50 protein-coding genes are annotated in these 56,650 nt (G+C 71.4%); 13 read left to right on the top strand and 37 right to left on the bottom strand.

Features of this window, described 5'->3' with window-relative positions:
* Positions 1 to 59: 59 nt before the first annotated feature.
* The 3 genes from ACZ58N_RS26345 to ACZ58N_RS26335 are packed head-to-tail and all read right to left on the bottom strand — an operon-like array spanning position 60 to position 3,072.
* Positions 60 to 806, bottom strand: a complete 747-nt coding sequence (locus tag ACZ58N_RS26345) for an SseB family protein (protein WP_471164506.1) — start codon at positions 804 to 806, stop codon at positions 60 to 62.
* Between the two features lie 2 nt (positions 807 to 808).
* Positions 809 to 2,260 carry a type VII secretion-associated serine protease mycosin gene (gene mycP, locus ACZ58N_RS26340; RefSeq protein ID WP_471164503.1) on the bottom strand — a complete coding sequence of 484 codons (1,452 nt, stop codon included), beginning with the start codon at positions 2,258 to 2,260 and terminating at the stop codon, positions 809 to 811.
* Positions 2,257 to 3,072, bottom strand: a complete 816-nt coding sequence (locus tag ACZ58N_RS26335) for a hypothetical protein (RefSeq protein ID WP_471164501.1) — start codon at positions 3,070 to 3,072, stop codon at positions 2,257 to 2,259. Before ACZ58N_RS26335 ends, mycP begins: the two co-directional genes overlap by 4 nt.
* A 256-nt stretch (positions 3,073 to 3,328) precedes the next feature.
* Between ACZ58N_RS26335 and ACZ58N_RS26330 the strand changes: the two genes are divergently transcribed.
* On the top strand, positions 3,329 to 4,522 hold the full coding sequence (locus ACZ58N_RS26330) for an amino acid deaminase/aldolase (RefSeq protein ID WP_471164499.1): 1,194 nt from the start codon (positions 3,329 to 3,331) through the stop codon (positions 4,520 to 4,522).
* A 46-nt stretch (positions 4,523 to 4,568) separates the two neighbouring features.
* On the opposite strand, the gene ACZ58N_RS26325 is transcribed toward ACZ58N_RS26330, so the two are convergent.
* The 4 genes from ACZ58N_RS26325 to ACZ58N_RS26310 all read right to left on the bottom strand — a co-directional run bounded on the left by ACZ58N_RS26325 (position 4,569) and on the right by ACZ58N_RS26310 (position 9,676).
* The gene (locus tag ACZ58N_RS26325; RefSeq protein WP_471164497.1) at positions 4,569 to 5,867 is read right to left on the bottom strand and encodes an HAD family hydrolase; all 1,299 of its coding nucleotides are present in this window, start codon (positions 5,865 to 5,867) and stop codon (positions 4,569 to 4,571) included.
* Positions 5,868 to 6,013: 146 nt separating this feature from the next.
* Complete coding sequence (locus ACZ58N_RS26320; RefSeq protein ID WP_471164495.1) at positions 6,014 to 6,808, bottom strand: 3-oxoacyl-ACP reductase; 795 nt, start codon at positions 6,806 to 6,808, stop codon at positions 6,014 to 6,016.
* A 5-nt stretch (positions 6,809 to 6,813) separates the two neighbouring features.
* Entirely contained in the window at positions 6,814 to 8,193 is a 1,380-nt protein-coding gene (locus ACZ58N_RS26315; RefSeq protein WP_471164494.1) for an aldehyde dehydrogenase family protein, read from the bottom strand.
* Between the two features lie 103 nt (positions 8,194 to 8,296).
* Positions 8,297 to 9,676: a glutamine synthetase family protein gene (locus ACZ58N_RS26310; protein ID WP_471164492.1), complete on the bottom strand. Its 1,380-nt coding sequence runs from the start codon at positions 9,674 to 9,676 to the stop codon at positions 8,297 to 8,299.
* Between the two features lie 77 nt (positions 9,677 to 9,753).
* Between ACZ58N_RS26310 and ACZ58N_RS26305 the strand changes: the two genes are divergently transcribed.
* The 3 genes from ACZ58N_RS26305 to ACZ58N_RS26295 all read left to right on the top strand — a co-directional run bounded on the left by ACZ58N_RS26305 (position 9,754) and on the right by ACZ58N_RS26295 (position 12,935).
* On the top strand, positions 9,754 to 10,500 hold the full coding sequence (locus tag ACZ58N_RS26305; RefSeq protein ID WP_471164491.1) for a FadR/GntR family transcriptional regulator: 747 nt from the start codon (positions 9,754 to 9,756) through the stop codon (positions 10,498 to 10,500).
* 141 nt (positions 10,501 to 10,641) lie between these two features.
* On the top strand, positions 10,642 to 12,129 hold the full coding sequence (eat, locus tag ACZ58N_RS26300; RefSeq protein WP_471164489.1) for an ethanolamine permease: 1,488 nt from the start codon (positions 10,642 to 10,644) through the stop codon (positions 12,127 to 12,129).
* Between the two features lie 83 nt (positions 12,130 to 12,212).
* Positions 12,213 to 12,935: a gamma-glutamyl-gamma-aminobutyrate hydrolase family protein gene (locus ACZ58N_RS26295; protein WP_471164487.1), complete on the top strand. Its 723-nt coding sequence runs from the start codon at positions 12,213 to 12,215 to the stop codon at positions 12,933 to 12,935.
* A gap of 273 nt (positions 12,936 to 13,208) precedes the next feature.
* Here the strand turns inward: ACZ58N_RS26295 and ACZ58N_RS26290 are convergent, their stop codons facing one another.
* Complete coding sequence (locus tag ACZ58N_RS26290) at positions 13,209 to 14,132, bottom strand: LysR family transcriptional regulator (protein ID WP_389711284.1); 924 nt, start codon at positions 14,130 to 14,132, stop codon at positions 13,209 to 13,211.
* Between the two features lie 70 nt (positions 14,133 to 14,202).
* On the opposite strand from ACZ58N_RS26290, the gene ACZ58N_RS26285 reads away from it, so the two are divergent.
* Positions 14,203 to 15,375 carry a TDT family transporter gene (locus ACZ58N_RS26285; protein ID WP_471164485.1) on the top strand — a complete coding sequence of 391 codons (1,173 nt, stop codon included), beginning with the start codon at positions 14,203 to 14,205 and terminating at the stop codon, positions 15,373 to 15,375.
* A gap of 40 nt (positions 15,376 to 15,415) precedes the next feature.
* On the opposite strand, the gene ACZ58N_RS26280 is transcribed toward ACZ58N_RS26285, so the two are convergent.
* The 4 genes from ACZ58N_RS26280 to ACZ58N_RS26265 form a co-directional block, all read right to left on the bottom strand.
* Positions 15,416 to 16,135 (bottom strand): helical backbone metal receptor, encoded by a 720-nt coding sequence (locus tag ACZ58N_RS26280; protein ID WP_471164482.1) that lies wholly within the window; start codon positions 16,133 to 16,135, stop codon positions 15,416 to 15,418.
* Positions 16,136 to 16,139: 4 nt separating this feature from the next.
* On the bottom strand, positions 16,140 to 16,799 hold the full coding sequence (locus ACZ58N_RS26275) for a helix-turn-helix domain-containing protein (protein ID WP_389711281.1): 660 nt from the start codon (positions 16,797 to 16,799) through the stop codon (positions 16,140 to 16,142).
* Positions 16,800 to 16,929: 130 nt separating this feature from the next.
* Complete coding sequence (locus ACZ58N_RS26270) at positions 16,930 to 18,924, bottom strand: Dyp-type peroxidase (RefSeq protein ID WP_471164479.1); 1,995 nt, start codon at positions 18,922 to 18,924, stop codon at positions 16,930 to 16,932.
* Positions 18,925 to 19,228: 304 nt separating this feature from the next.
* Positions 19,229 to 19,357: a hypothetical protein gene (locus ACZ58N_RS26265; protein WP_471164477.1), complete on the bottom strand. Its 129-nt coding sequence runs from the start codon at positions 19,355 to 19,357 to the stop codon at positions 19,229 to 19,231.
* Between the two features lie 189 nt (positions 19,358 to 19,546).
* On the opposite strand from ACZ58N_RS26265, the gene ACZ58N_RS26260 reads away from it, so the two are divergent.
* The 4 genes from ACZ58N_RS26260 (at position 19,547) to ACZ58N_RS26245 (ending at position 24,021) form a co-directional block, all read left to right on the top strand.
* Positions 19,547 to 20,452: a 5'-3' exonuclease gene (locus ACZ58N_RS26260; protein WP_471164751.1), complete on the top strand. Its 906-nt coding sequence runs from the start codon at positions 19,547 to 19,549 to the stop codon at positions 20,450 to 20,452.
* A gap of 49 nt (positions 20,453 to 20,501) precedes the next feature.
* On the top strand, positions 20,502 to 21,347 hold the full coding sequence (locus ACZ58N_RS26255; protein WP_471164475.1) for a siderophore-interacting protein: 846 nt from the start codon (positions 20,502 to 20,504) through the stop codon (positions 21,345 to 21,347).
* A 117-nt stretch (positions 21,348 to 21,464) separates the two neighbouring features.
* Entirely contained in the window at positions 21,465 to 23,030 is a 1,566-nt protein-coding gene (locus ACZ58N_RS26250) for a serine hydrolase (protein ID WP_471164472.1), read from the top strand.
* Between the two features lie 19 nt (positions 23,031 to 23,049).
* Positions 23,050 to 24,021, top strand: coding sequence for a pseudouridine synthase (locus tag ACZ58N_RS26245; protein ID WP_471164469.1), 972 nt, complete (start codon positions 23,050 to 23,052; stop codon positions 24,019 to 24,021).
* 53 nt (positions 24,022 to 24,074) lie between these two features.
* On the opposite strand, the gene ACZ58N_RS26240 is transcribed toward ACZ58N_RS26245, so the two are convergent.
* The 12 genes from ACZ58N_RS26240 to ACZ58N_RS26185 form a co-directional block, all read right to left on the bottom strand.
* Positions 24,075 to 24,731, bottom strand: coding sequence for a helix-turn-helix domain-containing protein (locus tag ACZ58N_RS26240; RefSeq protein ID WP_471164466.1), 657 nt, complete (start codon positions 24,729 to 24,731; stop codon positions 24,075 to 24,077).
* A 90-nt stretch (positions 24,732 to 24,821) separates the two neighbouring features.
* Positions 24,822 to 27,674, bottom strand: coding sequence for a DEAD/DEAH box helicase (locus tag ACZ58N_RS26235; RefSeq protein WP_471164464.1), 2,853 nt, complete (start codon positions 27,672 to 27,674; stop codon positions 24,822 to 24,824).
* 222 nt (positions 27,675 to 27,896) lie between these two features.
* Positions 27,897 to 28,853: a twin-arginine translocase subunit TatC gene (gene tatC / locus ACZ58N_RS26230; protein WP_389711458.1), complete on the bottom strand. Its 957-nt coding sequence runs from the start codon at positions 28,851 to 28,853 to the stop codon at positions 27,897 to 27,899.
* Between the two features lie 57 nt (positions 28,854 to 28,910).
* On the bottom strand, positions 28,911 to 29,207 hold the full coding sequence (tatA, locus tag ACZ58N_RS26225; RefSeq protein WP_471164461.1) for a Sec-independent protein translocase subunit TatA: 297 nt from the start codon (positions 29,205 to 29,207) through the stop codon (positions 28,911 to 28,913).
* 240 nt (positions 29,208 to 29,447) lie between these two features.
* A complete protein-coding gene (locus ACZ58N_RS26220; RefSeq protein ID WP_281206886.1) occupies positions 29,448 to 29,648 on the bottom strand; it encodes a hypothetical protein in 201 nt (66 codons plus the stop codon).
* A 9-nt stretch (positions 29,649 to 29,657) separates the two neighbouring features.
* Positions 29,658 to 29,951 (bottom strand): hypothetical protein, encoded by a 294-nt coding sequence (locus ACZ58N_RS26215; protein ID WP_471164458.1) that lies wholly within the window; start codon positions 29,949 to 29,951, stop codon positions 29,658 to 29,660.
* A 14-nt stretch (positions 29,952 to 29,965) separates the two neighbouring features.
* Positions 29,966 to 30,934, bottom strand: a complete 969-nt coding sequence (locus ACZ58N_RS26210; RefSeq protein ID WP_471164455.1) for a helix-turn-helix transcriptional regulator — start codon at positions 30,932 to 30,934, stop codon at positions 29,966 to 29,968.
* A 78-nt stretch (positions 30,935 to 31,012) separates the two neighbouring features.
* Positions 31,013 to 31,969, bottom strand: coding sequence for a helix-turn-helix transcriptional regulator (locus ACZ58N_RS26205; protein ID WP_471164452.1), 957 nt, complete (start codon positions 31,967 to 31,969; stop codon positions 31,013 to 31,015).
* Positions 31,970 to 32,095: 126 nt separating this feature from the next.
* Positions 32,096 to 32,491 carry an FKBP-type peptidyl-prolyl cis-trans isomerase gene (locus tag ACZ58N_RS26200; protein ID WP_471164449.1) on the bottom strand — a complete coding sequence of 132 codons (396 nt, stop codon included), beginning with the start codon at positions 32,489 to 32,491 and terminating at the stop codon, positions 32,096 to 32,098.
* A gap of 28 nt (positions 32,492 to 32,519) precedes the next feature.
* Positions 32,520 to 33,461: an FKBP-type peptidyl-prolyl cis-trans isomerase gene (locus ACZ58N_RS26195; protein WP_471164446.1), complete on the bottom strand. Its 942-nt coding sequence runs from the start codon at positions 33,459 to 33,461 to the stop codon at positions 32,520 to 32,522.
* A gap of 120 nt (positions 33,462 to 33,581) precedes the next feature.
* Entirely contained in the window at positions 33,582 to 34,943 is a 1,362-nt protein-coding gene (gene pafA, locus ACZ58N_RS26190) for a Pup--protein ligase (protein WP_389711451.1), read from the bottom strand.
* 58 nt (positions 34,944 to 35,001) lie between these two features.
* Positions 35,002 to 36,288 carry an MFS transporter gene (locus ACZ58N_RS26185; protein WP_471164443.1) on the bottom strand — a complete coding sequence of 429 codons (1,287 nt, stop codon included), beginning with the start codon at positions 36,286 to 36,288 and terminating at the stop codon, positions 35,002 to 35,004.
* A gap of 136 nt (positions 36,289 to 36,424) precedes the next feature.
* On the opposite strand from ACZ58N_RS26185, the gene ACZ58N_RS26180 reads away from it, so the two are divergent.
* A complete protein-coding gene (locus tag ACZ58N_RS26180; RefSeq protein ID WP_471164442.1) occupies positions 36,425 to 37,423 on the top strand; it encodes a LacI family DNA-binding transcriptional regulator in 999 nt (332 codons plus the stop codon).
* 89 nt (positions 37,424 to 37,512) lie between these two features.
* Here the strand turns inward: ACZ58N_RS26180 and prcA are convergent, their stop codons facing one another.
* The 6 genes from prcA to arc form a co-directional block, all read right to left on the bottom strand.
* A complete protein-coding gene (gene prcA / locus ACZ58N_RS26175; RefSeq protein WP_281206877.1) occupies positions 37,513 to 38,277 on the bottom strand; it encodes a proteasome subunit alpha in 765 nt (254 codons plus the stop codon).
* 46 nt (positions 38,278 to 38,323) lie between these two features.
* Entirely contained in the window at positions 38,324 to 39,163 is an 840-nt protein-coding gene (gene prcB / locus ACZ58N_RS26170) for a proteasome subunit beta (protein ID WP_471164438.1), read from the bottom strand.
* Positions 39,115 to 39,348 carry an endonuclease VII domain-containing protein gene (locus ACZ58N_RS26165; RefSeq protein ID WP_471164749.1) on the bottom strand — a complete coding sequence of 78 codons (234 nt, stop codon included), beginning with the start codon at positions 39,346 to 39,348 and terminating at the stop codon, positions 39,115 to 39,117. Before ACZ58N_RS26165 ends, prcB begins: the two co-directional genes overlap by 49 nt.
* Positions 39,349 to 39,743: 395 nt before the next feature.
* Positions 39,744 to 39,956: a ubiquitin-like protein Pup gene (locus tag ACZ58N_RS26160; RefSeq protein ID WP_030233608.1), complete on the bottom strand. Its 213-nt coding sequence runs from the start codon at positions 39,954 to 39,956 to the stop codon at positions 39,744 to 39,746.
* Between the two features lie 176 nt (positions 39,957 to 40,132).
* Positions 40,133 to 41,644: a depupylase/deamidase Dop gene (gene dop / locus ACZ58N_RS26155; protein ID WP_471164435.1), complete on the bottom strand. Its 1,512-nt coding sequence runs from the start codon at positions 41,642 to 41,644 to the stop codon at positions 40,133 to 40,135.
* 251 nt (positions 41,645 to 41,895) lie between these two features.
* The gene (gene arc, locus ACZ58N_RS26150; RefSeq protein ID WP_471164432.1) at positions 41,896 to 43,662 is read right to left on the bottom strand and encodes a proteasome ATPase; all 1,767 of its coding nucleotides are present in this window, start codon (positions 43,660 to 43,662) and stop codon (positions 41,896 to 41,898) included.
* Between the two features lie 264 nt (positions 43,663 to 43,926).
* Between arc and ACZ58N_RS26145 the strand changes: the two genes are divergently transcribed.
* The gene (locus tag ACZ58N_RS26145) at positions 43,927 to 44,247 is read left to right on the top strand and encodes a ferredoxin (protein ID WP_471164430.1); all 321 of its coding nucleotides are present in this window, start codon (positions 43,927 to 43,929) and stop codon (positions 44,245 to 44,247) included.
* Positions 44,248 to 44,251: 4 nt separating this feature from the next.
* Here ACZ58N_RS26145 and ACZ58N_RS26140 read toward each other — a convergent pair whose 3' ends face one another.
* The 3 genes from ACZ58N_RS26140 to ACZ58N_RS26130 form a co-directional block, all read right to left on the bottom strand.
* Entirely contained in the window at positions 44,252 to 44,869 is a 618-nt protein-coding gene (locus tag ACZ58N_RS26140) for a hypothetical protein (protein WP_471164427.1), read from the bottom strand.
* Between the two features lie 223 nt (positions 44,870 to 45,092).
* On the bottom strand, positions 45,093 to 45,989 hold the full coding sequence (locus ACZ58N_RS26135; RefSeq protein ID WP_471164425.1) for a tRNA (adenine-N1)-methyltransferase: 897 nt from the start codon (positions 45,987 to 45,989) through the stop codon (positions 45,093 to 45,095).
* Positions 45,990 to 46,007: 18 nt separating this feature from the next.
* A complete protein-coding gene (locus tag ACZ58N_RS26130; protein WP_471164422.1) occupies positions 46,008 to 47,207 on the bottom strand; it encodes a site-2 protease family protein in 1,200 nt (399 codons plus the stop codon).
* 144 nt (positions 47,208 to 47,351) lie between these two features.
* Here ACZ58N_RS26130 and ACZ58N_RS26125 point away from each other — a divergent pair, with 144 nt between their 5' ends.
* Entirely contained in the window at positions 47,352 to 48,269 is a 918-nt protein-coding gene (locus ACZ58N_RS26125; RefSeq protein ID WP_471164420.1) for a RecB family exonuclease, read from the top strand.
* 64 nt (positions 48,270 to 48,333) lie between these two features.
* Positions 48,334 to 49,008 (top strand): response regulator, encoded by a 675-nt coding sequence (locus ACZ58N_RS26120; protein WP_389711444.1) that lies wholly within the window; start codon positions 48,334 to 48,336, stop codon positions 49,006 to 49,008.
* 123 nt (positions 49,009 to 49,131) lie between these two features.
* Here ACZ58N_RS26120 and ACZ58N_RS26115 read toward each other — a convergent pair whose 3' ends face one another.
* From ACZ58N_RS26115 to metH, 4 genes are all read right to left on the bottom strand, one after another.
* The gene (locus tag ACZ58N_RS26115) at positions 49,132 to 50,715 is read right to left on the bottom strand and encodes an ABC transporter substrate-binding protein (RefSeq protein WP_471164417.1); all 1,584 of its coding nucleotides are present in this window, start codon (positions 50,713 to 50,715) and stop codon (positions 49,132 to 49,134) included.
* A 71-nt stretch (positions 50,716 to 50,786) separates the two neighbouring features.
* Positions 50,787 to 52,388, bottom strand: coding sequence for an ABC transporter substrate-binding protein (locus ACZ58N_RS26110; RefSeq protein ID WP_471164414.1), 1,602 nt, complete (start codon positions 52,386 to 52,388; stop codon positions 50,787 to 50,789).
* Between the two features lie 480 nt (positions 52,389 to 52,868).
* Positions 52,869 to 53,570: an HAD family hydrolase gene (locus tag ACZ58N_RS26105; RefSeq protein ID WP_471164412.1), complete on the bottom strand. Its 702-nt coding sequence runs from the start codon at positions 53,568 to 53,570 to the stop codon at positions 52,869 to 52,871.
* 113 nt (positions 53,571 to 53,683) lie between these two features.
* Positions 53,684 to 56,650 (bottom strand): methionine synthase (metH, locus tag ACZ58N_RS26100; protein ID WP_471164410.1); only part of this gene is annotated, 2,967 nt, incomplete at its 5' end.

Here is a 56,650-nt window from a genome sequence, read left to right as displayed (position 1 = left end):
TCCGGGGGCCGGGCCCTCGTTCGTGTGCGTGCCGGCCGCCGGTCGGCGCGAGCCGCCCGTCAGCGGGCGAAGAGCGGCTCCCCCGGCGGGACGGGTCCCTGCGGCGGGAGCAGCGCGAGGTCCAGGCCCCGTACGAGCCTGCCCCGCAGGGTCTCGTCGGCGGCGAGCGCGCCGGCCACCCGGCGGGCGGCGGCCTCGGGCCGGTGGCCGGCCTCCTCGGAGAGCATCACGGCGAGCGTGCCGCCGGAGCCGGCGCCGGAGCGGAGCAGGTGGGCGCGGACCACGGCGGGATCCGCCGCCACGACGGTCCGTACGGCCTCGCGCACGGCGGGGTCGGCCAGCGGGTCGGCGTCGGTGCGGCCCTCGGCCAGGGCGAGCAGGGCGGAACCGGTGAGTTGGTAGGGGACGGGGCCGGCGAGGTCCACGACGATCGTGTCCGCCTTCTCGTGCGCGGCGGCGGCGAGGGCCTGGTGCAGCGGAACGGCCACGGGCCGGGCCGCCGGGTCCCACAGGGCCAGCGAGGCGATCGAGGTGAAGGCCGGCAGGGCCCGACGGTCCCCGGCGGTCAGGGTGGGGACGGCCATGTCGCTGGTCTTCTCGCGCTTGAGACCGGTTTCGGGGTCGGTCTCGACCTCGCCGAGCATCGCCACGACGGGCACCAGCAGGCGGGCCTCCTTCAGGGCCGCGAGCACCTGCGGTTCGGCCGTGCGGTCCGCCGCCCAGGCGGCCAGGGCCGCGCTCAGCCGGGGATCGGCGGTGCCGTCGTCGTCGGAGAAACCGGGATCGGGAATGTTCTTGGTCGCCACAATCAACCGAGCTTATCCCGCCGTGCGGTGCGTGGTCGCCGGGCCAGTACGCCCGCCACCGCGAGCAGCGCGAGCCCGGCGACTGCCGCGGCCGGGGCGCCCGGGCGGGCGGGCCGCTCGACGGGGCGGACCGGGTCGGGCCCGGGGCCGAAGTGGCTGCCGGCGGCCGGGACGGGGGACGGTACGGGCGCCTCGGGGCGCAGCGCGCCCGCCGCCTGCAGGGCGGCGACGGGGTCGACGGTGCCGTGGCCGAGGGCGTCGTCGCGGCCGCCGGCCGGGCCGTCGGCGGCGGTGTCCTCCAGCAGCTTCTTGACCTGGGCCGGGGACAGGTCGGGGTGGGCGGCCCGGACGAGCGCCACCGCCCCGGAGACGAAGGCGGCGGCGGCGCTGGTGCCCCAGCCCTCGTAGTAGGAGCGGTCGGGGTCGGCGATGACCACGTCGACGCCGGGGGCGCTGACGGTGGCGTACCAGTGACGGGTGGAGAAGGGGGCCTTGCGGCCCTGTCGGTCGACGGCCGCGACGGTGATCACCCCGGGGTAGGCGGCGGGGTAGGAGGTGTGGTCGCCGCGTTCGCCGCCGTTGCCCGCGGAGGCGACGACGACCACGCCCTTGCCGAGGGCGTACTGGACGGCTTCGTCCTCGGCGGCCTCGTGGTGCGCGGAGTCGCTGTCGTCGCCGAGCGACAGGTTGATCACGTCGGCGCCGTGGTCGGCGGCCCAGCGGATGCCTTCGGCGAGGGCGCCGGCCTTGGCGTCGCGGGCCTCCTCGCGGCCGGGGTCGCCCTCCTCCAGGATCACCCGGACCGGGAGGATCTTCGCCTGGGGGGCGACGCCGAGGACGCCCTGTCCGCGGTGGGGGCCGTGGCCGCGGCCCGCGATGATGCTCGCCATCGCCGTGCCGTGCCGGGCCCAGGAACGGTCGCCTCGGCCGGCGCCCATGCCGACGAGGTCGGTGCCGTCGAGGACCTGTCCGGCGAGGTCGGGGTGACCGGCGTCGACGCCGGTGTCGAGGACGGCGACGGTGACCCCGTCGCCCTGGGTGGTGCCCCAGGCCTCCTCGGCGCGCAGGGCCAGCAGGCCCCACTGGCGGTCGCGGATGGTGTCGGCGCCGGCCGGGTGCGCGGCCGTGAGGGAGAGCAGGGCGGCCAGGGCGAGGGCGCCGACGGTGCGCGCGGGCCCCCTGCGGGGACCCCCGGCGCGGGGGGTTGCGGGAGCGCGGGCGGCTCCGGTACGAACGCCCGCGTCGCCGGGGCCGGACGCGCCACGTGCCGACGCGGAGCGGATACGGGTGGCGGCGAGGACCGCCACGCCGGGCGCGGGACGGGAGGTCCCGCCGGCGTCGGCCCCGGCGGGTACGGCCCGGCTGCGGGCGGATCCGTCGTGGGCGCGGCCGGACGGGCGGGCGGCGTCGGGGGCGGGCTTCGGGCGGGCGGTTCCGGGGCGGGGTGCGGTCATCGGGCGTCCTCCGCCGTCGGTGGCGCCGAGGACGCGGGTGGAGCGGCGAGGGCGGACAGCGCGCGTTCGAAGCGGGTGGCGAGGGCCTTGGCGTCGTGGCCGAGGCCCGCCTCGGTGACGACGCCGCGGGCGCTCGGCCGGGCGGCCTCCTCGGCGGGCACGGGGGTGTCCATGGCGCGCCCGTCGGCGAAGGCGGAGACGGTGTAGACGACGGCCGGTACCCCGGGGACGACGCTCGTGCTCCAGGCGGCGCGGCGGGTGTCGGCGTAGGCGTAGGCGGGCGGGGCGGGCAGTCGCCCGCGGAGCCCGTCCATGGTGACGGAGTCGGCGGGGGTGAAGACCATGCCGACGGTGACCAGCGAACTGCGGGTGGCGTCGGTGTAGGTGGCGCGGAGCACGCGCGTGCAGCCGGTGGCGGCGAGCGCGGCCCGCCAGTCGGTGGTGAGGCCGGTCGCGCAGTCGGCGTCGGGCGCGAGGGCGGTCCTGGTCCAGCTGCGGTCGGCTCCGCCCGGGCCGCTGTCGGCGGCGTCCACCCGTGGCGGGAACAGGCTGTCCACGGGGGCGGACCGCCAGAGCGATGCGGCCTGTCGGTAGGCGGCGTCCGGTGGCAGGGGCCGCCGGGCGTCGCGGTGTTCGCTCCAGGCGGTGGCCGCGGCCCCGGCGAGCAGGCCGACGCCGAGGAGGGCGCTCAGGACGGCGGCGGCGGTGCGGCCGGCGCGGCGGTGCGGACGGACCTCGGGTGCGGGCCGTTCGGCGGGCGGAGGCGGATCGGGTTCGCCGAGGAACGCGGTCCGTGGTGTCGACATGGTCATCCGGCGGCTCCGCCCCCCGTTCCGTACGGCTGCCTGCCCCGTACTCTACGGGGCCCGCGCCCCGGCGGGGGCGGGGGCAGTGGGGCCTTCGTGGCCCCCGACCGGCGTCGGGCCGCCCCTTCCGCTTCCTGCCGGGCGGGCGCGCGTGGTCCGGGGCCGGACGTCCGGGGACGGAGGGGCGCCCGGGTGCCGGGCGGCTCGGAGCGGCCCGCTCCGGGGCCTACCCCCTGGTAGGGCCATCTGGCAAGCTGCCGGCATGACTTCCGACCGGGCCCGGTACGACCGGGCGACCGCGCACCTCGAAGCGCCGCTGGCCATCGTGGACCTCGACGCGTTCGACGCCAACGCCGACGATCTCGTGCGCCGGGCCGGCGGCAAGCCGGTGCGGGTCGCCAGCAAGTCGGTGCGGTGTCGGGCCCTGCTCGAACGGGTCCTGGCCCGGCCCGGGTTCGCCGGGATCATGTCGTACACGCTCGCCGAGTCGCTGTGGTTGGCCCGCTCCGGCTTCGAGGACGTCCTGCTCGCCTACCCCTCCGCGGATCGGGCCGCCTTCGCGGAGCTCTCCGGGGATCCGAAGCTCGCCGCCGCGGTGACGGTGATGGTCGACGATCCGGTGCAGCTGGAGCTGATCGACCGGGCGCGCGACGGCGGGACGCAGGAGGTCCGCGTCTGCCTGGAACTGGACACGGCGCTGCACCTGCTGGGCGGCCGGGTACGGGTCGGCGCGCGGCGCTCACCGCTGCGGGAGCCGGAGCAACTGGCCGACCTGGCACGGGCGGTGGCGGCGCGGCCCGGGTTCCGGTTGGTGGGCCTGATGGGCTACGAGGGCCACGTCGCCGGAGTGGGGGACGCACTGGCGGGGCGTCCGGTGCGCTCGCGGATGATCCGGCTGATGCAGGGCGCCGCCCGCAAGGAGCTGGCGGCCCGGCGGGCCGAGACGGTGCGGGCGGTCCGTGCGGTGGTGCCGGACCTGGAGTTCGTCAACGGCGGGGGCACCGGCAGTGTGCAGCAGACGGCCGCCGAGGAGGCGGTGACGGAGATCGCCGCCGGTTCGGGGCTCTACGTACCGCGGCTCTTCGACAACTACACGTCGTTCCGGGGGCGGCCCGCGGCCCTGTTCGCGCAGCCGGTGGTGCGCAGGCCCGGCGTGGGCGTGGTCACGGTGCTCGGCGGTGGCTACCCGGCCTCGGGCGCGCCCGGTGCGGACCGGCTGCCCGTGCCGTACCTGCCGGAGGGGCTGCGCTACGACCCTCAGGAGGGGGCGGGGGAGGTGCAGACTCCGCTGTTGGGGAGTGCGGCCGACGATCTGTTGATCGGGGACCGGGTGTGGTTCCGCCATGCCAAGGCGGGTGAGCTGTGCGAGCGGTTCGACGCCCTGCACCTGATCGAGGGCGACCGGGTGACGGCCACCGCCCCGACGTACCGGGGCGAGGGCCGCACCTTCCTGTAGACCTTCGGGCGACCGGCGACGACAGGCGACGACCGGTCAGGTCCGGTCAGGGCCGGAAGACCGTGTCCGCCTGGTCGGGGATGACGCTCGCGTCCGCCCGGCGGACGGGGCCGGGGGTTCCGTCGCGGTCGGTCCAGCCCGTCGTGGAGCAGGGGTAGGGGCTGCTCCTGCGGGGCTTCGGCTCGATGAACATCGGGTTGACGATCCACTTGCCGTCGCTGTTGTCGTAGGCCCGGCACATGATCTCGTTCCTGTTCCGGTTGACGACCAGGCGCAGGGCGGTCGCGTCGCGCAGGAAGGAGATGTCGGTGTCGGAGTCGCCGGCGGCGAAGACCTGGCGGCGGGACGCGGGTTGGACCTGTTCGGCGGCGGGGCCCCGGATCCCGAGGACCTCCTGGTTGATCCAGCAGCGTTTGCCGTCGATGTAGGTGATCATCGTGTCGGCTCCGTCGCGTACGGAGCCGCAGCCCTGGAGGTGCCCGGTGAGCCGGCCGTCGCGGGTGGTCGTGTTGCGGATGCCGATGACGCGGTCGGCGGGTATGCCGACGCCCCGTGCCCAGACCTCGACGACGGGTTGGGGGGAGGCCGAGCTGATCCAGACGTCGAAGCCGGCCCGGCGGAGCGTGGCGATGAGGTCCTTCTGCTGGTCGTAGTAGCGGACCCAGCCGGTGGCCGTGCCGGTGCCGACCCGCTGCTCGGCGCCGACGGGCGCGGCGAGGTTTTCGGTGCGGGCGGAGGCCGCGAAGCCGCGTACCTGTCGGGCGGTCCAGCCCTGGGTGAGTTGGGGCAGCCAGGCGTAGGCGGGTTCGGTGGTGCGGCGGTCCCAGCCGGCGAAGGCGGCCGCGCCCGTGCGGGTCGCGGCGGTGCCGTAGACGGCCTTGATCTCGTCGGCGCAGGCCGCGCCGCGGGCGGTACCGGTGGGGAGGGGGCGGCCGGGGCGGGCGAGGGCGCCGCAGGCGTCGGCGAGGGCGCGGGCGGCGGCCGGGGTGAGGTGGCGGCTGGTGGTGGACCAGTCGCCACGGGCGGGCTGGCGGATCTTCCCGTTGCGCAGCAACCAGAACATGGTGGCGTCGCCGACGTCGTTCTTGACGACGGTGTTGTCCCAGTCGAAGACGGCGACGGGCTTGGTGCGGCCGGGCCGGTGGGGAGCGCAGGAGCCGTGGCGGTCGATGAGTTCCTGGAGTCGGGCGCGGTTGTCGCCGTACCACGCGGCGGTGAGTTCCGGGGTGTCGCAGTGCGCGGCGGGGCGGGCATGGGCGGCGGGTCCGGCAGCAAGGAGGCCGCAGACGGCGGTGGCGGCGGCGAGGAGGGCTCGGAGGCGCCGGGTGGTACCGGTTCGGGTCACTGGGTGGACGCTCCTGATTCCGGTGAAGGTCGTCTGAAGGTCGCCCGGGGGCGGTCCGGGCCCGGGAACACGACAGCCGGGCGTCGTGCGACGCCCGGCTGTCGGGATGGTGCGGTGCGGGTGGACGCGCGGGGCGTCCGGGCCGGCTACAGGGGGGTGACGTACGCGCCGGAGATGCCGCCGTCGACGAGGAAGTCGGTGGCGTTGACGAAGGAGGAGTCGTCGCTGGCGAGGAAGGCCACGGCGGCGGCGATCTCGGTGGGTTCGGCGAACCGGCCGAGCGGGATGTGCACGAGGCGGCGGGCGGCACGCTCGGGGTCCTTGGCGAACAGTTCCTGGAGGAGCGGGGTGTTGACCGGCCCCGGGCAGAGGGCGTTGACGCGGATGCCCTCGCGGGCGAACTGCACGCCGAGTTCGCGGGTCATGGCGAGGACGCCGCCCTTGGAGGCGGTGTAGGAGATCTGGGAGGTGGCCGCGCCCATGATCGCCACGAAGGAGGCGGTGTTGATGATGGAGCCGCGGCCCTGGCGCTGCATGTAGGGCAGGGCGGCCTTGCAGCAGAGGTAGACGGAGGTGAGGTTGACGTCCTGGACGCGGCGCCAGGCGTCGAGTTCGGTGGTGAGGATGGAGTCGTCGTCCGGGGGCGAGATGCCCGCGTTGTTGAAGGCGATGTCGACGGAGCCGTAGGTGTCGTGGGCCGTCCGGAAGAGGGCGTCGACCTGCTCCTTGTCGGTGACGTCCACCTGGACGAAGGTGCCGCCGACCTCCTCGGCGGCGGCCTTGCCGGCGACGGGGTCGATGTCGGCGCAGACGACGTTGGCGCCTTCGGAGGCGAGGCGGCGGGCGGTGGCCAGGCCGATGCCGCTGCCGGCCCCGGTGATGACGGCGGTCCGGCCGACCAGGCGGCGGCAGACGATCTCTTCGTTGGTCTGGCTGGTCATGTTTCTCAGGCCTCCGTGCTGATGAAGACGTTCTTGGTCTCGGTGAAAGCGGTGAGGGCGTCCGGGCCGAGTTCGCGGCCGAGTCCGGACTGCTTGTATCCGCCGAAGGGGGTCCAGTAGCGGACACTGCTGTGGGAGTTGACGGAGAGGTTGCCCGCGGCGACGGCTCGCGAGACGCGCAGGGCGCGGCCGACGTCGCGGGTCCACAGGGAGCCGGAGAGGCCGTACTCGGTGGCGTTGGCCAGGCGCACGGCGTCCTCCTCGTCCTCGAAGGGCAGGACGACGGCGACCGGGCCGAAGACCTCTTCCACGGCGACGGGCGCGGTGGGGGCGGCGTCGGTGACGAGGGTGGGCGGGTACCAGAAGCCGGGGCCTTCGGGGGCGGTGCCGCGGACGGCGGTGAGGTCGGCGGTGACGTACGAGCGGACGCGGTCGAGCTGGGCGCGCGAGATGAGCGGGCCCATCTGCGTCTTCTCGTCGAGGGGGTCACCGACGACCACCGATGCGATGCCGGGGGTGACGAGCGAGAGGAACCGGTCGTACACGGAGCGTTGGACGAGGATCCGGGTGCGGGCGCAGCAGTCCTGGCCGGTGTTGTCGAGGAAGGCCATGGGTGCGGCGGCCGCCGCGGCTTCGAGGTCGGAGTCGGCGAAGACGATGTTGGGGCTCTTGCCGCCGAGTTCGAGGGTCACCCGCTTCACCCGGTCGGCGCACTTGGACATGATCCGCTTGCCGACGCCGGTGGAGCCGGTGAAGACGATCTTCGCGACGCCGGGATGTTCGACGAGGGCGTCGCCGGCGACGGCCCCGTGGCCGGGGAGCACCTGGAAGAGGTGCTCGGGGATCCCGGCGTCGAGGGCGAGTTCGGCGAGGCGCAGGGCGGTGAGGGGGGTGGTCTCGGCGGGCTTGAGGATGACGGCGTTGCCCGCGGCCAGGGCGGGGGCCAGGCCCCAGGCGGCGATCGGCATGGGGAAGTTCCACGGGGCGATCACGCCGATGACGCCGAGGGGTTCGAGGAAGGTGACGTCGATGCCGCCGGCGACCGGGATCTGTCGGCCGGAGAGGCGCTCCACTCCCCCGGCGGCGAAGTCGAGGAGGTCGCGTACGTTGCCGGCCTCCCAGCGGGCGTTGCCGATGGTGTGGCCGGCCTCGCGGACCTCCAGGAGGGCGAGTTCCTCGACGTGCGCGTCGACGACCGCGGCGAAGCGGCGCAGGAGTCGGGCCCGGTCCGCGGGGGCGGCGGCGGCCCAGCCGCGTTGGGCGGCGGCGGCCCGTGCGACGGCGGCGTCGACGTCGTCCCGTGTGGCGGCCGGGACGGTGGCGACGACTTCCTCGGTGGCCGGGTTCAGCACGGTCAACCGGTCAGGGGCCAGCACTTCGGACACGTGGTGCCTCTCTGGTTCTTCGGAGCGGGCGGTGCGGGGTGCGGACGTGCGCGGGATGTGGGGCGCAGTGGTGTGGTGGCGTGTTGGTGTGGCCCGCTGCGGGTTACAGGCGTTCGAAGGAGCGGCGCAGCTCCCAGTCGGTGACGGCGGAGTCGTAGGCGTCGAGTTCGACCCGGGCCATGTTCCGGTAGTGGGCCACGACTTCGGGGCCGAAGGCGGCCTTGGCGATCTCGCTGTTCTCCCAGAGCTCCGCAGCCTCCCGCAGGGTCGCGGGGACGTGCGCGTAGTCGGCGGTGTAGGCGTTGCCCGGACAGGACTCGGGGAGTTCCAGGCGGTTCTCGATGCCGTAAAGGCCGGCCGCGACGAGGCCGGCGACGGCGAGGTAGGGGTTGACGTCGCCGCCGGGGAGGCGGTTCTCGAAGCGCATGGAGCGGCCGTGGCCGACCACGCGCAGGGCGCAGGTCCGGTTGTCCACGCCCCAGGCGACCGCGGTCGGGGCGAAGGATCCCGGGCGGAAACGCTTGTACGAGTTGATGTTCGGGGCGTAGAGAAGGGAGAAGTCGCGCAGCGCGGCCAGCTGGCCGGCCAGGAAGTGCCGCATCACGGGTGACATCCCGCGTTCGGCACCCTCTCCGTCTCCGTCCCCGGCCATCGCGTTGTGCCCGTCGGCGTCGGCCAGGGAGAGGTGGATGTGGCAGGAGTTGCCCTCGCGCTCGTCGTACTTGGCCATGAAGGTGAGCGAGACGCCCTCCTGGGCGGCGATCTCCTTGGCGCCGGTCTTGTAGACGGCGTGCTGGTCGCAGGTGGTGAGCGCCTCGTCGTAGCGGAAGGCGATCTCGTGCTGGCCGAGGTTGCACTCGCCCTTGGCGGACTCGACGACGAGCCCCGCGGCCTGCATCTCGTTGCGGATGCGGCGCAGGAGGGGTTCGACGCGACCGGTGCCGAGGACGGAGTAGTCGATGTTGTACTGGTTGGCGGGGGTCAGGGCGCGGTAGTTGGCGTTCCAGGCCTGTTCGTAGGTGTCCTGGAAGACCATGAACTCCAGCTCGGTGCCGACCATCGCGGTGTAGCCCAGCTCGGCGAGGCGCTCCAACTGGTGGCGCAGGATCTGCCGGGGCGCCGCGACGACGGGTGTGCCGTCGCTCCAGGCCAGGTCGGCGAGGATGAAGGCGCTGCCGGGGTTCCAGGGGATGCGGCGCAGGGTGCCGAGGTCGGGGTGCATGGCGAAGTCGCCGTAGCCCCGGTCCCAGGAGGACATCTCGTAGCCGTCGACGGTGTTCATGTCGGTGTCGACGGCGAGGAGGTAGTTGCAGCCCTCCGTGCCGTGGGCGAGGACCTCGTCGAGGAAGAACTGGGCGGCGAACCGCTTGCCCTGGAGCCGTCCCTGCATGTCGGGGAAGGCCAGGACGACGGTGTCGATCTCACCGCTGGCGACGAGGGCGCGGAGCTCCTCGGGCGCGAGCGGCGGCTTGCGGTCTACCACTGGAATCTCTCCTTCGGTGAGCCGAGGAGGCCTAAGGTATTGAATAGAACCATTGCTTGGGAAGGGGAGGAGCCGAGATGACCGACACGGCGAGCGAGGGTGGCTCGATCGCGCGGCTGAATCCGGTGCTGCGGCAGGTCCGGGCGGGCAACGGTTTCGAGGAGGCCCTCGAACAGATCCTCCAGGTCGTCCGACTGGGACTGGTGCCGGGCGGCGAACGGCTCCCGCCGGAGCGGGAACTGGCCGAACGGATGGGGATCAGCCGGGTCACCCTGCGCGAGGTCCTGAAGGTGCTCCAGGACCAGGGCCTGGTCGAGGCGCGGCGCGGCCGGTACGGCGGAACCTTCGTCCTGGCGCGCCCCGACACCCCGGCGGGCGGCGCCGAGGAGGAGCTGCGCAGACGGGTCGCGGGGGTGGACATCGAGGACGTCCTGCGGTTCCGCGAGGTGTTGGAGGTCGGCGCGGCGGGACTGTGCGCCTCGCAGGGGCTGACCGAGGAGGGCTCCGAGCGGCTGCTGAGCGCCCTGGCCGCCACCCACGACGCCCCGCTGCCCGACTACCGCCGCCAGGACACCCTCTTCCACCTGACCCTGTGCGAGCTCGCCGGCTCCGCCACCCTGACGGCCCAGTACGCGGCCGTCCGCGCGAGCGTGAACGACCTGCTGGACTGCATACCGCTGCTGGTGCGCAACCTCGAACACTCGCAGCAGCAGCACTCGGCCCTGGTCGAGGCGGTACTGGAGGGCGATGCCGACGGGGCCCGCGGGGCGATGCGCGAGCACTGCTGCGGCACGGCGGCCCTGTTGCGCGGGTTCCTCGCGTGACGGGCGGGGCCGCGCGCACGCGCCGTGACCGGGAGTGACCGGGAGGTTTTCGTAACCCCTGTTTAACGCAGGGGTCTTGCGCGCTCCACCCCCCTGACGCAAAGGTACGCCTCACAACCATTGCCCTAGGCAGGAGCGCACATGGCCGACGACATCGCACCCGTGCCCGTCAGGACACCAGCCGGGTCCGGCTCCCCCGGCCCGGACTCCCCCGGCGGCGCGGACGCCGAGTACATGCGACGACGCACCTTGCGCCGGGGCAGCGCCGGTTGGTTGCTGCTGACCGGACTCGGCGTCGCGTACGTGGTCTCCGGGGACTTCTCCGGCTGGAACGTCGGTCTCGACAAGGGCGGCTTCGGCGGCCTCGCCATCGCCACCGTGCTGATGGGCGTCATGTACGCGTGCCTGGTGTTCTCCCTGGCCGAGCTGTCCACGATCCTGCCGACGGCGGGCGGCGGCTACGGCTTCGCCCGGCGAGCTCTGGGACCCTGGGGCGGGTTCCTGACCGGCACGGCCATCCTGATCGAGTACATCCTGGCCCCGGCCGCGATCGTCATCTTCATCGGCGACTACGTCGAATCGCTGGGCCTGTTCGGCCTGACCTCCGGTTGGCCGGTCTACCTCGGCTGCTTCGTCGTCTTCATCGGTGTCCACCTGTGGGGCGTGGGCGAGGCCCTGCGCTTCAGCCTCGTCGTCACCGCCATCGCCGTCGCCGCGCTGCTGATCTTCGCGGTCGGCGCCCTCACCGAGTTCGACGCGTCCTCGCTGGACGACATCGCGGTGGACACCAGCGCGTTCGGCGCGAGCTCCTGGCTGCCGTTCGGCCTCCTCGGCATCTGGGCGGCCTTCCCGTTCGGCATGTGGTTCTTCCTCGGCGTCGAGGGCGTGCCGCTGGCCGCCGAGGAGGCCAAGGACCCGGTCCGCTCGATGCCGAAAGCCCTCGCGATCTCCATGGGCGTCCTCGCCCTGCTCGCCCTGATCACCTTCTTCGCGGCCACCGGCGCACAGGGCTCCGACGCCGTACGGACGGCGGGCAACCCGTTGGTCGTGGCGCTGGAGGGCGACGGCGGACCGACGGCACTGAGCCGGTTCGTGAACTACGCGGGGCTGGCGGGCCTGGTGGCTTCCTTCTTCTCCCTCATCTACGCCGGTTCCCGCCAATTGTTCGCCCTCTCCCGGGCCGGGTACCTGCCGCGCTTCCTCTCCCTCACCTCGAAGCGCAAGGCTCCGTACCTCGGTCTGGTGATTCCCGGGGCGATCGGGTTCGCCCTCGCGGCGGCCACCGGCAACGGCGCCCGCATGCTGAACATCGCGGTGTTCGGCGCGACGATCTCGTACGCCCTGATGGCCCTGTCGCACATCGTGCTGCGCCGCCGGGAACCGGGCCTGGAGCGCCCGTACCGGACCCCGGGCGGCGTGCTGACCTCTTCCGTCGCCTTCGTGCTGGCCCTGTCGGCCCTGGTCGCCACCTTCCTGGTGGACAAGGACGCGGCGTTCATCGCGCTCGGCGTCTACGCCGTCGCCCTCGCCTACTTCGCCTTCTACAGCCGCCGCCATCTGGTCGCGTCGGCACCGGAGGAGGAGTTCGCCGCGCTGGCGGAAGCCGAGGCGGAGTTGACCCGCGACTGAAATCCTGGGCCCCGGCGGCTCCCGAGCCCGCCCCGTCCCCCACCGAAGCCCCACCGTTCGGCACCACCACCGGAGGTAAGCCCGTGCCCAGGCCGCTCATCGGCATCACCACGTACGTGGAGGAGTCCACCCGCTACGGCGTGTGGGACCTGCCCGCGTCCCTCGTCCCGGCCGACTACCACGCGCTCGTCCAGGCGGCGGGCGGCGCGGCCGTCCTGCTGCCGCCGGACGAACCGGGGCGGGCGGCGGAGGTCCTGGAGCGGGTGGACGGCCTGGTCGTCGCGGGCGGCCCCGATGTGGACCCCGTGCACTACGGGGCCCCGCGCGACCCGCGCACCGGCGCCCCCGCGACGGTGCGCGACGAGTGGGAGCTGGCCCTCCTCGCGGCGGCCCTGGACTCCGGCACCCCGGTGCTGGGCATCTGCCGGGGCATGCAGGCGCTGAACGTCGTCCTGGGCGGGACCCTGGTCCAGCACATCGACGGACACGTCCACACCCCCGGCGTCACCGGATGGCACCCGGTCCGGCCGGTCGCCGGCACCCGCTACGCGGCGCTCGTCCCGGAGGAGGCCGAGGTGCCCACCTACCACCACCAGGCGGTGGACCGGTTGGGCCGGGACCTGGTCGTCTCGGCGTACGCCCTGGACGGCACGGTGGAGGCGATCGAACTTCCCGACCCCGCCCCGTGGGTGGTCGGCGTCCAGTGGCATCCGGAGCGCGACAAGGACACCCGGGTGATGGCTGCCCTGATCGAAGCGGCCGCCGCCCGCACGCCGTACGCCCTCACGGGCGCCACGGCCCGGTAGGACCCCGCCACCGGACCCCCGTCCGCCCCGTGGCGGCGGGGACCCTTACCGGACCCGCTCGCGCTCCGCCGGCGGGGCGTGGCCGGCGCCGCCCGTCGCGGGCCGGGTCGGGCCGGGTCACGTCAGGCAGGGTGGGGTCGCGGCAGACCGTGCCGGGTGCGGCCGGGCCGCGTCAGGTCATGCCGGGCCGCGTCGGGCCGAACCGCGTCAGGCCGGGCCGGCCCTGTTCGAGGCGGGTCGCATCAGGCCGGGGCGGACCGATGCGCAGGCGTCCTACGGTCGGGCCCGGGTCAGGGACAGCAGGTCCCTGGCCGGGCCGGCCGGGCGGTTGCCGGTGGGCCACACCGCGCGCAGGGCACGGCCCAGGTCGGCGCCGGCCACGGGCACGGCCACCAGCCGCCGCCCGGCCAGCTCGTCCCCCAGGGCGAGCTCCGACAGCACGCACGGCCCGGCGCCGCTCACGGCCGCCGCCTTCACGGCCGTGGTCGACGCCAGCTCCAGCAGGGGCTCCGCCAGCCCCCCGCAGCCCGCCAGCGCCGCGTCGAGCACCTGCCGGGTGCCCGAGCCCCGCTCCCGCAGGATCAGCGGGGTCTGCGCCAGTTCCGCCGCCGCCACCGCCCGGGTCCGCCGCGCCCAGGGGTGCGAGGGTGCCACCGCGACGACGAGCCGGTCCTGCGCGATGACCGCCGAGTCCAGTCCCTCCGCCACGAACAGCCCCTCCACGAAACCGAGGTCCGCATCGTGCGCGAGGACCCGCTGCGCGACGTCCGCCGAGTTCCCGGCGTGCAGCGACACCGCCGTTCCGGGCCGCTCCCCGCGCAGGGCGATCAGCCACCCGGGCAGCAGGTACTCCGCGATGGTCATGCTGGCCGCCACCCGCAGCCGCGAGTCGCGGCGGCCCCGAAGCGCCTGCGCGCCCGCGTCGAAGGCCTCGGCCGCCTCCACCACGCGCCGGGCCCAGTCCGTCACGAGCGCGCCCTCGGCCGTGAGGGTCGAGCCGCGCGGGGACCGGTCGACGAGCGCCACGCCCAGCCTGGTCTCCATCGCCCGGATCCGGCTGCTCGCGGCGGGCTGGGTGATGCCCAGCCGGCGCGCCGCGCCGCTCAGGCTGCCGACGCGTGCGACCGCGAGCAGCAGTTCCAGAGCGCCGAGGTCCGGCACTCGGTGCGCCAGCGGAACCCACTCGTCGTTACCCATAACGTCAGTTTATGGCCTCATAGGAATGCGACCTCTGCCCGCCCCCGGCCACCGGGACGAGGCTGGACCCATGGCCACCACCCTCGCGCCGACCCGCGCCACCAGCACCACCAGCACCACCGGCAGCAGCCGCACCACCGGCACCACCCACGCGACGACCGCGCCCCGGACCCACAAGGCCCCGGCCCTGCGTCACCTCGGCCCCAACTGGTACGCCTCCGTCATGGGTACGGCCATCATCGCCAACGCCGGCGCGTCCCTGCCGTACCAGCTGCCCGGCCAGCGCACGGTCTGCCAGCTCATGTGGGCGCTGTCGGCCGCCGCCCTGGTCGTCCTGCTCGCCGCCCGCGCCGGACACTGGCTGCACCACCGCGACCAGGCCCGGGCCCATCTGCTCGATCCGGCGGTCGCCCCCTTCTACGGCTGCCTCTCGATGGCCCTGCTGGCCGTCGGCGCGGGCACCGTGACCGTCGGGAAGGACCTGATCGGGGAACGCGCCGCGCTGGCCACCGACATCGTGCTGTTCTCCGCCGGGACCGTGATCGCCCTGGTCATGGCCGTCGTCGTGCCCTACCTGATGGTCGTCCGCCACGAGGTACGGGCATCGCAGGCCACTCCCGTGTGGCTGCTGCCCGTGGTCGCCCCGATGGTCTCCGCCGCCGTGGGTCCGCTGCTGATACCCCACCTGCCCGCGGGCCAGCCCCGCGAGGCGATGCTGCTGGCCTGCTACGCCATGTTCGGCGTCAGCCTGCTGGCGACCCTGATGCTGCTCCCCCTGATCCTCGGCCGGCTGATCGTCGGCGGCCCGCTGCCGCTGGCCCTGACCCCCGCCCTGTTCCTGGTCCTGGGCCCCCTCGGCCAGTCCGTCACCGCCGTCAACCAGCTCGCCGACGTGGCTCCGGGGGCCGTCCAGGGCCCGTACGCCGGGGCGTTCGGCGCCTTCGCGGTCGTCTACGGGGTCCCGGTCATGGGCTTCGCCCTGCTGTGGCTGGCCCTCGCGTCGGCGATGCTGGTCCGCGCCGCCCGCGCCGGAATGCCCTTCGCGATGACCTGGTGGGCGCTGACCTTCCCCGTCGGCACCTGCGTCACCGGCGCCGCCGGGCTGGCCCGACACACCGGGCTGACCGCCTTCTCCTGGCTGGCCGCGGCCCTCTTCGTCGGTCTCCTCGTCGCCTGGCTGCTCGCCGCCGGACACACCCTGCGCGGCCTGTTCACCGGTCGACTGCTCGCCGCGCCCCGCTGAACCCGCACCCCGCGCGCTCCCCGCGCGACGCGGCGGGCGCTCAGCGCAGCGCCGTCCTCAGGGCCGCCGCCAGCACCGCGGGCGCCTCGACGAGCGAGGGTCCGTACCAGGTCAGGTGGCGGCCGCCGACCAGCGCGGCGGGCAGGCCCGGGAACGCCTCCGGTCCGTCCGCGGCGGTGAACCGGTAGGGCTCGTCGGGCAGGACCACCAGGTCGCAGCCGCCCGCGACCGCCTCCGCCACCGACATCCGCGGATACCGCTCGGCGTGCCCGGCGTGGACGTTGCGCACGCCGAGGCGGGCCAGCAGGTCCCCGGCGAAGGTGTCCCGGCCCAGCACCATCCAGGGCCTGCGCCAGATCGGCACGACCGCGGTGAGCCCGCCCAGCGGCTCCGCCCGCGTCCAGGCCCCGGCGGCGTCCGTCAGCCACCCGGGCCGCTCCAGCCCCAGCGCCCCCACGAGGACCCGGTCCAGTTCCGCCAGTGCCTGCGGGAGGTCCCGCACCTCGGTGACCAGCACCTCCACCCCGGCCTCGCGCAGCGCCGCCAGGTCGGGGGCCCGGTTCTCCTCCTCGTTGGCGATGACCAGGTCGGGGCGCAGGCCCAGGATCGCCCGTACGTCAGGGTTCTTCGTCCCCCCGATCCGTACGGCGCCCCCGAGGTCCGCCGGGTGCGTGCACCAGTCGGTCACGCCGACCAACAGGCCGGGCGCGCTGACCGCGACCGCCTCGGTCAGCGAGGGCACGAGCGAGACGACGCGCACGGGATCAGTGCCCCGGTGACGGCGGCTCGGAGGTGGCGTGGATGTGGTCGCCGACCGCGACGACCAGGATCCGGGTGTCCTCCCCGGTGGCCCGCCAGCGGTGGCGCACGCCGCCCGACAGGAAGAGGGCGTCACCGCTCTCCAGCCGGTACGCCCGCCCCTCGGCCTCCACCTGGCAGGCGCCGGAGACCACGTACATCAGCTCGTCGTTGCGGTGCTGGTACTCACGTCCGGCGTCCTGCTCCCCGGTGAACTCCAGCGCGTGCAGCTGGTGGTGTCCGCGAACGAGCGGCCGTACGCCGGGAACCGGGGTGAGGGCCGAGTCGTCGCCGGCGCGCACGAGGTCCACGGTGCGCGCGGTGTCGGAGGCGGCCAGCAGCTCGACCGCGGTGGTCTCCAGGGCGTCGGCGACCCGCTCCAGGGACCGCATGCTGGGGCGGGCGCGCTCGTTCTCTATCTGACTCAGGAAGGGCACCGACAGCCCGCTGCGCGCCGACACGGCCGCGAGGGTCAGGTGCAGGGCACGGCGCCGCTTGCGGACGGCCACTCCCACCCGCAGCGGTTCCTTGGAGTCCTTCTCCTTGTCGCTTCCGGCGGCGGGACCGTTCCCGAAGTTCCCGCCGCCCGTGCCGTCCGCGATGTTTCCGTCTTCCTTGTCGTTCATTTCGGGGCTGCCCTCCCCTGTCCTCATCGCACATCGGTGTGCTGTAAGCACCTTACGCAGCAACCGACCCCGGATTCGCGTGCAAGGACGTACGGGACCCGCCCCCGGGCCGCTTCCCGTATCCTCCCGGTCACCCCGCGTGGCCGCCGGGGGCCCGCCACAGCTCCCGGTCGCCGTCGACGATCACGATGTCGCCCTCCGGGCAGACCAGCAGCCGGGCCCCGGGGTGGCCGGCGGTGCCGCTGCTCCATACCGTGCGGGCGGCGTCGTCGCGCACGGTCAGTTCCCCGTCGCGGGAGAAGTGCGCGTCGTGCCCGGTGCCCGCGGTACCCGCGCTCCAGGGGCGGGCGCCTTCGGGGTCCAGCAGGACGAGGTCCCCGTCGGCGCCGAACGCGAGGCGGGCGTCGCCCGCGTCGAGGACGTCGCCGGCGCGCAGGACGGTGCCGGGGTGGACCTCGATGGAGGCGTCGAGGTTGCCGTCGACGAGGCGGCGCAGGGTGGTGAGGGAGGGGGTGAAGGCGTAGAGGGCGCCCTCGGTGCGGACGAACCGGCCGAAGGTGAGGGTGGTGGCCCGGCCCCCGCTGTCGGAGGGCGTCTCGAAGGCGACCGCCGACTCGGGCCCGAGCACGGGATCCGCGCCGACGCGGGGGTTGCGGCCGGGCGGGAAGTCGACGTCGTTGATCCACCGCTTGGCGATGAACTCGAACTGCTGGACGAGGTCGGCCTGGTAGCCGATGAACAGCAGGCCGCGCGGGGTGTCCGGACCGCCCGGGCTGCCCTGCGGTGCCCCGGGCTCGTAGGCGGGCCCGTAGGGGATGCCGCGGCGGATGACGCGGCGCCCGTCGAGTCCGGCGGCGGCCAGCGGCGGACGGCCGGGGACGGTGACGAGGCCGTCGCGCGGGTTGCCCTTGCGGATGTGTGCGAAGAGCGGGGTCAGCCAGCCCTGCGGGTCGTTCCCGTACGTGAGGTCGGCGTCGGGGTCGCGTCCCGGCGGGCCGGGCTTCTCGGCGGCGGGGCAGCCCGCGATGGGGGTGCCGCCGGGCCAACGGCCCACCATGCGGGCGGCGAGCCAGGTCGAGGTCGCCTCGGGCGGCGCGGCACCGGCCTTCTTCAGTTCCGCGAGCCGTTCTCCTGTCTGGTCCCACCAGCCGGGCACGTCCTGGGCGAGCCGGCGGACCACCTGGAAGGAGCCCCCGGTGGCCCAGGCGGGCAACCCGGCGGGCCGCTGCTCCACCTTCTCCTGTCCGACGAGGAACTCCCCGGCCGGCACCATCCGGGTGCCGGGCTTCCCGAGCATGGTGGCCGCGCCGGCCGGGTCGGGCTCGTCGAAGCCCCGTACGCCGGGCTGGCTGATGCCGTCGGCGAACCCGAAGTGCTCGTGCCCCCGCATGGCCCCGGTCAGGGTCGCCCCGTCCTGCCGGAACACGACCGTTCCCCCGGCCGCCCGGACCGCGTCCCGGTGCCGGGCGACGGCCTCGGCGAGCCGGCCGGGTTCGTCGGCGGCCAGGCCGAGGACGGCGTGGACGGCCCGGCCGGGTTCCTCGGCGCCGAACAGCCAGGTGTCGGGGGCGCTGGTGCCGGTGTCGCCGAGGGCCTCGGCGCGACGGGCGGCTCCCTGGCTGAACGCCTCGGCGGTGCCGCCGGCGGGCAGGGCGGGGAAGGGGTCGCGCCCGGCGAGCAGGCGCAGTCCGGGGTGGGTGAGGGAGAGGCTCGTCCACAGCGCCGACAGGGAGGTGGGGTCGGTGCCGCCGGCCTTCACCCGGGCCGCGCTGAAGGCGGCGTTGAAGCGGGCCATCTCCTCGGTGGTGGAGATGTCGGGCAGGAGCCGGCCGAGCCAGCGGCGGGCCAGGGGGGCACTGCGGAAGTGCAGGAGCAGCAGGCAGGCGTGGTCCTTGCGGGACCCCGCCAGGACGTCGCCCTGGGTGTCGCGGTCGCCGCGCAGCGGCAGCTCGACGGCGGCCCGGGCCGCGGCCCGCCCGGCGGGGACGGCGCCGGCCGGGGCGGTGGGGAGAACGGTGGGGCCGGCCGCGGCCGCGGCCCAGGGGCACGCGGTGAGCGCGGCGGTGGTGGCCCCGGCCACCAGGACGGATCTGCGGGCGGGGCCGTGGGGCGGGGCTGCTTCCATGGGGGCTCCTGGCTGAGTGACGACGGAAGGCGCGACGGCGGCTCGGGGAAAGGGCACCCGGGGCCGCCGGCACGGGCGGGCGGACAGGCGAGCGGCGAACGGGCGGGCGGGGGCGGAGGGCCACGGACCGAAGGGCCGACGGACCGAAGGTCACGAGCGGACGAACCGGCGGGTCGACGGGGCGACGGGGCGACGTACCGGCACCGACGGACCCGACGGAGCGGGCCGGCGAGCTGCCACCGGAACCACCCGCCCGATCCGCCCACCCGGACCACCCGATCCGTCGCCCACCGGAGCGCAGCCGTCAGCGGCCGTACCGGCCCGGCACCCAACTCCCGCTCCCCGCGATCGGGGTGACGGGGCGCCGGCGGGCGGGGGCATCGGGATCGACGACGGCCGGGCGCTCGACCGGGAGAGCGGTGAGGACATGCATGGGCGTCCGAAACTCCTCGTACGGGGGGCCGGGCGGGCAGAACGTCCTGCCAGTGGTCACACCCTCCGGGAAAGATCGCGGACGCGCGCGGCGGGACAACTGTTGGAGTGACGAAACGATCACCCCGGGTGACCCGTGGGCCGTCGGGTCGGGTGCGGCATCATCGTCTGCGTGACGACACGACGCCTGATGCTCCTCGACACCGCTTCCCTCTACTACCGCGCCTACTTCGGCGTTCCGGACTCCGTGAAGGCCCCCGACGGCACCCCGGTCAACGCCGTCCGGGGCCTGCTGGACTTCATCGGCCGGCTGGTCCAGGACCACCACCCCGACGACCTGGTGGCCTGCATGGACGCCGATTGGCGGCCGCACTGGCGGGTGGAGTTGATCCCCTCCTACAAGGCGCACCGGGTCGCGCAGGAAACGGAATCCGGCCCGGACGTGGAGGAGACCCCGGACACCCTCGCCCCCCAGGTACCGATCATCGAGGCGGCGCTGGACGCGTTCGGCATCGCCCGCGTCGGTGTCGCCGGGTACGAGGCGGACGACGTGATCGGCACGCTCACCGCCCGCGCGACCGGCCCGGTGGACATCGTCACCGGCGACCGGGACCTCTACCAGCTGGTCGACGACGCCCGGGGGCGCCGCGTCCTGTACCCGCTCAAGGGCGTGGGGATGCTCCAGGTGACCGACGAGGCGTGGTTGCGCGAGAAGTACGGGGTGGACGGCGCGGGGTACGCGGACCTGGCGCTGCTGCGCGGCGACCCGAGCGACGGCCTGCCGGGCGTGCCCGGTGTGGGCGAGAAGACGGCCGCGAAGCTGTTGGACGCCTACGGGGACCTGGCCGGGATCATCGCGGCGATCGACGACCCGAAGTCGGGGTTGACCCCCACTCAGCGTAAGCGGCTCGATGAATCCCGGCCGTATCTGGCCGTGGCCCCGAAGGTCGTCCAGGTGGCCTCGGACGTCCCGCTTCCCCCCTTCGACCCGGCGCTCCCAAGGGTTCCGGCCCAGCCCGAGGTCGTCGACGCCCTCGCCCATCGGTGGGGTCTGGGCGGAGCGATCTCGCGCCTGAGCAGCGCACTGCTCGCATGAGGTGCTAACTTAGGTAATCCTAAGTTTCAGGGGAGTTCAGGGAGACGCCGTGGCAGAAGGACGCGCCCGCACTGTCGGCACCGCAGTGGTCGTACGGACCGAGCGGCTGACGCCGCACATGGTCCGGATCGTGCTGGGCGGTGACGGACTGTCGGGCTTCGATGCGGGTGCGCACACCGACCACTACGTGAAGCTGCTGTTCGCCCCCGAGGGCGTGCGCTACGCGGAGCCCTGGGACCTGGAACGGATCCGCTCCACGCACCACCGGGAGTTCTGGCCGCGCCAGCGCGCGTACACGGTCCGGCACTGGGACCCGGCGCACCTGGAACTGACCCTGGACTTCGTCGTCCACGGCGACGAGGGCCTGGCCGGTCCGTGGGCGGCGCGCGTCCAGCCCGGCGAGCGGGTCCACTTCCTGGGCCCCGGCGGCGCGTACTCGCCCGACCCGACGGCCGGCTGGCACCTCCTGGCCGGCGACGAGAGCGCCCTGCCGGCGATCGCCGCCGCGATGGAGCGCATGCCGTTCGGCGCGCGCGTCCACGCCTTCGTGGAGATCGACGGACCGGCCGACGAGCAGAAGTTCGCCACGCCGGACGGGGTCGTGCCGGTGTGGCTGCACCGCGGCGACCGCCCCGTGGGCGCGGCCCTCGTGGAGGCGGTCACCTCGCTCGTGTTCCCCTCGGGTGACGTGCAGGCCTTCGTCCACGGCGAGGCCGGTTTCGTGAAGGAACTCCGCCGCCACCTGCGCCTCGACCGGGGCATCCCGCGGGAGCGCCTGTCGATCTCGGGGTACTGGCGCCAGGGCGAGACCGACGAGGGCTGGCGCGCGATCAAGCGGGACTGGAACGCCTCGGTGGAGGCCGAACAGGACCTCCGCCCCCGCGCCGCCGCCTGAGGGAACCTTTCCCCACCCGGGCGGGTCCCGCCCGGGTCCGACGGCCCCGCGCCGAACCGGTCCCGCCCCCGCAGCCGCCGGAGGGCGGGATCGCCCGTTCGGCGGGACAATGTCCGCATGCGTACGCTCCGCGTGGCCTGGCTGGCCGGAGCCGCGTTCGTCCTCGTCGTGACGGGTTCCGCGGCGGCGGCGCCGGCGGCCCCGACGCCACCCCCTCCGCCCAAGCCCCTCCTCACCGACGCCGATGTCGCCGGCGCGCTCGCCCGCCTCGACACGACGGTCAGGGACGGCATGCGCAGCACCGGTGTGCCCGGCGTGTCGGTGGTCGTGGTCCACCGGGACAAGGTCGTCCACCTCCAGGGTTACGGAGTCCGCCGGACCGGCGAGGGCGCGACGGTCGACCCCGACACGGTCTTCCAGCTGGCGTCCCTCTCGAAGCCGATCTCCTCCACCGTCGTGGCCGGCGCCCTGGCCTCCCCCGACGCGTGGGACACGCCCCTCGGCCGGACCCTGCCCGGCTTCGCCCTCAAGGATCCCTGGGTCACCTCCCACGTCACCGCCGCCGACCTGTTCTCGCACCGCAGCGGCCTGCCCGACCACGCCGGGGACCTCCTGGAGGACCTCGGTTACGAGCAGCCGTACATCCTGGACCACCTGCGCTTCGAGCCGCTGACCCCGTTCCGCGCGAGCTACGCGTACACCAACTTCGGGCTCACCGCCGCCGCCGAGGCCATCGCCCGCGAGCGCGGCACCAGCTGGCAGAAGCTCAGCGACGACACCCTGTTCAAGCCCGCCGGGATGACCCGTACCAGCACCGAGTTCTCGGCCTACGCGAACGCCCCCGACCGCGCGTACGGCCACGTCAAGAACGCCGACGGCACCTGGAGCCCGCGCTTCGTCCGGGACGCCGACGCCCAGGCCCCGGCCGGCGGGGTCAGTTCCACGGCCCGCGACATGGCCCGCTGGCTGCGCCTCCAGCTCTCCGGCGGCACCCTAGACGGCAAGCGCGTCATCCCCGCCGACGCCCTGGCCCGCACCCACCTCCCCGAGATCGTCGCGCAGGACCGGACCCCGCAGGGCACCCCGCAGTTCTACGGCCTCGGCTGGAACGTCGGCTACGACCAAGCGGGCCGGCTGCGCCTGAGCCACTCCGGGGCCTTCGACCTCGGCGCCAACTCCAACGTCACCCTGCTCCCCCTGGAACAGCTCGGCATCGTCGTCCTGACCAACGGCGCTCCCGTCGGTCTCGCCGACGCCGTCGCCCTGGACTTCTTCGACACCGCCGAGCACGGCAGGCCGAGCGCCGACTGGCTGGCGCTGGCCGCCTCCCTGTACGCGCAGGCGGAGAACGCGAACCGCTCCGAAACCGACTACGCGCGACCGCCGGCGGGCGCCCGCCCGGCCCGCGACGCCGCCGCGTACACCGGCACGTACGAGAATCCGTTCTACGGCCCGCTCACCGTCACCGCCGACGGCGGGGAGCAGGGCAACGGCAAGGGCATCACCCTCGCCCTCGGCCCCGGCCCCGAGCGCTTCCCGCTGACCCACTACGACGGGGACACCTTCAGCTTCGTGACCTCCGGCGAGAACGCCGTCGGCCGCACCGGGGTCACCTTCGCCGACGGGACCGTCCGCGTCGAGTACCTGGACGAGAACCACCTGGGCACCTTCACCCGGAAATAGCCGCCTACCCTGGTCCCTGATGACCCGCAGATCCCACGTGCCGCCCTCGCCCCTGCCCCAGCTCTCCGGCATCGACCCGGTCCGGCTGCGGCTCCCGCCCGACCCGGACGACAGGTGGCCGACGCTCGGCGCGTACCTGACCGAGCGCTACGCCGGCACCCGCGGCGCCGAGTCGATGGCCCGGCTCCTCGCGGCGGGCCGGGTCGTCGGCCCGGGCGGCCGGGCGCTGCGACCGCAGGACCCGTACGAACCGGGCGGCTGGATCTTCTTCCACCGGGACATGCCGGCCGAACCGCCGGTGCCGTTCCCGATCCGGGTCGTGTACCGGGACGCCCATCTGTTGGTGGCGGACAAGCCGCACTTCCTGGCGACGACCCCGCGCGGCAGCCACGTCTTCCAGACGGCCCTGGCCCGACTGCGCCAGGAACTGGACCTACCGACGCTGAGCCCGGCGCACCGGCTGGACCGGATGACCGCGGGGCTGGTGATGTTCAGCATCCGCACCGAGGACCGCGGCGCCTACCAGCTGTTGTTCCAGAACCGACGGGTCCGCAAGGAGTACGAGGCCCTCGCGGTCCACGACCCGGCGGTGGAACTGCCCCGCACGGTGCGCAGCCACATCGAGAAGGTCCGCGGCGTCATGGCGGCGACCGAGGTCCCGGGCGCGGAGCCGAACGCCGAGAGCCTGGTCGAGCTCACCGACGTCCGGAACGGCCTGGGCCGCTACCGGTTGACCCCGCACACCGGGCGCACCCACCAACTGCGGGTGCACATGAACTCCCTCGGCCTGCCCATCCTCGGCGACCCCGTCTACCCGGTGGTCGCGGAGCCCGTCGAGCCGGCCGACTACCGCCGCCCCCTCCAACTGCTGGCGCGGACCCTCGCCTTCACCGACCCGGTCACGGGCCTCGCCCATGCCCTGGAGAGCGGCCTCACCCTCAGGGCGTGGGACGACCGGCCCGGCTGGGAAACGGGCCCGGCGTCCTCCTGACGACGGGTCCCGGGGCCCGTCGCCGAACCCCGTCCGCCCCGCGGCGCCGGGACCTACACCGGTTCGGCCACTCCCGCGATGCGCAGCGCGGCGTCGGCGGCGGCCTCGGCGAACGCGGCGGGCGGGCGGGCCGGGTCGGAGCGGTGGATCAGCATGACGCCCTCGATCAGCCCGAAGACGAGGTCGTTGCGCAGGGTCAGTCCGGCCTTGTCCCCGGCCAGTTCGGCACCGACGGAGGTCCCCTTGAGCAAGGTGCGGTAGGTGTCGCGCAGTTCGGCCCGCATCCTGCGGAACTGCCCGAAGCGCGGCCCGCGCAGCTCGGGAAGCAGGTAGAGGGCGCCCAGGTTGTACGGTCCTCCGCACAGCAGCAGGACGTCCGAACGGCACAGCTCCCACAGCCGCCGGGCGGCCGGCCGGCCGGTCTCGGCGAGGAGTCGCCGGGACAGCACCAACGAGGGTGCGACCGTGGACTCCAGGAGTTCGGCGAGGAGTTCCTCCTTGCCCCTGAAGTAGTGGTACATCGTGGCCTGCCGCATTCCGGCCCGTTCGGCGACCGCCCGCGTGGTGGTGGCCCCGTACCCCCGCACCGTGAACAGCTCGGCCGCCGCGCACAGGAGTTCCTCGCGCGGCGGCCGGCCCGTATCCGGTCTCAACTGGTCGGCGCGTGGCCGGCCGACCCGTCTCGGTCCTTCGTCCGTTCCCGCACTCATGCGCCGATCGTCGCACAGGACACGACGAATCGATCATGGCAAGAGATGAGATCCGGCCATGACGGGTCTAGGAGGAAGCCCCAAAAGCGCCTAGCCGACCGAGCTGTAGGCCACTACGCCCCGAAGCAGTGCGTCCACGGCCTTCCGGGCATTTCGCGCCACCGTGCTCCCACCGGCCGAGGACGGCGGGGCGGAGGACGACGGCGCCGCCGCCGCGATCTGCCCGAGGACGTCGATCACCTGCTTGCACCAGCGGACGAAGTCGCCCGCCGGCATCTCGGCCTCGCGCAGCACCTCGTCCAGGCTCTTGTCGGAGGCCCATTGGTACGCCGCCCAGGCGAAGCCGAGGTCCGGCTCGCGCTGGCCCACGCCCTCCGTCTGGTTGATGCGGTGCTCCTCCTCCAGCGCGTCGAGCCGGCCCCAGATGCGCACCATCTCGCCCAGTGCCGCCTTCGCCGCGCCGCCCGGGACCTTCGGCACCGCCGCGTCGTCGGCCTGCCGCGATTCGAAGACCAGCGCCGAGACGCAGGCGGCCAGTTCGGCCGGGCTCAGGCCTTCCCAAACCCCTTCACGCAGGCACTCCGAGGCCAGGAGGTCGAGCTCGCCGTAGAGCCGGGCGAGCCGCTTGCCGTGCACGGTGACCTCGTCCTCGCGCAGGTAGTCCAGCTCGGTGAGCAGCGCGTGGATCCGGTCGAAGGTGCGGGCGATGGTGTTCGTCCGGCCCTCGATGCGCCGTTCCAACTGCTGGGTGTCGCGCTTGAGCCGGTGGTAGCGCTCCGCCCAGCGAGCGTGGTCCTCGCGCTCGTCGCAGCCGTGGCAGGGGTGGGCCCGCAGCGCCGCCCGCAGCCGGGCGATCTCCCTGTCGTCGGCCGCGGCGGCCCGCCCGCGGGGCGCCCGTCCGGGCCTGAAGTCGCCGGCCTTGGTCCGCAGCTGCGAGGCCAGGTCCCGACGGGACTGCGGGGAGCGGGCGTTGAAGCTCTTGGGGATCCGCATCCGGTCCAGCGGCTCCACCGGCACCGGGAAGTCGATCGCGGCGAGCCGCTTGACCTGCCGCTCGGCGGTGAGCACCAGCGGCCGGGGGCCCTCGGTGTACTCGTGCCCGCGGTGCCCGTTGACCCGCCCGGCCGGCACGCCCGGGTCCAGGACGAGCGCCAGCCCGGCGAACTTGCCGCTCGGCACGTGGATGATGTCGCCCGGCTTGAGCTTCTCCAGCGAACCGGCCGCCTGCGCCCGGCGCTGCGCCGCGCCCTGCTTGGCCAGGTCGGTCTCACGGTCCTTGAGGTCGCGGCGCAGCCCCGCGTACTCCTCGAAGTCACCCAGGTGGCAGGTCATGCCCTCCTGGTAGCCCTCCAGGCCCTCCTCGTTGCGCTGCACCTGCTTGGAGATGCCGACGACGGACCGGTCGGCCTGGAACTGCGCGAAGGAGGTCTCCAGCAGCTCGCGCGAGCGGTGCCGGCCGAACTGGCTGACCAGGTTGACGGCCATGTTGTAGGAGGGCTTGAAGCTGGACCGCAGCGGATACGTACGGGTACCCGCCAGACCGGCCAGTGCCACCGGGTCCATGCCCCGCTGCCACAGCACCACCGCGTGGCCCTCGACGTCGATGCCGCGCCGCCCGGCCCTACCGGTCAGCTGCGTGTACTCGCCGGGGGTGATGTCGGCGTGCTGCTCGCCGTTCCACTTGACGAGCTTCTCCAGGATGACCGTGCGCGCGGGCATGTTGATGCCCAGGGCGAGGGTCTCGGTGGCGAAGACGGCCTTGACGAGGCCGCGCACGAAGAGCTCCTCGACGACCTCCTTGAAGGTGGGCAGCATGCCCGCGTGGTGCGCGGCGATGCCCCGCTCCAGGCCTTCGAGCCACTCGTAGTACCCGAGGACGTGCAGGTCCTCGGTGGGGATGGAGGCGGTCCGCTCCTCGACGATCTCACGGACCTTCAGGCGCGCGGAGTCGTCGTTGAGCCGCAGGCCCGCGTACAGGCACTGCTGGACGGCGGCCTCGCAGCCCGCCCTGCTGAAGATGAAGTTGATGGCCGGCAGCAGGTTGTCGTTCTCCAACCGCCCGATGACCTCGGGGCGGCCCGGGGTCCAGATCCGGCTGCGGGAGCGGCGCTCGCGCTCGCGGTCGGCCTCGCGGACCATCTTGCCGCGCCGGCGGTCCTTCGGGTTGTAGCTGCGGCTGTTCTCCTCGCGGGCCATCCGCAGCAGGTCGGGGTTGACCTCGCGGCGGCCGGAGCCGCGGCCGCCGTGGTCGGACTCCTCCTCGAAGAGGTCGTAGACCCGACGGCCCGCCATGACGTGCTGCCACAGCGGTACGGGCCGCTCCTCGGAGACGATGACCTCGGTGTCGCCGCGCACGGTGTCGAGCCAGTCGCCGAACTCCTCGGCGTTGGAGACGGTCGCGGACAGCGAGACCAGGGTCACCGACTCGGGGAGGTGGATGATCACTTCCTCCCAGACGGCTCCGCGGAACCGGTCGGAGAGGTAGTGCACCTCGTCCATGACGACGTGGCCGAGGCCGCGCAGTGCCTGCGAGCCCGCGTAGAGCATGTTGCGGAGCACCTCGGTGGTCATCACGACCACGGGGGCGTCGGAGTTGACGCTGTTGTCACCCGTCAGCAGACCCACCTTGTCGGCGCCGTAGCGCTTGACGAGGTCGGCGTACTTCTGGTTCGACAGGGCCTTGATGGGCGTCGTGTAGAAGCACTTGCGGCCCTGTTGCAGGGCCAGGTGCACGGCGAACTCGCCGACGATGGTCTTGCCCGAGCCGGTCGGTGCGGCCACCAGGACGCCCTTGCCCGCCTCCAGTGCCTTGCAGGCCTCGACCTGGTACGGATCCAGGTCGAATTCGTACATCTCGCGGAAGGGTGCCAACGCGGTGGCTTCTTCGGCGGCGCGGATCCGGGCAGCGGCGTACCGCTCGGCGGGAGAGAGTTCTTCGGTCATCTTGTCATCGAGCCTACCCGTCGGCTCCGACAACAGTCGCGATCATTTATGCGAGCGGCAGCAGGGCCGCGGGCAGGCGCGCGACGGTCACCGGGCCGCGGGGGGACTCACCCGTCCACGCGCGCGCGGAGCCCGGCCGGCGCGGCCCGCACGCCCGGCCGCGTCCGGCGGTGGGATCGACGCAGGGGGTGGCCCCGGCGGTCACCCGCCGGGATCCGTCCGTCAGGTCGCGTCGTCGTAGCCGTTGATCCGCTGGCGTCCGCCGTCGGCCTGTTCGGGCAGCGCGGACGGGGCGGCGACGGGTTCCATGGCGCCGATGGGCGCGGGGGTGAGGTCCAGCTCGGCGGCCTCGTCGTCGTCGAGGCCCGCGTCGGGATTGTTGCGGGCGCGCCGGCGGTCGTTGATCAGACAGACGGCGAGCGCGACGAAGTAGAGGGTGACGATGGGGGCGGCCAGCGACAGCATGGTGAGCGGGTCGCCGGTCGGGGTCGCGAAGGCGGCGAAGACGGTGATGCCGAGGACCATCGCCCGCCACCAGCTCGCCAGCCGCTTGCCGGTGAGGACCCCGGTGAAGTTCAGCAGGATCAGCAGCAGCGGCAGCTCGAAGGCCAGACCGAAGACGATGACCATGCGCGTGACCAGGTCGAGGTAGTCGTCGACCGGCAGCAGGTTGCGCGCGTGATCGGGGGTGAATTCGAGGAGGATCGTGGCCGTCTGCGGGAGGATCTTGTACGCGAGGACGGCGCCCGCACCGAACAGGGGCGCGCCGATCGCGACGAAGCTCATCGCGTACTTCTTCTCGTGGCTGTGCAGGCCGGGGGCGGTGAACGCCCACAGCTGGTAGAGCCACACCGGCGCGGAGAGCACCACACCGGCCATGAGTGAGACCTTGAGGGCGATCGAGAACGGCGCGATGAGGCCGTTGACGGTCATGTCGGCGCAGGGGCGGCCGTTGCGCTGCGAGACGACGCCGTCGGTACAGCCGACGGAGTCCAGCATCGGCTTCAGCATGAAGTCGATGAGGTCCTTGTAGAAGAAGGCCGCCACGACGGTGATCACGAGGATCGCCAGGACCGACTTCAGCAGACGGTTTCTCAGCTCACGCAGGTGCTCGACAAGAGGCATCCGCCCTTCGGCGTCCTTGTCCGCTTTCTCCTGCTTGCGGGCAGACTTGAGCAACCCACGTCCCTTGTCTCGTTGCAGATGACTGGCGCGGGGCGGTGGTGACCGCCCGTGTCAGCTCTTGGCGGTGTGGTTGGGCTCGCTGACGGGGCGGGCGCTGGTGACGTCACCGGGGGCGGCCTGGATCGTGCGCGGGGCCGTGGTCTGCTGCGGGGTCTGGTCGGCGACCGTGGCGGCGGTGGCCGCGTCCTCGGCCTCGCCGTCCTTCTTCATGGCCTTGGCCTCGCTCTTGAGGATGCGGGCCGACTTGCCCAGCGAGCGGGCCATCTCGGGGAGCTTCTTGGCGCCGAACAGCAGCACGATGACAGCGATGATCAGAAGGATCTCAAGGGGCTTCAGATTGCCGATCATGTGTGTCTTCCTTCTCACCGAAACGGCTGGTTGTGGTGGCCTGGGCGGATTTCGGATCAAGATCCGCTACCGCTCTGACATCGATCGTAACCCCCGAGGGTTAACGCCCGGCAATCCCCAGGGGTATCCACGCTGGTGCGCGGCTTAGACGGTACGGCTCCCGCCCCGCCTTTTCCATGGGTGTGCCGACACCCGAGTACGGCCGGGGGGACGCACGAAGACCACCGGCGGGCCCGTCGGCTAGGGCCGTACCGCCCCGCCCGCCCGGGCCAGGTCGGCGGCGGCCCGCTCCAGGTCGCCCGAGGCCTCGGTGATCCGGCGGCTGGCCTCGTCCACCTGCCCGGCGAGTCGCCGGACCTCGACGAAGACCCGTACGGCCAGTACGGAAAGGACGGCCACCCCGAGGAAGCCCAGGGCAATTGCGAGCATCGGCCACAGCATGGGCAGAGCCTATCCCCTGCCCCGAACGCTGCGCAGGGTGCTCACGCCGCCGCCGGTCAGGAGCTCCACGATGCGCTCACCGGCGGGTTTGCGGACCTGGACCGCGCACTCGGGACAGGTGAAGGAGTAGAAGGTGGTGCGCCTGCTGCCGCCGATGGCCAGCCGCAGCGCGCCGGCCGCGAGCTCGAACCGGGCCCGGCACTCGGGACAGGCGGCCTTGAAGGTGACCGGCCCGGCGCCGCCGGCGACCGGCTCCGGCGCGCCGGAGGTCCGGCCCGACGCGGGCCCGGATGTTGCCGCCATCGCTCCCCCGCTCCCTAGACCTGTTCCCCGTACCCGGCGAGGGCTTCCGTCGCGGCCTTGCGGGCGCTCAGCGCCAGGTCCGGCGGCGACACGATCCGTCCGTCACGGCCCAGGCGCAGCGCGAGACGGCGCAGCGAGGCCGGGTCGGGGCTGCGCAGCGTGATCCGCAGGCCGCCGTCGGGCTGCTCCTCGGCGCTGTCGTGCGGGTAGTACTCGGCGACCCAGCGGCCGCCGGGGGCGACCTCGACCACGACCTCCGGGTCCTCGGCCGCGGGCTGGACCAGCCCGACCGACAGGTCCCGGGGTTCGATCGCGGGCGGCTCGGAGCGTTCGTCGAGGAGCCGGATCTCCGCCACCCGGTCCAGCCGGAAGGTCCGGCGGGCCTCCGAGAGGTGGCACCACCCCTCCAGGTAGGTGTGCCCGACGGCGAAGAGGCGGATCGGGTCGACGACGCGCTCGGTCAGCTCGTCCCGCGCGGGCGAGTAGTAGCGCAGCCAGAGCCGGCGCCGCTCGGCGATGGCCCGGTCGACGTCCGCGAAGACGCCGCCCTCCGACTCGAAGGTCACCGACAGCCGGGAGCTGGCGCCCGCCACCTCGCCGGCCGCGGCCTCCAGCTTGGCGGTGGCCCGCAACAGGGCGTCGCGGTCGCTCTCGCGCAGCCCGGGCAGGGTGGCGACGGCGCGGGCCGCGACCAGCAGCGCCGTCGCCTCGTCGGCGGCCAGCCGCAGGGGCTCGGCGGTGGACTCCCCCGAGGCGTCGGGGTTGCGCCACCAGATGCGCTCGCCGTCGGTGTCGATGTCGAGCAGGTCCCCGCCGCGGAAGCTGGTCCCGCACATGGGCAGCACGTCGAGGTCGGAGATCAGCTCGTCCTCGGTGATCCCGAAGGCGCGGGCGACGTCGGCGACGTGCGCCCCGGGGCGCTCGCGCAGGTAGGTCACCAGGGACAGCATCCGGCGGGTCTGGTCGATGGCGTTGGCAGCCATGCTGGTACGTCTCCCCCTCAGGGCGTTGCTAGCGGTGTTCGGGCCACCGGGGCGCGGTCGGCCCCGGGCGGGTGGTGCTCAGCCCCGGGCGACGGCGCGCAGCCGGTCCACGACGTCGGCGCGCAGGTCGGCGGGCTCCACCACGACGACGTCGGGGCCGAACTCCACGAGCCAGGCGTCCAGCCCGTGCCCGTAGGGGATCTCCAGCTCGTCCCAGCCGTCCCCGCCCTCCCGCACCGCGGTGGCCTTGGCCCGCAGCGGGTACCCGGCGCCGGCCCGCAGCCGGATCAGCGCGGAGCGCTGGGCCCCTTCGCCGGCCCAGCTCGCCACGGTCTCCCGCACGGTCACCACGTCGGGCACCTCGGCGGTGTACTTCCCCACCCGGGAGCGGACCTTGCCGGTGATCCGGGAGAGCCGGAACACCCGCTCCGCGCCGCGGTCCCGGTCGTAGCCGGCCAGGTACCAGTGGCCGCGCCAGCACTCCAGCGCCCAGGGTTCCACCTGACGCGGCTCGGGGCGGGCGGCGTTGGACCTGCGGTACTCGAAGACCACCGGCCGCCGGTCGCGGCAGGCCAGCATCAGCGGCTCGAAGGCCGCCTCGTGGACGGGGATGCGCGGTTCGATGGCGCTGTGCTGGCCCTCGTACGGGTCACCGGCCTCCGGCATCCCGCCCGCGCGCAGCTTCTGCAGGGCCCCGCTGGCGGCTCCCGCGAGCCGGGCCTGCTGCCAGACCTTGGCGGCGAGCCCGAGGGCCGCGGCCTCCTCGGCGTCCAGCGAGACGGGCGGCAGCCGGTTGCTGTCCCGGCGGGCCAGGTAGCCGGTCTCGCCCTCGATGTTCTCCACCGTCTCGATGACGAGGCCGAGTTCGCGCAGATCGTCCTTGTCCCGCTCGAACATGCGGTTGAAGGACTCGTCGTTGCCCGCCTCCAGGTAGGCCTCGATGGAGCCGCGCAACTCGCGCTTGCTGAGCGGACGACGGGTCCCCAGCAGACACAGCGCCAGATTCATCAGCCGCTCGGCCTTGGCAATCGCCATCGACGCCATCCCCCCGTTTCGCGCACACACTCGTGACCGTTGACCGTACCGTCCCGGCGGGCCCGGGCAAAAGCGAGGGCCCCCGCCTGACGACGGGGGCCCCTGCTCGGATCACGGAAGTCCGGATCAGCCGACCTTGACCAGGTCGCAGACGAAGATCAGCGTCTCGCCCGGGGCGATCGCGTCGCCCGCGCCGCGGTCGCCGTAGGCGAGGTGCGCGGGGATCGTCAGCTTGCGACGGCCGCCGACCTTCATGCCCTGGACGCCCTGGTCCCAACCGGAGATGACCTGGCCGACACCGAGCTTGAACTGCAGCGCGGAGCCACGGTTCCAGGAGGCGTCGAACTCCTCGCCGGTGGAGAAGGCCACGCCCACGTAGTGGACGGCGACCGTGTCGCCGGCCTTGGCCTCGACACCGTCGCCCAGCCAGATGTCCTCGGACACGAGGTCCTTGGGGGCCTCGCCCTCGGGGAAGTCGATCTCGGGCTTTTCGAGCCTGTCGCTCACGGAACTGCTCCTCATACGTACGAACCGGTCAACCGGAACAGTGTTACATCACCGAGAGGATGTCGAGGCTGAAGACCAGCGTCGAATTGGCCGGGATGGTGCCCTGCTCCTTGTCGCCGAAGCCGTCGGCCGGCGGGATGACCAGCAGGATCCGGCTACCGGTCTTCTTGCCCACCAGGCCTTCCTTCAGGCCCTTGACCGACAGCTCGGACATCGGCCAGGTCACCGTCGAGTCGGTGGCGTACGTGCTTTCGAAGGACTTGTCGTCCTTCCACGTCTTGCCGTTGAACTTGACGACGACGCTGTCGGTGTCCTTGACGACCGGACCGTCACCCTCGATCACGTAGCTCGACACCAGCTTGGCCGGCGGCTCGACGTCCTTCGGGACCGTCACGGAGACTTCCTTGCCGTCCGTGTTGGTACCGACCTTCGGCAGGTCCTTGTTGTCCTGCGCGACTTCCTTGCCCTTGGCCGAGGCCGGGACGGAGGCGCCCTTGACGATGTCCACGACGAAGACCAGCGTCGCGTTCGGCTTGATCTTCTCGCCGGAGCCCTGCGCCCCGTAGCCCAGCTCCGGGGGGATCACCAGCTCGATGCGGCTGCCGACCTTCTGACCCTCCAGGCCCTGGTCCCAGCCCTTGATGACGGCGCCCGCGCCGATGTTCACGTCGAAGGTCTTGCCCTTGCCGAAGCTGGCGTCGAAGGGCTCCTTGCCGTCCCACACCTGGCCGGAGTAGTTGACCTGGGCGATGTCGCCCTTCTTCAGCACCGGGCCCTTGCCCTCGCTGATGACCTCCACCTTCAGTTCCTTGGGAGGCGTGCCCTTGCCCTGGGCCAGGGTCGGGGTCTCCCCGAACTTGGCGCCCTTCGTGATCGCGGGCACCCCGTTCGTGGTCTCGGCGGAGTCGGAGCCGCTGTCGTCCCCGCAGGCCGCCGTGGTGAGCAGCAGCATCGGTACGACAAGAAGGCCGGCAAGTCGGCGCACGTGTTCCTCAGATCTCAGACGGCTGGCGGTCGCCCGCCACTCTAAGCCGTGACGAGGGCCCCGTACGAGATCCGTACGGGGCCCTGGCCAAGATCAGTGAGATGTCACACTTTACTTTGTCTACATCCCGGCGATCAGTTTCTCCACCCGGTCGTCGACCGAACGGAACGGGTCCTTGCACAGCACCGTCCGCTGCGCCTGGTCATTGAGCTTCAGGTGCACCCAGTCCACCGTGAAGTCACGCCGCTGCTCCTGCGCCCGACGGATGAAGTCACCGCGCAGCCTCGCCCGAGTCGTCTGCGGGGGCACCGATTTGCCCTCGAAGATCTTCAGGTCGTTGCAGATCCGCGCCGCCTGCCCCTTGCGCTCCAGCAGGTAGTACAGACCCCGCCGCCGGTGGATGTCGTGGTAGGCGAGGTCTATCTGGGCGACCCTCGGGTTGGACATGGTCATGTTGTGCTTGGCCCGGTACCGCTCGATCAGCTGGTACTTCATGACCCAGTCGATCTCCGTGCCGATCCGGTCCAGGTCCTCGGCGTCGATCGCGTCGAGCGTGCGACCCCACAGCTCCAGGACCTGCTCCACGATCCCGGTACGGATCCCCCGACGCTCCGCGAAGTCCAGGGCCTTCTCGTAGTACTCCCGCTGGATCTCCAGCGCCGAGGCCTCCCGGCCACTGGCCAGCCGCACCTTGCGCTGACCCGTGATGTCGTGGCTGACCTCACGGATCGCCCGGATCGGGTTCTCCAGGGTCAGGTCACGCATCACCGTGCCCGCCTCGATCATGCGCAGCACCAGATCGGTGGCACCGACCTTGAGGAGCATCGTCGTCTCGGACATGTTCGAGTCCCCGACGATCACGTGCAGCCGCCGGTAACGCTCGGCGTCCGCGTGCGGCTCGTCGCGGGTGTTGATGATCGGCCGGGAACGGGTGGTGGCCGAGCTGACGCCCTCCCAGATGTGCTCCGCCCGCTGACTGACGCAGTACACCGCGCCCCGAGGGGTCTGCAGCACCTTGCCCGCACCACAGATCAGCTGGCGCGTGACGAGGAAGGGAATCAGGATGTCCGCCAGGCGGGAGAATTCTCCGTGCCGGGCCACCAGGTAGTTCTCGTGGCAACCGTACGAATTGCCCGCCGAGTCGGTGTTGTTCTTGAAGAGGTATACGTCGCCCGCGATTCCCTCCTCGTGCAGGCGGCGTTCTGCGTCGACGAGCAGGCCTTCGAGAATGCGCTCGCCTGCCTTGTCGTGGGTGACCAGTTCGATCAGGTTGTCGCATTCCGGCGTTGCATATTCCGGATGCGAACCCACGTCGAGGTACAGGCGGGCGCCGTTCCGCAGGAAGACATTGCTGCTGCGGCCCCATGACACAACACGGCGGAAGAGGTAGCGCGCCACTTCGTCAGGAGACAGTCGGCGCTGTCCCCTGAACGTGCACGTGACGCCGTACTCGTTCTCCAGCCCGAAAATGCGGCGGTCCATGACTGAACATTACGCCTTCTGCCCTCTTCTGAAACCGGGTTCGAGAGCGGCGTTCCGATCAGTTTTTCGCGAACGGCTCCGACGGACCCCCCGCGGACACCCCCGCGACCCCCTCCGGGGCACCCCCGACGACGTCCTCCACCGACCCGGCCACCGCCCGACCGCGCCCCGACGAGGCCAGCACCCGCTGAGTCGCCGTCAGCACCAACAGCGCCGCGACCCCCGCACCACTCGCCACCGCGAAACCGGCCGTGATCCCGCCCAGTTCCACCGCCGGACCCGCGGCCGCCGTACCCATCGCCGCACCCACCCCGAAGAACGTCACCAACCAGGAGAACGCCTCCGTCACCGTCCCCACCGGAGCGTGCCGGTCCACCACGATGAACGCACACGCGATCGCCGGCGCCAGGAACACGCCCGCCAACGCGGACAACGCCACCATCCCCACCGGCCCCACCGTCGACATCAGCGGCAGGTAACACACCGCCAACAACGCCACCAGCAGCTGCAACCGCCGCTCCGGAGCCCCCGCCCACTGACGCGCACCGTAGGTCACACCACCCACCAGCGCACCCAGACCCAACGCGGCCATCATCCAGCCGTACACCGCCGCACCACCGTGCTCGTCCGAATAGGCGACCGCGGCCACCGTGATCGACCCCAGCGCCGTACCCACGAAGAAGAACGCGCCCAACAACGCCAAAAGACCCCGCGAACGCAACGCCCCCAACCAATGCGCCTCCCGCGGCTCGGAACGCCACGCGCGCGACGGCTCCGACACCACCACCGACAGCGCGCCCAACACACCCAGCACGTTCAACGCCACCAGCGCCACCGCCGGCGACCACAACGAGACGAACACCGTCACCAGCAGCGGCCCGACCGTGAACATCACCTCCTGCGCCACCGCGTCCATCGCGTACGCGGCGTGCACCCGCTCCTCCTTGCCACCGAGCACACTCGGCCAAAGAGCCCGCAGACCGCCCTCCAGCGGCGGCGTGAACAGCCCCGCCACCACCACCGCCGTATAGGCGACGGCCGCCGACCCGATCCCCGCGAACGCCAACCACACCATGCCCAGCGCCGACAGCACCGCCGCCGGAAGCTGCACCCGCGGCTGCCCGTACAGGTCCACCGCCCGACCCAGCAACGGCTGACCCACGGCGTTCGCCACCCCGTACGCCGCCGCCAACGCCCCCGCCAGGCTGTAGCTGCCGCCCTCGGCCCGTACGAACATCACCAGGGCGATCGCTGCGATGCCGTTCGGCAACCGCCCCACCAAGGTGCCCACCAGCAACCTCGCGGCATGCCGGGTCCTGAGCAGCTCCATGTACCCCGCGGCCATGTCCGCCCCCTTCCGCCCGGACCCAGCCGGAGTAATACGTATAACGTGACGACGTCATACGTACCATGGCCGCAGTCGCACGGTCCAGCCCACGGACCCCCGCACCACCTCCCACCTCGCACTTCAGGAGCTCCCTGTGACGAGACCCACCAGCCGGGACGTCGCCGCCGCCGCCGGGGTCTCCCAGGCCACCGTCTCCCTCGTCCTCGGCGACAAATGGCGCGGCCGCGTCTCCGAACGCACCGCCGCACTCGTCCGCGAAACCGCCACCGGCCTCGGCTACCGCCCCAACCTCGCCGCCCGCAACCTCCGCCTCGGCAGCACCCGCACCGCCCTCCTCGTCGTCCCCGCCCTCACCAACGAGTTCTTCGCCCGCGTCTACACCGGCGCCGCCCGCATCGCCGCCGAACACGGCTTCGGCGTCGTCCTCTACCCCTCCCCCGACGGCACCGGCCCCGCCCGCGACCCCTTCGCCTCCGCCCGCGCCGCCCTCGACGGAGTCATCGCCTCCTCCATGGCCGCCGCAGCCCTCGACGCCATCGGCGGCGACGACCTCCCCCTCGTCATGCTCGACAGCGACCCCGCCTCCACCGGCGCCGCCGCCCATATCAACCTCGCCATGGCCGACGGCATGAACCAGGTCGCCACCCACCTCCTCCACCACGGCCACCGCCGCTTCCTCCACCTCGCCTCCGCCGTCGACTCCTGGACCTTCCACATCCGCGCCCGCGCCCTCGCCGACCTCCTCACCCCCACCACCGAACTGCGCACCGTCAAGGCCCCCCTCACCGTCGACGGCGGCCGCCGAGCCGTGGAAACCGCCCTCGCCACCCCCGGCCCCCGCCCCACCGCCATCGTCTGCGACGACGACATCCTCGCCGCCGGCGCCTGCAAGGCCGCCCGCCGCCTCGGCCTGCGCGTCCCCGAGGACCTCTCCATCACCGGCTTCGACGACCTCGCCCTCGCCACCGCCGTCGAACCGGAACTCACCACCGTCGCCCTCCCCGCCGAACGCGTCGGAGAACACGGCATGACCGCCCTCCTCGGCGCCCTCGACGGCACCCCCTGGACCGCTCCCGACATCCCCGTCCACCTCGTCGTCCGCGACTCCTCCGGCCCCGCCCCCACCCCCTGACCGAACCCCACCCCGAACACGACGGAGCCCCGGCGCACCCTCACGGGCACACCGGGGCTCCACGCACCACGGATCCGACGCGAACGCTCCTACTCGGCGTCGTCCTCCGGCGCCTCGTCGTTCGACACGGCATCCGCCTGGGCCGCCGCCGGCACGTCCGCCTCCAGCAACCGCGCCAACTGCCGACCCCGGATCCGCTTGAACTTCCGCTGCTGCGCCCGCGTCCGGTCCAGCACCGCGACCTCCAGCCGCTCCGCCGGAATCGTCTTGTCGGCACCGTTCGCCTGGCTCGACAGCGCCTGCACGGCCAGCTTCAACGCCTCGGACAGCGTCATCGCGTCCCGGTGCCGCTGATCCAGGAACGTACTGATCTGCTCGGCATTGCCACCGACCGCGACCGAGCCGTGCTCGTCCACGATCGAACCGTCGTGCGGCAACCGGTAGATCTGGTCGCCCGCGGCCGTCGCACCCACCTCGGCGACGACCAACTCCACCTCGTACGGCTTCTCACCCGCACTGGAGAAGATCGTGCCGAGCGTCTGCGCGTAGACGTTCGCCAACCCACGGGCCGTCACATCGTCACGGTCATAGGTGTACCCGCGCAGATCCGCGTACCGCACACCACCGATCCGCAGGTTCTCGTACTCGTTGTACTTGCCGGCGGCCGCGAAGCCGATCCGGTCGTAGATCTCGCTGAACTTGTGCAGCGCACGGGACGGGTTCTCGCCGACGAACACGATGCCGTCGGCGTACTGCAGCACGACAAGGCTGCGACCGCGGGCGATGCCCTTCCGGGCGTATTCCGCCCGGTCGGCCATGGCCTGCTGGGGTGACACATAGAACGGAGTCGACACCGGCTGTCCGTCCCTTTCTTCTGGGCTCCTACGGGGCGACGGATGGTCAGAGCAGGGCGGCGCGCGGGCCGTCGGGCTGCTCCAGCCGACGGTTGGTGACCGTACGGGCCAGCTCCTGCGACTGGTCGTCGGTCAACCTGCGGAACCCCTCGTCCGTGATGACGGTGACGATCGGGTAGATGTGGCGGTACAGGTCCGGACCACCGGTCGCCGAGTCGTCGTCGGCGGCGTCGTACAGCGCCTGCACGACCAGCGTGGTGGCCTGCTCCTCCGTCAGGTCCGGACGGAAGAGCTTCTTCATGGAACCGCGGGCGAAGATCGAGCCCGAACCGGTGGCGGCGTAACCGTGCTCCTCGGAGCGACCGCCGGTCACGTCGTAGGAGAAGATCCGACCCTTCTCCTTGGCCTCGTCGTACCCCGCGAACAGCGGCACGACGGCCAGACCCTGCATCGCCATGCCCAGATTGCTCCGGATCATGGTGGACAGCCGGTTGGCCTTGCCCTCCAGCGAGAGGGTCGTCCCCTCCACCTTCTCGAAGTGCTCCAGCTCCAGCTGGAACAGCTTGACCATCTCCACGGCCAGGCCGGCCGTACCGGCGATGCCCACCGCGGAGTACTCGTCGGCCGGGAACACCTTCTCGATGTCCCGCTGCGCGATCATGTTCCCCATGGTCGCCCGCCGGTCACCGGCGAGGACGACCCCGCCGGGGAAGGTGGCGGCCACGATGGTCGTCCCGTGCGGCGCCTCGACGACACCCTCGGGGAGCTTGCGGTTCCCCGGCAGCATGTCGGGCGAGTGCGCGCCCAGGAAGTCCATGAAGGACGACGACCCCGGCGTCAGGAAGGCTGCCGGTAGACGCCCTGTGCCACGATTGTTGGCTTCCACTCGTGTCCCTCCAGGTATGAAATGGCCCGACGCAGGGTGTCGGGATCGTCTCCCAACTTGCCGATGGCCGAGTTGCAGTTGAAGCACAGTACGCCTCGGACCCTACCCGTCGAGTGGCAATGATCCACATGTACGGCCGGAGCCTTGAGGCAAATACCGCAAAGACCGTTCTGAGCCGCGACCATCGCATCGCGCTCGGCTTCCGTCATGCCGTAGGCCCGCTTGAGGTGGGCCGCCCGGCTTTCCACCGCGCGGCACGCCTTGCAACGTGTCGACAACCCATCGGAGGCGGTCTTGTTCCGATCCCATTCCGCGTGTGGTTTCACTTCCCCACACCGTCGGCAGTACTTGTGCCCAGAGGGCGTTTCGACTCGGGGACGGACGTTCTTCCCCTTGGCCTTCTGCCTCTGCTGGTGATATTCGGCCGCGCACGGCCTGCAGTAGCACTGCAGGCCGTCACGCATGGCCTTATTGCTGGCGAATGCGCTGAGCGGCTTGAGCTCACCACACCGCGGACACTGCTTCCCCACCCTCGCCACGAATGCCCCTAGGTGATCTCACCTTCGATTCGAAGGTTAGATCACTCTCCACCCTTCTGAACGAAGGAGCGCACGAAGTCCTCGGCGTTCTCCTCGAGCACATCATCGATTTCGTCGAGCACGGAGTCGACGTCGTCGGAGAGCTTTTCCTGGCGCTCCTTGAGGTCGGTCGATTCCTCGACCGCGGCCTCCTCGACCTCCTCGGTCGAGCGCGTCGCCTTCTGCTGTCCGCCGCCGGTGTCCTTGGTCGCCATGTCTACCTCACCCCGCTCGGTTCGCACGCTCACGTGGAGAGACCCCGGGATTCGGGATCTCTCAAGATCAGACCCTACGCCGGACCCTACAAGGAGGGTCCGGCATTCGTCCCCGCACTTTCCCTCAACGTCCGGCTTTCTTCATGATTCCCGGACCGGAGGCCTTTCAGCCTTCCTCACTGCCCCGAAAGCACCCGCACCAGGTCCTCGGCCGTACGACAGCGGTCCAGGAGCTCCTTGACATGATTGCGGGTCCCCCGGAGGGGTTCCAGGGTCGGGACCCGCTGGAGGGAGTCGCGGCCCGGGAGGTCGAAGATCACCGAGTCCCAGGAGGCCGCCGCCACGTCGTCCGCGTACTGCTCCAGGCACCGGCCCCGGAAGTAGGCCCGGGTGTCCTCCGGGGGCTTGCTCTCGGCCCGCTCGACGGCCGGCTCGTCCAGGAGCCGCTTCATCTTCCCGCGGGCGACCAGACGGTTGTACAGGCCCTTCTCGGGCCGTACGTCGGAGTACTGGAGGTCGACCAGGTGCAGTCGTGCCGCGTCCCACTCCAGGCCGTCACGCCTGCGGTAGCCCTCCAGGATCTCTCGCTTCGCGATCCAGTCCAGTTCGCCCGACAGGCTCATGGGGTCGGTCTCCAGCCGGCCCAGGACGTCCTCCCACCGAGCGAGGACGTCCTTGGTCTGGTCGTCCGCGTCGGAGCCGAACCGCTCCTCCACGTACTTCCTGGCCAGCTCGAAGTACTCCATCTGTAGTTGCACGGCGGTCAGCGTGCGGCCGCTGCGCAGCGTGATCAGGTGGTGCAGGTCGGGGTCGTGGGAGACGTGGTGCAGGGTGCGGACGGGCTGGTCCACGGCCAGGTCGACGTTGATGAACCCGTCCTCGATCATGGACAGGACGAGCGCGGTCGTGCCGAGTTTGAGGTAGGTGGAGATCTCGGAGAGGTTGGCGTCCCCGATGATCACGTGGAGGCGGCGGTACTTCTCCGCGTCCGAGTGGGGTTCGTCGCGCGTGTTGATGATGGGGCGCTTGAGGGTGGTCTCCAGTCCGACCTCGACCTCGAAGTAGTCCGCTCGCTGGCTGATCTGGAAGCCGTGCTCGCGTCCGTCCTGGCCGATGCCGACGCGGCCGGCGCCGGTGACGACCTGGCGGGAGACGAAGAAGGGGGTCAGGTGGCGCACGATCTCCGAGAAGGGGGTTTCCCGCTTCATCAGGTAGTTCTCGTGCGTGCCGTAGGACGCGCCCTTGTTGTCGGTGTTGTTCTTGTAGAGGTGGATCGGCTGCGCGCCGGGCAGCTGGGCCGCCCGTTCGGCGGCCTCGGCCATGATCCGTTCGCCGGCCTTGTCCCAGAGCACCGCGTCGAGCGGGTTGGTGATCTCCGGCGAGCTGTATTCGGGGTGCGCGTGGTCGACGTAGAGCCGCGCGCCGTTGGTGAGGATGACGTTGGCGAGGCCGATGTCCTCGTCGGTCAGCTGGCTGTTGTCGGCGGCCTCGCGGGCGAGGTCGAAGCCGCGGGCGTCCCGCAGCGGATTCTCCTCCTCGAAGTCCCAGCGGGCGCGTCGCGCCCGGTGCATCGCCGCCGCGTAGGCGTTGACGATCTGGGACGAGGTGAGCATGGCATTGGCGTTCGGGTGTCCCGGAACGGAGATCCCGTACTCCGTTTCGATCCCCATTACTCGCCGTACGGTCATGCGGCCCTCCTTGCCCGGCGGCGCTCCCGTTCGGGAGCGGCGCTCAAGTACCGCTGGTGCTCCGGTGCGTCGTGTGCGGTGCCCGTCCCCGCACTGCGCGACCGGCGGTACGGAAGAGCCTAGAACCACTGCGCGCTGGTGGGGAGATCATTTCAGTCATTGAGTTCGCCCTGTCACCGGCCGAAAAGGGCGGGCGGTAAAGCAGGCGGCTGCGGGTGCCCGGTGAGGGCATCCGCAGCCGCCCCTTTTTGTCAGAGGTACTGACCGGTATTCGCCACCGTGTCGATGGAGCGTCCCGTGTCCGCGCCTTGCTTTCCGGTGACGAGCGTGCGGATGAATACGATCCGCTCGCCCTTCTTTCCGGAGATTCGGGCCCAGTCGTCGGGGTTGGTGGTGTTGGGCAGGTCCTCGTTCTCCTTGAACTCGTCCACACAAGCCTGGAGGAGGTGGGAGACGCGCAGGCCCCTCTGGTTCTGTTCGAGGAAGGCCTTGATGGCCATCTTCTTCGCGCGGTCGACGATGTTCTGGATCATCGCGCCGGAGTTGAAGTCCTTGAAGTAGAGGACTTCCTTGTCGCCGTTGGCGTACGTGACCTCAAGGAAGCGGTTCTCCTCGGTTTCGGCGTACATCTGCTCGACGACGGTCTGGATCATGCTGTGGACGGTTTCGGCCGTGGAGCCCTGGTGTTCGGACAGGTCGTCCGTGTGCAGGGGCAGCGTGGCCTTGAGGTACTTGGCGAAGATGTCCTTCGCCGCCTCGGCGCCGGGGCGCTCGATCTTGATCTTCACGTCGAGCCGGCCGGGGCGCAGGATGGCCGGGTCGATCATGTCCTCGCGGTTGGAGGCGCCGATGACGATGACGTTCTCCAGGCCTTCCACGCCGTCGATCTCGGCGAGCAGCTGGGGGACGATGGTGTTCTCCACGTCCGAGCTGACGCCGGATCCGCGGGTGCGGAAGAGGGATTCCATCTCGTCGAAGAAGACGATGACGGGGGTGCCCTCGCTGGCCTTTTCCCTGGCGCGCTGGAAGACGAGGCGGATGTGCCGCTCGGTCTCACCGACGTACTTGTTGAGGAGTTCGGGGCCCTTGATGTTCAGGAAGTAGGACTTCCCGGCGGGCTGGCCGGTCACCTCGGCGACCTTCTTGGCAAGGGAGTTGGCCACTGCCTTGGCGATGAGGGTCTTTCCGCAGCCGGGGGGGCCGTAGAGCAGGATGCCCTTGGGGGGCCGGAGTTCGTGCTCCTTGAAGAGGTCGGGGTAGAGGTAGGGGAGCTCGACGGCGTCGCGGATCAGTTCGATCTGGTCGCCCAGGCCGCCGATCTTGTCGTAGTCGATGTCCGGGACCTCTTCGAGCGTGAGGTCCTCGACCTCGCTCTTGGGGACGATCTCGTAGACGTAGCCGGAGCGGGGTTCGAGCAGCAGGGAGTCGCCGGGGCGGATGGTGACGTCCAGGAGCGGCTCGGCGAGCCTCACCACCCTTTCCTCGTCGGTGTGCCCGACCACCAGGGCGCGCTCGCCGTCCTCAAGGATCTCCTTGAGGGTGACGATGTCCCCGGCCCGCTCGTATTCCATGGCCTCGACCACGTTGAGCGCTTCGTTGAGCATGACCTCCTGGCCGCGCCGGAGGTCTTCCGGTTCGACGCTGGGGCTCACGTTCACGCGGAGCTTGCGGCCGCCGGTGAAGATGTCGACGGTGCCGTCCTCGTTCGCCTGGAGGAAGACACCGAAGCCGGCCGGCGGCTGTGCGAGCCGGTCGACTTCCTCCTTGAGGGCCACGATCTGGTCGCGGGCCTCGCGGAGGGTATTCGCGAGTCGTTCGTTCTGCGCGGAGACGCCTGCCAGATTTGTCTGGAGCTCGACGATCCGCTCTTCGAGAATCCTCGCGTGACGCGGAGAGTCGGCGAGCTTGCGTCGCAGGACGGCGATTTCCTGCTCGAGATAGGCAACCTGGCCGGCGGGGTCCTCAGACCCTCGCCCGGGCCGGATGCCGCGGTTGATGTCGTCGTCGTGGGCTGCCACGGTCCTCACCTCCTCCAAGGGGAGCTGGACGCTTCCTGACCCTACCTGGGCTGGTGGTGATTGAAACCCCTAGATCACAAAGACGGTAGAGGTGTGTCCGATCTTCACCCTTGCGTACTCCCTCACGCCAAGGAAATACCCACCCATCAACATCGGAAAGCAGCCGGTTGTAAGGTCGAACTGTTCAACACCCGTCAGGGCTCGTGCGACTTGCTTCGGGTCGTGTCCGGGGTGGATCACTCGGAGCAGGGAACGGCAGGAGATATGAGCGTGCAGCAGGAGGCCCCGGCGGAGGGTGTCGGGGGGGCCGGGCAGCCGCTGGAGGTCTGGATCGATCAGGACCTGTGCACCGGTGACGGGATCTGCGTGCAGTACGCGCCCGAGGTGTTCGAGCTGGACATTGACGGTCTGGCGTACGTGAAGAGCCCTGAGGACGAGCTGCTGCAGGAGGTGGGGGCGACGACTCCGGTTCCGTTGACGTTGCTCCAGGACGTGGTCGATTCGGCGAAGGAATGTCCGGGTGACTGCATCCACGTAAGGCGCGTTTCGGACAGGGTCGAGGTGTTCGGTCCGGACGCGGAGTGACGGTTCAAACACTTCCGGCGGACGAGTCCGTCAGCTCCTGGCGGAATTTCCCGGCGGTCCAGCGCCACTTGGCGAGCCGGCTGACGTCCGGGTCGGAGCGCGGTACGTCGGGTGAGGAGTAGCCGAGGAGACGGGCCGTGACGGAGCCGTCGCGGACGGCGAGGTCGGTGGCGGTGCGCCGGGCCGCGGTGTCGAGCAGGGTGGCGACGACGCGGGGGGTGGAGCCCGGTGCGGGGTCCTGGATGAGGACGTAGAGGGCGTGGGGCGGGGTTCCGGAGCCGGCTTGGCAGCGGACGGCGGCCACGGTTTCGGGGCGTCCGTCGCCGTCGAGGTCGCCGTGGGCGGTGTCGGTGACGGTTTGGGGCAGTCCCTTGCAGTCGAGGGGGTAGGTGACCGTCCGCGCGTCGGGTGCTGCGGCGCGTGGGTCGGGGGCGGTGGCCTGCGGGCCGTTGCGGGTGCCGGGCGGCGGGGTGGCCCCGGTGGCGGGTTCGGGTTGGAGCAGGCCGGCGCCGGCTATGACGGCGGCGATGGCCGTGGCCGTGGCGGCCCAGTGGGCGGGCCTGGCACGGTGGTGCGCCGGGGGTTGTGGGGCGGGCGCCGGCGTGGTGGGGCTGTGCGGCACGCGGGGTGTCTCCTGTGCGAAGGGTGACGGGGAGCCAGCATCGTGCCACATGTCACACGGCGGTGGAACGGCCGGGTCCGGGCGGTTCCGGCCGGGGCCCGGGGTTCGCGCGGGTGGGCAACGAAACGGCGCTGCGGCGCAGTTCCCGGTCGGTCGGGGGAACTGCGCCGCAGCGCCTTCGTGTTGGGCGGGCCCGGTGGGTGGGCCGGTCCGGGTGTGGCGGTCAGGCGGAGCGGTCGCTGCCGGGGCCGTCGTAGTCCTCGCCGTAGGCGCCCTTGGAGGGGCGGCGGCGGCGCAGCGGGGGTTCGACGCCGTCGGCGAGGCGGCGGGCGGTGACCAGGAAGCCGGTGTGGCCGATCATCCGGTGGTCGGGGCGGACCGCGAGGCCTTCGACGTGCCAGTTGCGGATCATCGATTCCCAGGGCTGCGGTTCGGCGTAGCAGCCGAACTCGCGGATGGATTCGACGGTGCGCGAGAGCTGGGTGGTGGTGGCCACGTAGCAGCACAGGATGCCGCCGGGGACGAGGGCCTTGGAGACGGCCTCCAGGCATTCCCAGGGGGCGAGCATGTCGAGGATGACGCGGTCGACGTCGGTGTCGGTCAGATTGTCCTGGAGGTCGCCCACGGTCAGCTGCCACGCGGGGTGGGGGCCGCCGAAGTAGCGCTCCACGTTGGCGGTGGCGATCTCGGCGAAGTCCGCGCGGCGCTCGTAGCTGTGGAGCATGCCCTGGTCGCCGATGGCGCGCAGCAGGAAGCTGCTCAGGGAGCCGGAGCCCACTCCTGCTTCCACGACGCGGGCGCCGGGGAAGATGTCGGCGAAGGCCAGGATCTGGCCCGCGTCCTTGGGGTAGACCACGGCGGCGCCGCGGGGCATGGACAGGACATAGTCGGGGAGCAGGGGACGCAGCGCGAGGTATGCGACGTTGCCCGTGGTACGGACAACGCTGCCCTCGGGGGCGCCGATCAGCTCGTCGTGCGGGAAGGAACCCTTGTGGGTGTGGAAATTCTTCCCGGCTTCGAGCGTGAACGTGTAGTGGCGGCCCTTGGGGTCGGTGAGCTGAACCTGGTCCCCGACCTCGAAGGGCCCGCGTCGGCGGGCGGCACCGGTCGGTTCGGACATGTGACCAGTGTATTGGCTTCAGGACTGGGGCCGCGCCATGGCCTTCACGAAGGCCTTCTCGACGTCGAGGGTGGACAGGACGCCGTAGATGGTGCCGCTGTTTTCGAGGACGAGGTATTCGGTGGCGGGGGTGGCGCGGAGGTGGTCGAGGAGTTCTTCGCCGGTGAGTTCCGCGGAAACCTTCATGCCGTCGGTGAGGTCCTGGGCGAGGGTGCTGACGGCGACCCAGGGGCGTCGGTGTTCGGGGACGGAGGCGATGGCGGTTTCGCGGACGATGGCGATGGGGTCGCCGTGTCCGTCGACGACGACGAGGGCGCGGGCGCCGGCTTCGTTCGCCCGGCGCAGGGCTTCGGAGAGGGGGGTGGCGTTCTCGACGGGGATGGCGCGGCGGGTGAGGGCGCGGGCGCGGAGTTCGGGGAGGTGTTGGCGCAGTCGGGCCATGCGGAGGCTGTTGCCGGCGCCGGTCCAGATGATGGCGGCCAGGATCGCGGCGAGGAGCGCGTCCATGACGGTGTTCATGCCGCCGATCTCGTCGGTGCGGTTGCCGAGGACGCCGGTGTGGGTGAGGAGGGGGAGGCCGAGGAGGACGGCGACGGCGAGGCCGCGTCCGACCCAGGCGGCGGCGATGGTGCCGGCCATGGGTTTGCCGGTGATGCCCCAGATGACGGCGCGGAGCATGCGGCCGCCGTCGAGGGGGAGGCCGGGGAGGAGGTTGAAGGCGGCGACGAGGAGGTTGGAGATCATCAGGCCGGCGAGGAGGACGCCGGGGACGGTGGCGGGGTCGACGGCCTTCATGCCGAGGTAGAAGATCCCGGCGAGGGCGAGGGAGAGGAGAGGGCCGACGAAGGCGAGGACGAATTCGCGGCCGGGTGTCTCGGATTCCTTCTCGATCTCGGAGACGCCGCCGAAGAACTGGAGCTGGATGCGGCGCACGGGGAGTTTGTAGCGGAGCGCGGCGATGGTGTGGGCGAGTTCGTGGACGAGGACGGAGGCGTAGAAGGCGACGGCGAAGAAGAGGGAGACGAGGTAGCGGACGGGTCCGAGGTCGGGGAGGATCTGGTCGAGCTGGTCGCCGAAGACCCAGGTGATGAGGGCGGCGACGAGGAACCAGCTGGGCGAGACGTAGACGGGCACTCCGAAGGGGCGGCCCATGAGGATGCCGCCGCCCGGGTCGGAGCGCTTGGCTGCGCGCTCGCCGGTTTCGTCGGTGTCTGTCACGGCTTTCCTTCGTTCGGTGCTTGGGTTTCCAGTGTGGTTCAGGTGCTGGTGTAGCGGGGTGTGATGCTCCGATCATGCAGTGCGAGGGGGCTTTGCGTCGATGGTATGCGCGTGCTGTCGGCGGCGGACCGTAGGGTTTGGAGCATGACGACGAGTCCCGGTGCCGTGCCAGGTGCTTCCGAGGTCGACGTGGCGCCGGTCGCCGTGCCGCCCAGTTCCCTGTCGCCCTCGCGGGCCGGCGATTTCATGCAGTGTCCTTTGCTGTACCGGTTCCGGGTGATCGACAAGCTGCCGGAGAAGCCGAGTGCGGCGGCGACGCGGGGGACGTTGGTGCACGCGGTGCTGGAGCGGTTGTTCGATCATCCGGCGCAGGAGCGGACGGCGCCGCGGGCGAAGGCGTTGATCCCGGGGCAGTGGGACCGGTTGCTGGAGTCGAGGCCGGAGCTGGCGGAGCTGTTCCCGGAGGGGGACGAGGGGGCCGGGCTGGCGCGTTGGCTGACGGAGGCCGAGGCGTTGGTGGAGCGCTGGTTCACGTTGGAGGACCCGACGCGGCTGGAGCCGGTGGAGCGGGAGTTCTTCGTCGAGACGGAGCTGGAGTCCGGGCTCCGGTTGCGGGGGATCATCGACCGGGTGGACGTGGCGCCGTCGGGTGAGGTGCGGATCGTCGACTACAAGACGGGGAAGGCGCCGCGGCCGGAGTACGCCGAGGGCGCGTTGTTCCAGATGAAGTTCTACGCGCTGGTGGTGTGGCGGCTGAAGCAGGTGGTGCCCCGGCGGTTGCAGCTGGTGTACCTGGGCAGTGGGGACGTGCTGACCTACGATCCGGTGGTCGCGGATCTGGAGCGGGTGGAGCGCAAGCTGCACGCGTTGTGGGAGGCGATCCGGGAGGCCACGGAGACGGGTGAGTGGCGGCCGCGGCCGACGAAGCTGTGCGGCTGGTGTGATCATCGGTCGGTGTGTCCGGAGTTCGGGGGTACTCCCCCGGTGTATCCGTTGGCGGTGGTGCCGAGGCCCGCGGGGCCGCCGGCCGAGGTCGTGGTGGATCGCCCGGCCGCGTCCTGATCTTGGCGTCAGGGCAGAATGGGCGGCGTCCGCCGTAGCCGCCCGACGAAACCGAGGTACCTCCGTGGCCATCCGCGTCCTGCTGGTCGATGACCAGCCACTGCTGCGCACCGGGTTCCGGATGATCCTGGAGGCCGAGCAGGAACTCGTGGTGGTGGGCGAGGCCGGGGACGGCCTGCAGGCGTTGGACCAGGTGCGGGCGCTGCAGCCGGATGTGGTGCTGATGGACATCCGGATGCCGCGCATGGACGGGGTGGAGGCGACGCGGCAGATCACGGGTCCGGAGCGGAACGGGCCGGCGAAGGTTTTGGTGCTGACGACGTTCGACCTGGACGAGTACGTGGTGGAGGCGCTGCGGGCCGGGGCGAGCGGGTTCCTGTTGAAGGACGCGCCGGCGACCGAGTTGGTGCAGGCGATCCGGGTGGTCGCGGCGGGTGAGGCGATGCTGGCCCCGAGCATCACGCGGCGTTTGTTGGACAAGTACGCGGGTCACCTGCCGTCGGGTGAGGACAGTGTGCCGGACACGCTGGGGACGCTGACGGAGCGCGAGGTCGAGGTGCTGAAGTTGGTGGCCCGGGGGTTGTCGAACGCGGAGATCGCGGCGGACCTGTTCGTGAGCGAGACGACGGTGAAGACGCATGTGGGTCACGTGCTGACGAAGCTGGGGTTGCGCGACCGGGTGCAGGCCGCGGTGTACGCGTACGAGTCGGGTCTGGTGCGGCCGGGCGCCACACCGTAGCCGTCCCGCTCCCCGGCGTCCGGCGTCCGGGTCTCTGCCGTTTCCGTCGGGTGGTTCACGGTGTACGGCGACGGGCCGGCAGCCGCGTGGAGCGGCTGCCGGCCCGTCGCCGTGTGCGGGGGCTCAGCCCTTGCTGATCTCCCAGAAGCGGAAGACGGTCGAGGCGTCGAGGGACCACTGGAGGCCGGTGACGTTCTGGCGGGTGACGGCGTACTGCTTGCCCTGCCAGAGCGGGAGGATCGGGACCTCGTCGGCGACGATGTCCTGGAGCCGGTTGTAGTCCATGTTGGCCGCGGTGCGGTCGGACTTCGCGGAGGTCGACGGGATGATCGTCCCGCTGATCTCCTTGTTGTCGTAGTTGTTGTGCAGGACGTTGTCCGGGCCGAAGAACGGCTGGGTGAAGTTGTCGGCGTCCGGGTAGTCCGGCACCCAGCCCTTCACGTAGATGCCGTACTTGCCGTCCTGGATGTCCTTCTCGTACTGCTCGTACTCGACGGACTTCATCTCGGCGTCGAAGAGGCCGCTGTCGTTGAGCTGCTTGGCGATGACCTGGAACTGCTGGTCGGTGGAGGGGCCGTAGCGCGAGGGGGTCGAGTAGAGGGTGACCTTGACCTTGCCGGTGATGTTGGCGGCCTTCAGGACGGCCTTGGCCTTCTCGGGCTGCGGGCTGCCGCCGTAGCGGTCGAAGAACGGGGTCGTGTGTCCGGCGATGCCCGCGGGGACGATCGAGTAGAGCGGGACGGCGGTGCCCGCGTACACGTCCTTGACGAGCGCCTCGCGGTCGACGAGGTAGGCGATGGCCTTGCGGACGGGCAGCTTGCCGACGACGGGGTCGTTGACGTTGAAGACCATGTGCTCGACCTCGGCCCCGGTGCCCTGGACGACGTCGACCTTCTGGTCGCCGGTCTTGGCGGCGGCGAGGCCGGCGATGTCCTTGGCGGCGAGGCCGCGGAAGGCGAAGTCGACGTCGCCGCTCTCCAGGACGGTCTTGAGGGCGGCCTGGTCCCCGTTGAAGAACTTCAGCGTGACGCCGGTGTTCTTGGCCTTGGCCTTGCCCTTGTAGGACTCGTTGACGGAGAAGCTCGCGCTCTTCTCGCTGAAGGAGTCGAGCTTGTAGACGCCGGAGCCGATGGCCTTGTTGTCGCCGCGGAGCTTGTCGGCCGGGTACTCGCGGCTGTCGACGATGGCGCCGGCGCCGGAGGCGATCTTGCTGGGGAAGGTCGCGTCGGAGTTCTTGAGGCGGAAGACGATGGTCTTCTCGTCGGGGGCCTCGATGGAGCCGATCGACGCGAGCATCACGGCGGGGCCGTTGTCGTCGTTGATCTTCAGCGTGCGCTCGAAGGAGAACTTGACGTCCTTCGAGGTGAGGCTGTTGCCGTTGCTGAACTTCAGGCCGCTGCGCAGGGTGCACTTGAACACCTTGCTGTCGCCGCCCTCGAAGTTGCAGGCCTGGGCGGCGTCGGGCTCGGGCGTGGTGCCGCCCTTGGGGAAGCTCAGCAGCGACTGGAAGACGTTGTTGAAGAGCAGCCAGGAGCCCGGGTCGTAGCCGGAGGCGGGGTCGGTGGACTTCACCTTGTCGGATATGCCCATCACGACGCCCTTGCCGCTGCCGGCGTTCGAGCCGTCGGTCGAACCGCAACCGCTGAGCAGCGCGGCGGCGGTGGCTGCGCCGAGCGGGGCCGCCAACCACTGGTTACGTCGGTTCACGCGAAAGTCCTTCACAGTCTGGTCTGAACGTTGCGCCGGCCTGCGACTCCCGCTGCCGGTTGTTGCCGGTCTCAGCCGCTGACACCTCGGCCGAGCTCCCACAGCTGGAGGTCGGAGATGGCGTTGACCGACCACTCCACTCCGGTGATCCCGTCGCGGGCGGCGACGTACTGCTTGCCCTGCCACAGAGGCAGGACGGGTACGTCCTCGGCCACGATGTCCTGCATCTCCGTGATCGCGGGGACGGCGACGTCCCGGTCGATCGCGCGCCGGGCGTCGGGGATGAGCCTGGTGCGCACCGCGGTGTTCGCGTACGGCGTGCCCAGGAAGTTGTCCTGCTCCAGGAACGGGGCGAGGAAGTTGTCGGCGTCCGGGTAGTCGGGGAACCAGCCGAGCCCGTAGGCCGGGTAGTCGCCCTTCTTCTGGGCGGGGCGGAAGTCGGCCCATTCGTTGCCCTGGACGGTGATGTCGAACAGCCCGGTGGAGTTGAGCTGGGCCTTGAGGGCCTCGAACTCGGCGGTGGTGCCGTCGCCGTAGTGGTCGGAGGTGTAGTTCAGGGTCAGCTTGACCGGGGTCTTGATCCCGGCGTCCTTCAGGAGGGCCGCGGCCTTGGGGGTGTTGGCCTCGCCGTACTTGTTGAAGAACGAGTTGACGTGCCCGGTGACGGTGGTGGGGACCAGCGAGTACAGGGGCTGCGCGGACTTGCCGTAGACCTTGGAGATGACGTTGTTGCGGTCGACGGCGGCGGCGAGCGCCTGGCGCACGGCCTTGTCCTTGACGACCGGGGCGTCGGTGTTGAAACCGAGGTAGCGGATTTCCAGGCCGGGCATGGGGACGAGCTTGACGCCCTTGGGGGGCTTGGCGGAGAGCTCGGTGATCTGGGCGGGCGACAGGGTGCGGGAGACGACGTCGATGGATCCGCCGGTGAGGGACTTCCCCATGGCGGCGGAGTCGGCGAAGGTGCGCAGTTCGACCTTGTCGTTCTGGAGCTTGATGTCGCCCTTGTAGTGCGGGTTCTTGGTGAAGACCGCGCGGACGAGGTGGTTGTCCTTGACCTCGGCCTTCATCGTGTAGGGGCCGGAGCCGTCGACGGCGAAGCCGGCGCGGAGCTTCTTGGCCTCGTACCGCTTCTCGCTGACGATGCCCGCGGCGGGCGTGGAGAGCTTGTACGGGAAGGTCGCGTCGGGGGTCTTCAGGTGGAAGACGACGGTGTCGGTGCCCTTGGTCTCGACGCTGTCGAGGGTGGAGAGCAGCGAGGAGGGGCCGTTCTCGTCCTTGATCGCGAGGACGCGATCGATGGAGTACTTGACGTCCTTGGCGGTGAGGGGGTCGCCGCTCGCGAACTTCAGGCCGGGACGCAGCGTGCAGCGGTAGCTCTCGTTGCCGGTGTCGGTGAAGCGGCAGTCGGAGGCCGCTTCGGGGACGGGCTCGCCGCCGCCGCGCGGGGTGTGCATCAGCGTCTGGACGGTCTGGCGCAGGATGTTCCAGGCGCCGGCGTCGTAGGCGTACGCGGGGTCGAAGGGGGCGGGGGCGTAGTCGGCAGCCTCGAACCGGTCGGTGGTGCCGACGACGATCGCTCCGGATCCTGCTCCTCCGGTCGCTGTGCCGCAGGCGGCCAGCGCGGGGGTGAGCAGTCCGGCCGCGGCCGTCAGCACCATGGTCTTGCGGTTCATTCTGGAAGTACTCCCTCACCCGGCACTTGCTCAAAGCGGCGTAGAGGGCACTGCGCGGCGGTCGCCCGTTCAGGGCGGAACGATCGGGCCGGTGTTTGACGATCGGTCCACGCGCATGCCGGTCACAGGGGTGTGTGTTCGGCATGGCTGAGGTGCGGCGTAGTGCCCGCGTCGACATTAGTGGCCCGGGACGGGATGGCTGGAACTGGCAGGAGTTGGGGCGTAATCGCACGGTGATGGGTGCGGACTGACAGCTCATGCGGGAGAGTTCGCAGATGGGGGCAGGAGCTGATCAATCCGGACACATGGGGAGGCGCCGGGGCCTGTTCGTGGGGCCTGCGGGCACCTCCCGGGTGACCAAGCTCACCCTGCGCAACGCTTCCCTGCAGGATGGAATTTCGGCCTCCGGGGCTGGGGGCGGAAGATCCTCCGCCAGGACCGCCGGCCCGCCTCATTCCGTTCGGTACGGAGCGTGCGTACTCAGTTCATCGGAGTGATGAGGGAACGCAGGAAAGTCAGGTCGACGTCCTCCAGCGAGCGGACGACCGTTCGGCCGGGCGCCGGGTCGATCCGGCCGACCGAGGGGATGGCCACGACCCGGCAGCCGGCGGCTTCGGCGGCGGCGACGCCGGTGGCGGTGTCCTCGATGACGGCGCAGCGCGAGGGGTGCGCGCCGAGAGACTTCGCGGCGAGCAGGTACGGGTCGGGGTGCGGCTTGGTGCGGGGTACCTCGTCGCCGGCGACGGTCATGGTGAACCGGTCGCGGCCGAGGGTGAGCAGGACCTGGTCGATGACGCGGCGGTGCGAGGCGGAGACGAGGGCGGTGGGAATGTTGTTGCGGGCGAGCTCGGTCAGGAGCCGTTCGGCGCCGGGCATCAGCGGTACCTGACCGGCGATCCGTGCCTCGAAGCGCTCGTTGAGGAGGACGCTGAGTTCGGCGAGGTCGATGGTGGCGCCGGTGGATTCGATGAGGAAGGCGGCGCTGCGGCTCATGGGGCCGCCGACGACGACGTCGCGCCACGCGTCGTCGAGTCGGTGCCCGAGCTCACCGAAGATCTCCGCCTCGATCTCCCACCAGAAGCCCTCGGTGTCGACGAGGGTGCCGTCCATGTCCAGCAGCACCGCCTGCAGGGCGTGCCCGTCGGCCGTACGGGTGACGGGGGCGGGAACGGTGCTGGTCAATGCGCACACCTCTCTCAGGGGACGATAAGGCCGGTCACCTCGGCCCGCGGGGACATGCCCCGGGGATCAGGTGACCGGCCTGTATGGGACCGTCCAGTGTACGCCGGTCCGTCTCAGCGCGCGTTGAAATACTTCGCTTCGGGGTGGTGGATGACGATGGCGTCGGTGGACTGCTCGGGGTGGAGCTGGAACTCCTCCGAGAGGTGGACGCCGATCCGCTCCGGCTGGAGGAGGTCGGCGATCTTCGCCCGGTCCTCCAGGTCGGGGCAGGCTCCGTAGCCGAGGGAGAAGCGGGCGCCGCGGTACTTGAGGTCGAACATGTCCTCGACCTGGGCCGGGTCCTCGCCACCGAATCCGAGCTCGGAGCGGACGCGGGCGTGCCAGTACTCGGCCATGGCCTCGGCGAGCTGGACGGACAGCCCGTGCAGCTCCATGTACTCGCGGTAGGCGTTGGCCTGGAACAGCTTGGCCGTGGCCTCGCCGATGCGGGAGCCGACGGTGACGACCTGGAGGCCGACGACGTCGGTCTCCCCCGATTCCTCGGGGCGGAAGAAGTCGGCGAGGCACAGGCGGCGGCCGCGGCGCTGCCGCGGGAAGGTGAAGCGGGTCCGCTCGTTGCCCTGCTCGTCGAGGATGATCAGGTCCTCGCCCTTGGAGACGCAGGGGAAGTAGCCGTAGACGACGGCTGCTTCGAGGAGGTTCTCGGTGTGCAGCTTCTCCAGGAGGCCGCGCAGGCGGGGCCGGCCCTCGCTCTCGACGAGCTCCTCGTACGTCGCTCCGCCGGCGCGGGCCTGCTTGAGGCCCCACTGGCCCTTGAACAGGGCGCCCTCGTCGAGCCAGGAGGCGTAGTCCTTGAGCGGGATGCCCTTGACGACGCGGGTACCCCAGAACGGCGGGGTGGGGACGGGGTTGTCGACGGAGACGTCGGACCGGCCTCCCGGTTCCTCCGGCTCGTCCACCTGGAGGACGGGGGTGTCCCGCTTGGCGACGCGGCGTTGCTTGAGTTCGGGGAGGGTGGCGCCGGGGACGCCGCGTTTGACGGCGATGAGGGCGTCCATGAGGCGCAGGCCTTCGAAGGCGTCGCGGGCGTAGCGGACCTCGCCCTCGTAGATTTCGTGGAGGTCCTGCTCCACGTAGGCGCGGGTGAGGGCGGCGCCGCCGAGGATGACCGGGTAGTCGGCGGCCAGCTTGCGCTGGTTGAGCTCCTGAAGGTTCTCCTTCATGATCACGGTGGATTTGACGAGGAGTCCGGACATGCCGATGACGTCGGCGCGGTGTTCCTCGGCGGCTTCGAGGATCGCGGAGACCGGCTGCTTGATGCCGATGTTGACGACGTTGTAGCCGTTGTTGGTCAGGATGATGTCGACCAAGTTCTTACCGATGTCGTGCACGTCACCACGGACCGTGGCCAGCACGATCGTGCCCTTGCCGTCCGCGTCGGTCTTCTCCATGTGCGGTTCCAGATACGCCACCGCCGTCTTCATCACCTCCGCCGACTGGAGCACGAACGGCAGCTGCATCTGACCGGAGCCGAACAGCTCACCGACGACCTTCATGCCCTCCAGGAGCGTGTCGTTGACGATCTCCAGGGCGGGGCGCGTCTCCAGCGCCTCGTCGAGGTCGGCCTCCAGGCCGTTCTTCTCGCCGTCGATGATCCGGCGCTGGAGTCGCTCGTCCAGCGGCAGCGCGAGGAGTTCCTCGGCGCGGCCGGCCTTCAAGGACTTCGTGTTGACGCCCTCGAACAGGGCCATCAGCTTCTGGAGCGGGTCGTAGCCCTCCGTACGCCGGTCGTGGATGAGGTCCAGGGCGGTACCGACCTGTTCCTCGTCGAACCGGGCGATCGGCAGGATCTTCGAGGCGTGGACGATCGCCGAGTCCAGACCCGCCTTCACACACTCGTCCAGGAAGACGGAGTTCAGCAGGACACGGGCGGCCGGGTTCAACCCGAAGGAGATGTTCGACAACCCCAGCGTGGTCTGGACATCGGGGTGGCGGCGCTTGAGTTCGCGGATCGACTCGATCGTGGCGATGCCGTCCTTGCGGGACTCCTCCTGACCCGTGCAGATCGTGAACGTCAACGTGTCGATGAGGATGTCCGACTCGCGGATCCCCCGCCCCGTCAGATCCCCGATCAACCGCTCCGCGATCGCCACCTTGTGCTCGACCGTGCGGGCCTGACCCTCCTCGTCGATCGTGAGCGCGATCAACGCGGCGCCGTGCTCCCGCGCCAACGCCGTCACCTTCGCGAACCGCGACTCCGGACCGTCACCGTCCTCGAAGTTCACCGAGTTGATGACCGCCCGCCCACCCAACTTTTCCAACCCCGCCTGGAGGACCGGGACCTCGGTGGAGTCGAGCACGATCGGCAGCGTCGACGCCGTCGCGAAGCGCCCCGCCAACTCCTGCATGTCGGCGACGCCGTCACGACCCACGTAGTCCACACACAGGTCGAGCATGTGCGCGCCCTCCCGGATCTGGTCCCGGGCCATCTCCACACAGTCGTCCCAACGGGCCTCCAACATGGCCTCGCGGAACTTCTTCGACCCGTTCGCGTTCGTCCGCTCACCGATCGCCATGTACGAGGTGTCCTGCCGGAACGGCACCGTCTGATACAACGACGCCGCTCCGGGCTCGGGCTGCGGGGCCCGCTCGGTCACCGCGGTGCCGCGAACGCGTTCCACGACCTGCCGCAGATGCTCCGGCGTCGTACCGCAGCAGCCGCCGACCAGGGACAGGCCGTACTCGCGGACGAAGGTCTCCTGCGCGTCCGCCAGCTCCGGGGCCGACAGCGGATAGTGCGCACCCTGCTTCGTCAACACCGGCAGACCCGCGTTCGGCATGCACGACAACGGAATGCGGGCGTTGCGCGCCAGGTAGCGCAGGTGCTCGCTCATCTCCGCGGGGCCGGTGGCGCAGTTCAGACCGATCATGTCGATGCCCAGCGGCTCCAACGCCGTCAACGCCGCACCGATCTCCGAGCCGAGGAGCATGGTGCCCGTGGTCTCGACGGTGACGGAGCAGATCAGCGGGACGGAGATACCGAGGGCGTCCATGGCGCGGCGGGCGCCGATGATGGAGGA

This window comes from Streptomyces sp. NPDC040432, assembly GCF_055595445.1.
Note: the sequence above shows the minus strand (reverse complement) of the source record. Positions and strands in the feature narration are given on the sequence as shown.

Bases quoted from the DNA above. Each gene is read 5' to 3' on its own strand.
- ACZ58N_RS26215 (WP_471164458.1), bottom strand. From the start codon at position 29,951: ATGGCGGCAACATCCGGGCCCGCGTCGGGCCGGACCTCCGGCGCGCCG.
- ACZ58N_RS26145 (WP_471164430.1), top strand. From the start codon at position 43,927: ATGAGCGTGCAGCAGGAGGCCCCGGCGGAGGGTGTCGGGGGGGCCGGG.
- ACZ58N_RS26165 (WP_471164749.1), bottom strand. From the start codon at position 39,348: ATGGTCGCGGCTCAGAACGGTCTTTGCGGTATTTGCCTCAAGGCTCCG.
- ACZ58N_RS26265 (WP_471164477.1), bottom strand. From the start codon at position 19,357: ATGCATGTCCTCACCGCTCTCCCGGTCGAGCGCCCGGCCGTCGTCGAT.
- ACZ58N_RS26240 (WP_471164466.1), bottom strand. From the start codon at position 24,731: ATGAGTGCGGGAACGGACGAAGGACCGAGACGGGTCGGCCGGCCACGC.
- ACZ58N_RS26285 (WP_471164485.1), top strand. From the start codon at position 14,203: ATGGCCACCACCCTCGCGCCGACCCGCGCCACCAGCACCACCAGCACC.
- mycP (WP_471164503.1), bottom strand. From the start codon at position 2,260: ATGACCGCACCCCGCCCCGGAACCGCCCGCCCGAAGCCCGCCCCCGAC.
- ACZ58N_RS26220 (WP_281206886.1), bottom strand. From the start codon at position 29,648: ATGCTGTGGCCGATGCTCGCAATTGCCCTGGGCTTCCTCGGGGTGGCC.
- ACZ58N_RS26210 (WP_471164455.1), bottom strand. From the start codon at position 30,934: ATGGCTGCCAACGCCATCGACCAGACCCGCCGGATGCTGTCCCTGGTG.
- ACZ58N_RS26250 (WP_471164472.1), top strand. From the start codon at position 21,465: ATGCGTACGCTCCGCGTGGCCTGGCTGGCCGGAGCCGCGTTCGTCCTC.
- ACZ58N_RS26160 (WP_030233608.1), bottom strand. From the start codon at position 39,956: ATGGCGACCAAGGACACCGGCGGCGGACAGCAGAAGGCGACGCGCTCG.
- ACZ58N_RS26135 (WP_471164425.1), bottom strand. From the start codon at position 45,989: ATGTCCGAACCGACCGGTGCCGCCCGCCGACGCGGGCCCTTCGAGGTC.
- ACZ58N_RS26320 (WP_471164495.1), bottom strand. From the start codon at position 6,808: ATGACCAGCCAGACCAACGAAGAGATCGTCTGCCGCCGCCTGGTCGGC.
- ACZ58N_RS26270 (WP_471164479.1), bottom strand. From the start codon at position 18,924: ATGGAAGCAGCCCCGCCCCACGGCCCCGCCCGCAGATCCGTCCTGGTG.
- ACZ58N_RS26330 (WP_471164499.1), top strand. From the start codon at position 3,329: ATGACTTCCGACCGGGCCCGGTACGACCGGGCGACCGCGCACCTCGAA.
- ACZ58N_RS26110 (WP_471164414.1), bottom strand. From the start codon at position 52,388: ATGAACCGCAAGACCATGGTGCTGACGGCCGCGGCCGGACTGCTCACC.
- ACZ58N_RS26305 (WP_471164491.1), top strand. From the start codon at position 9,754: ATGACCGACACGGCGAGCGAGGGTGGCTCGATCGCGCGGCTGAATCCG.
- eat (WP_471164489.1), top strand. From the start codon at position 10,642: ATGGCCGACGACATCGCACCCGTGCCCGTCAGGACACCAGCCGGGTCC.
- ACZ58N_RS26245 (WP_471164469.1), top strand. From the start codon at position 23,050: ATGACCCGCAGATCCCACGTGCCGCCCTCGCCCCTGCCCCAGCTCTCC.
- tatA (WP_471164461.1), bottom strand. From the start codon at position 29,207: ATGATCGGCAATCTGAAGCCCCTTGAGATCCTTCTGATCATCGCTGTC.
- ACZ58N_RS26290 (WP_389711284.1), bottom strand. From the start codon at position 14,132: ATGGGTAACGACGAGTGGGTTCCGCTGGCGCACCGAGTGCCGGACCTC.
- ACZ58N_RS26235 (WP_471164464.1), bottom strand. From the start codon at position 27,674: ATGACCGAAGAACTCTCTCCCGCCGAGCGGTACGCCGCTGCCCGGATC.
- pafA (WP_389711451.1), bottom strand. From the start codon at position 34,943: ATGGACCGCCGCATTTTCGGGCTGGAGAACGAGTACGGCGTCACGTGC.
- ACZ58N_RS26125 (WP_471164420.1), top strand. From the start codon at position 47,352: ATGACGACGAGTCCCGGTGCCGTGCCAGGTGCTTCCGAGGTCGACGTG.
- ACZ58N_RS26335 (WP_471164501.1), bottom strand. From the start codon at position 3,072: ATGACCATGTCGACACCACGGACCGCGTTCCTCGGCGAACCCGATCCG.
- ACZ58N_RS26200 (WP_471164449.1), bottom strand. From the start codon at position 32,491: ATGAGGAGCAGTTCCGTGAGCGACAGGCTCGAAAAGCCCGAGATCGAC.
- ACZ58N_RS26185 (WP_471164443.1), bottom strand. From the start codon at position 36,288: ATGGCCGCGGGGTACATGGAGCTGCTCAGGACCCGGCATGCCGCGAGG.
- ACZ58N_RS26260 (WP_471164751.1), top strand. From the start codon at position 19,547: ATGCTCCTCGACACCGCTTCCCTCTACTACCGCGCCTACTTCGGCGTT.
- ACZ58N_RS26205 (WP_471164452.1), bottom strand. From the start codon at position 31,969: ATGGCGATTGCCAAGGCCGAGCGGCTGATGAATCTGGCGCTGTGTCTG.
- dop (WP_471164435.1), bottom strand. From the start codon at position 41,644: ATGACCGTACGGCGAGTAATGGGGATCGAAACGGAGTACGGGATCTCC.
- ACZ58N_RS26275 (WP_389711281.1), bottom strand. From the start codon at position 16,799: ATGAACGACAAGGAAGACGGAAACATCGCGGACGGCACGGGCGGCGGG.